The sequence below is a fragment of the Amycolatopsis suaedae genome, from assembly GCF_004214935.1.
GTDB classification, from domain to species: Bacteria; Actinomycetota; Actinomycetes; order Mycobacteriales; family Pseudonocardiaceae; genus Amycolatopsis; species Amycolatopsis suaedae.
In genome coordinates this window covers 284,545-342,215 of sequence record NZ_SFCC01000003.1, presented here as the reverse complement: position 1 = coordinate 342,215, position 57,671 = coordinate 284,545, and the positions used below count along the sequence as shown (strand labels likewise).

Genomic DNA, 57,671 nt, shown 5'->3' with positions numbered 1-57,671 from the left:
CCGGTGCGCTGTGGTGGATCTTCAGCGGTGACGGTGACAAGCGGGTCACCGCCCAGTTCGGCCGCGCGGTCGGCGTGTACGCGGGGTCGGACGTGCGGCTGCTCGGCGTGCGCATCGGCGAGGTCGAGGAGGTGACCCCGGTCGGCGACCGGGTCGACGTGCGGCTGCGGGTCGACGGCACCGCGCCGGTCGCGGCGAACACCAGGGCGCTGGTCGTCGCGCCGAGCGTGGTGTCCGACCGCTACGTCCAGTTCTCCACGCTGGCCCGGCGCGGCACGGAACGGATCGCCGACGGCGCGCTGATCGGCGTCGAGCGCACCGCGACGCCGGTCGAGCTGGACGAGCTGTACGCCAGCCTCAACACGCTGACCCACGCGCTGGGACCGCAGGGCGCCAACGCCAACGGGGCGCTGTCGGAGCTGCTGCGCACCGGCGCGGCCAACCTCGCCGGCAACGGCCGTGCCATCAACGACAACATCGGCAACTTCGCCCAGCTCGCCCGCACGCTGGCAGACTCGAAGGAGGACCTGTTCGGCACGGTGGACCAGCTGCGGACGTTCACGAACATGCTGGCCACCAACGACGGGCAGGTGCGGGCGGTCAACACCAAGCTGGCCGAGGTGGCCCAGCTGCTGGCCGCCGACCGGGAGGAACTGTCCGGCGCGCTGGCGGCACTGGGCGCCTCGCTCGGTGAGGTGCAGGCGTTCATCCGGGACAACCGGGTCGCCCTGAAGTCCACTGTGGACCGGCTGGCGCACGTCACGCAGAACCTGGTGGACAACCGGGCCGAGCTGGCCGAGGCGCTGGACTCGATGCCGCTGGCGGTGGAGAACGTCGGCGGCGCGTTCGACGCGCGGTCGGGCACGCTGCAGGGCCGCCCGAACATGGAGTACTTCATTCCGGGCGGACCACCGCTCCCCTTGCCTGTGAGCGGGCGATGAAGCGGCGGGTGGCGGCCGTGGCGGCCGCGCTCTGCCTGGTGACCGCGGGATGCTCGGGGGACGGTTTCGGCGGCGTCTACGACCTGCCGCTGCCCGGCGGCGCCGACCTCGGCGAGTCGCCGTACCGGGTCACCGTGCAGTTCGCCGACGTGCTGGACCTGGTTCCGCAGGCGGCGGTGAAGGTCGCCGACGTCGCCGTCGGCCGGGTCGAGTCGATCAAGCTGGGTGGCGACGGGTGGACCGCCGAGGTCGTGGTGGCCGTCAACGGCGACGTGGTGCTGCCTGCCAACGCCGTCGCCCGGCTGCGGCAGTCCAGCCTGCTGGGCGAGAAGTTCGTCGAACTGGCACAGCCCACGGCACCGCCCGATCCGGCGCGGCTGGGTGAGGGGGCGCTGATCCCGGCCGACCGGACCAACCGCAACCCGGAGTTCGAGGAGGTGTTCGGGGCGCTGTCGATGCTGCTCAACGGCGGCGGCATCGGTCAGCTCCAGACGATCAGCCAGGAACTGTCGAAGGTGATGACCGGCAACGAGGAGGAGATCCGGTCGTTCCTGTCCGGCGTGCGGCAGCTCATGGGCAATCTGGACACCCACCGCACGGACATCGTCGAGGCACTGGACGGGCTCAACCGGCTGGCCACCACCCTGGCCGCCCGCACCGACCAGATCGACACCGCGCTCGACGACCTGGCGCCGGGCATGCGCTCGCTGGCCGAGCAGCGCACGATGCTGGTGTCCATGCTGCAGTCGCTGGACCAGCTGTCGACGGTGGCCGTCGACACCATCACCCGCAGCAAGAACGACATGGTGGCCGATCTCAAGGCACTCGCGCCGATCGTGCACCGGCTCGCCGAGGCCGGTCAGGACCTGCCGAGGGCACTGGAGATCCTGCCGACGTTCCCGTTCACCGATCCGGTGCTGGACGCGGTGAAGGGCGACTACATGAACATGTTCATCGAGATCGTCCCCCAGGGCGAGGTGCCCCCGCCGGAGGCCACGCTGCCGCTGCCCGCGGCGGGCACCGTCACCAACTCCGGGGGTGAGCGCTGATGCTGACCCGGGTGGTACGGGCCCAGGTGATCGCGTTCGTCGTGATCGCGCTGGCGGTCGTCGCGTTCGTCGGCGCGCGGTACGCGGGCGTCGACCGGCTGTTCGGCGGCAGCGGCTACCTGGTGAAGGTGCGGCTGGCCGACGGCAGCGGCGTGTTCACCGGCGGCGAGGTCACCTACCGGGGCGTGGCCGTCGGGCGGGTCGGCGAGCTGCGGCTGACCGACGACGGCATGGAGGCGGACCTGCGCATCGACTCCGGCGCGCCGGCGATTCCCAGCAACACCATGGCGGTGGTCGCCAACCGGTCCGCCGTCGGCGAGCAGTACGTCGACCTCCAGCCACGCACGGCCGACGGGCCGTTCCTGGAGGACGGTTCGGTGATCGGCGTCGAGTCGACCCGGCTGCCGCTGCCGGTGAGCGAGGTGATGACGAACCTGAGCGCGTTCAACGCCTCCGTGCCCACCGACGCGTTGCGCACGGTCGTCGACGAGCTGGGCACCGCGCTGCACGGGTCCGGGCCGAACCTGCAGGTGCTGATGGACTCGGCGACGTCGTTCACCGACACCGCCGCCGCGCACCTGCCGCAGACCACGGAGCTGCTCAGCGACGGCACGACCGTCCTGCGCACGCAGCTGGACTCGGCGCAGGCGTGGCGGACGTTCAGCAGCAACGCCGCGTTGTTCGCCCGCGAGCTGGCAGGCGCCGACGGCGACCTGCGCAGGCTGATCGGGACCGCGCCGCTGGCCGCCACCCAGCTGACCGGGCTGTTGAAGGACACCGACCCGGGGCTGCCGATCCTGGTGGCGAACCTGCTCACGACGTCGGACCTGTTCCACACGCGCACCGCGGGGATGGAGCACCTGTTCGTGCACGTGCCGAGGGCGGTGGCGGCCGCGTCGACGTCGATCACCCCCGAGTCGGCCCAGCTGTCGGTGGCGCTGACGTTCCGTGATCCGCCGCCGTGCCAGCAGGGCTACGAGGGCACCGAGCGGCGCCTGCCCACCGACCTCACGCCGAAGGCGTGGAACACCGGGGCGGCGTGCACGCTGCCCTACGGCGACGCCAGCTCGGTCCGCGGCTCGCAGAACGCGCCCAAGGGCGGTGTGCCGCCCGCCGCGGTGCCCGGATCGGGCACGCAGAGCGCGCCGCTGGGCCTGCCCGCGCTGACCACGGTGGCGACCGATCTGGAGGGGATGCTGTGGCTACCCAGGTGAGGATCGCGTGGGGGCTGGTGCTGGTGGCGGTGGTGTTCGCCGGCTGGGCGGGTTGGTCGTGGCTGTCGGCGGCGACCGACGACGGTCTCGGCTACGCCGCCGAGCGCGACGCCGCGCTGGCCGCGGGACGTGAGCAGGTCGCCGTGCTGAACTCGCTGGACCACACGAGGGTCGACGCCGACATCGCCCGCTGGCTGGAGGCGTCGACCGGTCCGCTGCGAGAGCGGCTGGCGGGCACCGACGCCGCCACCCGGCAGGCCTGGCGGGACGGCGGCACGGTGTCGAAGGGGACCGTGCTCGACGCGGCTGTCAGCGAGCTGGACGACCACGCGGGCACCGCCCGGCTGCTGGCGTCGGTGGAGATCACCGTCGCCAAGGCGGGTGCGGCGCCGTCGGTGGACCGCAACCGGTTCACGGCGAAGCTGACCCGCACCGACGCGGGCTGGAAGCTCAGCGCGCTGGACCAGGTGGGGGTGGGCGGATGACGATGGTGGCGCCGGCCGAGGTGGTGGTCGCCGAGCCGCAGCGGCGGCCGTCGCGGGTGCTGCCGCTGGTGGTCGTGGCGCTGGTGCTGACCGGGCTGGGGACGTGGTTCACGATCGAGGCGCGGCAGCTGACCGGGTCGTCGTCCGCGGCCAACACGGCGCTGGTCGACGTGAACGCGACCGCGGAGGTCGACGCGGCGGTCACCAGCGCGCTGAACCGGATCTTCTCGTACTCCCACGCCGACACGGCGGCCACCGAGCGGGCTGCGGCGTCGGTGCTGCGGGGTAAGGCGCTGGACGACTACCGGGTGCTGTTCGAGCGGGTACGTGCCGACGCGCCGGCCCAGAAGCTGGTGCTGACCAGCCGGGTGGTGAGCACGGCCGTCCAGCGGATCGACGGTGACGGTGCGACGGTGCTGGCGTTCCTGACCCAGTCCGCGACGCGGGCGGGCGTGCCCGCCGGCACGGCGGCGGCGCAGCTGTCGGTGACGGCCCAGCGCGTCGACGGCACCTGGCTGATCACCGGCCTCACCCCGCGCTGACCGCCCCCGCGAGTCCACCACTCAGCCCCCGCGAGTCCACCACTCAGCCCCCGCGAGTTGACCACTCAGGCCGTTCGGGAGCACCCGACACACGGCGCGTGAAAGCTCGTGAAGGCCACCTTCACTACGTCACACGTACTGAAGGTGGCCTTCACGTGCTTTGGGCTTCGCCGAGGCCCCTGGGTGCGGGCGGGCAACTCGCGGGGTGCGGGCGGTGGACTCGCGGGGCAGGAACGTGCAACTCGGGGGGCGGGAAAGGCGGACTCGCGGGGTGCGGGTGGTGGACTCGCGCGGGTCAGGCGCGGGCACTCAGGCGCGGGCCGGGCAGGTCGGGCAGGCGGTAGGCGGGCCAGGGCACGGCCGTCGCGGGACGGGCCGCCGTGCGGTCGGCACGCAGCACCAGTTCCATGGCGAACCGGGTCGCCGGGTCGGCCAGCTGCTCACCGAACGTGGCATGCAGCTGCCGCATGCGGTAGCGGACGGTCTGCGGGTGGACGTTCAGCCGCTCGGCGATGCCCAGCACGCTGCCCTGGGTGTCCAGCCACGCCCGCAGCGTCTCGGTCAGCCGTTCCTTCTGCTTGTCGGTCATGCCCTCCAGCGGCGCCAGCACGGTCCGGCGCAGGTGCGTGACGAGCTGCTCGTCCGAATGCAGCAACAGGGTCGCCAGGTGCTCGGACGAGAACGTGGTGCGCCCCGGCGGCAGCACCCCGTCGTCGACGAGGGCCAGCGCGCGGCGGGCCCAGCGCAGCGAGTCGGCGACGAACTCCAGCCGCACGGTCGGCCCCACCGACATCCGGCATCCGGGCAGCGCCCGCTGCACGTTCGCCAGCCGCTCCTCGGTCAGCTCACCGGGCACCAGCAGGACCGGCTCGTGGGTGTCCAGCTCGGCCAGGATGTCCGCGTCCAGGGAGGGGTGCCTGCGGACGTGCCCGCTCACCGGCGTCGGCCGCAACGCGATCGGCGTCGCCTCCTCCGGCACGGCCCAGCCGGTCAGCTGCGCCAGTTCGGCGATGGCCTCCCTGGGCACCAGCGGACGTTCCAGCAGCAACTGCAACAGCCTGCGCCGCCACGTCTCCAGCGCGCCCGCCGACGACGCCTTGGCCTCCAGGTAGCCGTCCAGCGCGATCGAGGCCAGCTCGTCGATGAACGCGAACATCGCGTCGGCCAGCTGCGACATCACCGCCGACGACAGCCCGCTACGCCTGCCGATCCGCATGATCCGCCGCCACGCCACCCTGGCCCCCACCCGGTAGGCGGCCTGCAGTGTGTCCAGGCTGCGGCCCTCCCGCATCTCGTTCTGCCCGAGCTTGCGGTGGACCTCCAGCGAGTTCTGCTTCGGCGCGCCGGGGTCGGCGATCTGCTCGACGAACATCGTGATCGCATGCTCGACGCCGGCCCGGATCGAACGGCCGTACGGCCCGTCCAGTGGGCGCGCGTACTCGGGAATCTGCGAGCGCACCTCGCCGACGATGTCCTCGGCGAGGCTGGGCAGTTCGGGCCGGAAGATGTCGGCGAGCCTGGGTGGCAGGGATACCTCGGCGCGCTCGACCGTCATCGCAGCCCCTTCGCTTCGTCCGATGGTGACACCGGACACATCGAAAAAGTAGCCGGGAACGTGTCACAAACCCCAGAGGAAACCGATTTCTTGTCACCGTTGTGACAGGTTCACACGCTGACCCCGCACTCGGCTGACAACTGACCGCGCCCGGTCAGACCAACGCGTACCGCCGTCTGCGCAACGGCGTGCACAGACCGGCCAGGCAGGCCGCCAGCGCCGCCGACCCGACACACACCAGCGCGCCGGACGTTCCCCACACGCCGGCCAGACCGCCGCCGAGCACCGCCCCGAGGGGCTGCCCGCCCCACGCGATCATCCGGCCGGTCGTGTTGACCCTGCCCTGCAACTCGTCCGGCGTGACCCGCTGGCGGACCAGGATCCCGTTCAGCACCACCAGGGTGTTCGACGCCTGCCACAACGCCAGCGCGGCCAGCGCGACCGGGAACGTCGTGGCCAGCACCCAGCCGAGCAGGAACACCCAGCTCAGCAGCAGGCCGCCGAGCGTCACCCAGCCCGGCGGCAACGCCCGGCTGAGCCTGGGCAGCACGACGGTCGCCAGCAGCGCGCCCGCGCCTACGGCGGCGTAGAGCAGGCCGATCCTGGCGTCGTCGGCGGCCAGCCCGAGCTGTTCGACGGCCGCGGGCAGCAGCAGGGCCAGCACCGCACCGGCGGCCAGGCTGTTGCCGATGCCGAGCAGGGTGAGCGGCCGGATCAGCGGATGCCGCCAGACGTAACGCAGTCCTTCGGCGATGTCACCCCGCAACGGCCGTCCGGCGGGCGCCGACGCCGCCCGCAGCAGCGGCAGCCGGGCCAGCAGCACGGCGGCGACGGCGTAGCTGAGCGCGTCGATGCCGATCGCGTTGGCAGGCCCCAGCGAGGCCGCGACCACCCCGCCGACGCCGGGGCCGAGCATGGAGATCACCGTGCTCAGGCCCGAGCTGACACCGGTGGCCTCGGCCAGCTTGTCCCGGCCGACCAGTTCGGGGATGGCGGAGAAGCTCGCCGCGTCGAAGAACACCCCGGCGGCGGCCGTGCACAACGCGGCCACCAGCAGGTGGGCGGTGCCGAGCACACCGAACGCGTCGGCGAGCGGGACACTGGCCAGCACCGCGGCCTGCCCGACGCTGGTCACCACCATCACCGCGCGCCGCGACCACCGGTCGGCCAGCGCACCGGCGAGCAGGCCGAACAACAGGTAGGGCAGCACTTCGGCGGCGGTGAGCAACGCGGTCAGCGCGGGGCTGCCGGTGCGCTGGAAGACCAGCATCGGCAGCGCGACCAGGGTGATGGCGGTACCGGCCCAGGAGACCGTGCGGGCGACGGTGAACACGACGAACCGGCCGTCGGTCCACAGCGATCGCTCCGATCGCGTGCGCAACGCCACTGGCAAACCCCCCGCCATCCAAGCTATTGGAAATGATAGTCATGTACATCTAATCAGACGGCGGCCGGTAAGATCGACCGGCTGGCCTTCGGCGGACCTCGACGGCAGGGTGGGTAGTGACGCGCGGACATCCACATCCGATCTCTGGCAAGGCTTATCCCCTCTTCCTCCTGGCGCTGCTGGCCGCGACGGTCGTCGCGCTGGCCACCGGCGTCACCCTCGGCACCGTCGGGGTGGACACCGCCGAGCTGTGGCGGATCCTCGGCCATCACCTGCTGGGCATCGGCTCGGCGGGATCGCTCGATCCCATCGACGACGCGATCATCTGGGACCAGCGCGCTCCGCGCGTGTTCCTTGCCCTGATCGTGGGAGCCGGCCTGTCGGTGGCGGGCGTCGTGCTGCAGGCCGTCGTGCGCAACCCGCTGGCCGAGCCGTACATCCTCGGCGTCTCCTCCGGCGCGTCGGCCGCGGCGGTCGCGGTGCTGACGCTCGGCGCGGCCGCCGTCGGCGGGCTCGGGGTCTCCGCCGCTGCCTTCGCGGGCGCGATGCTCGCACTGGGGCTGGTGCTGCTGCTCGGCAGGCGCGGCGGCCAACTAGCGCCCACCCGGCTGCTGCTGGCCGGCGTCGCCATCGGCTACCTGCTCCAGGCCGTCACCAGCTACCTGCAGATCAAGGCCAGTCCGGACCAGCTCGCCGGCGTGGTGTTCTGGCTGCTGGGCTCGCTGTCCGGCGCCCGGTGGGACCAGCTCGGCCTGCCCGCGGCCATCGTCACGGCCTGCACCGTGCTGCTGTTCGCGCAGTCACGCAGGCTGAACCTGCTGTTGCTCGGTGACGACGCGGCCGCGGCACTGGGCGCCCAGCTGACCCGGCTACGGGTCGGGCTGCTGGTGACCGCCGCGCTGCTCACCGGCGCGGTCATCTCGGTGGCGGGCGGGGTCGGGTTCGTCGGGCTGGTCGTTCCGCACGTCGTCCGGCTGCTCGTCGGCGCCGAGCACCGCAAGCTGCTGCCCGCCGCCGCACTCGCCGGTGCCTGCTACCTCGCGCTGGTCGACCTGCTCGGCCGCGTGCTGTCGGACACCGAACTGCCGCTGGGCATCCTCACGGCGGTGATCGGCGTGCCGTTCCTGCTGTGGCTGCTGCGCAGGGAGGTGACCACGTGAGCACCGTGCGGTTCGACGGCGTCTCGGTGGCCATCGACGGGGTGCACATCGTGCACGGCGTCGAACTGGAGGCCCGCGACGGCGAGATCGTCGGCGTGCTGGGCCCGAACGGCAGTGGCAAGTCGACGCTGCTGCGCTCGCTGTACCGGGCGCTGCGGCCGCATGCCGGGGCCGTCCTGGTCGACGGCGACGACGTCTGGCGCGACCTGTCCGCCCGCGCCGCCGCCCGCCGCACGGCGGCGGTCACCCAGCACTCGGCCGAGGAGTTCCGGCTCAGCGTGCGGGAGGTCGTGCTGATGGGCCGTACCCCGCACCAGTCGCTGCTGGCCCCGGCGACCGCCACCGACCACCGCATCGCCGACACCGCGCTGGAACAGGTCGGCATGGACCACGCCGGGCACCGGCTGTTCGGGACGCTGTCCGGCGGCGAACGGCAGCGGGTGGTGCTGGCCCGCGCGCTGTGCCAGCAGAGCAGGGTGCTGGTGCTCGACGAGCCGACCAACCACCTCGACATCGCCCACCAGCTGGAGTTCCTCGACCTGGTGGCGGCGCTGCCGACCACCACGGTCGTCGTCCTGCACGACCTCAACCTGGCCGCGGCCTACTGCGACCGGCTCTACCTGCTCGACGGCGGCCGGGTGGTCGCCGCCGGGCCGGTCGCCGACGTCCTCACCCCCGAGACGGTGCGCGAGGTGTTCGGGGTGTCCGCCACGCTCGGCAGGCACCCGGTGTCCGGCGCGCCGCACCTGTTCTTCTCCAGATCCGACACCGAAGGGACCCCGGAATGCGCGACCTGACCAGGCGGAGCTTGCTGATCGCTGTTGCCGGTGCCGCGGCCACCGCCGCCTGCTCCGCCTCGGGTGAACGGCCGCAGGCCCCCGCGGCCGGTGCCGCCCCGGGCTTCCCGTTGACGGTCGGCAACACCGGCCGCACGCTGACGTTCGCCGCGCCACCCGCCCGCATCGTGTCGCTGTACCCGAGCATGACCGACCTGCTCATCGCGCTCGGCGCGGAGGGCAGGCTGGTCGGCCAGGCCGGGACCGGCTACTCGGCACCGCAGCCGCAGTACAAGGACAAGGCAGCCGCGGTGCCGGTGCTCGCCGACACCGAGGCCACCACGGAGGCGCTGCTCAACGCCCGTCCCGACCTGGTCGTCTCCGACCAGGAGTACCACTTCGACGGCAAGCGCCTGCCCCGCCGCGACGACCTGGCCGGGCGCGGCATCCAGGTCTACATCAACCGTGCCCTGCACGAGCCGACGAAGGTGACCTCGACCGTGCCGGACTCCTTCGCCGACGTCCTCGACCTCGGCCGCATCCTCGGCACGACCCACCTCGCCGAGCCGCTCACCGCGGGCCTGCGCCAGCAACTGTCCGATGTGGAAGCTAGGCTGGCCGGGGTGACGCCGGTCGGGGCGGTACTGCTGACCAGCTACGACTCTGCTCTGTACGCACACGCGGGTGGGCTGTACGGAGACGTGCTGACCAGGGCCGGAGCACGCAACCTCACCGAACAGGCGGAAATTCCGGCCGGGGAGTATTACGGTCAGCTGAGCCCCGAGGTGATCGCCAGGAAGAACCCCGAGGTGATCGTCTACGTGTACCGGACGGAGGACAACCGGGTGAGTTCCGAGCAGGAGATGCGCAGGCTGTTCGCGGCCACCGCCGCTGGGCGTTCCGGCCGCTTCGTCCCGATCGAGGAGGCGTCCTTCGGTGGCGCGCTGCGCAGCGCCCCCGCCGTCGCGAGCCTGGCCAGGGCTCTGCACCCGCAGGCGTTCCGCTGATGGATCCAGGGAAGGCGCTCTCGGCGGCCAAGGCCGTGCACGGCATGCTGAACGGGCAGTCGGCCGTCGAGTCGGAGCACCCCACCCGCCCGGACGGGCACCGCATCGCGCTGCCCGACTTCGAGCCGCCGCGGGTCGACATGGTCGCCACGCTGGTCCAGCGGCGCTCCCACTACACCTACGCGGACAAGCCGCTGCAGCTGGACGCGCTGTCCACCCTGTTCCGGTTCGCGCTGGGGGTGCAGCGGTTCGTGCAGGCCTACGGCGTCGAGGACCACCCGCTGGGCATGGCGCCCAGCGCGGGCGGGCTGCGCTGCCTGACCGCGTACGCGATCGTCACGTCGGCCGCCGGCCTGGCGCCGGGGGTCTACCGGTACGAATCGGTGTCCCACGAGCTGGTCGAGGTGACGCAGGAGCCGCCTGCCGAGGAACTGGCGAAGGCCTACCTGCAGCCCGAGTTCGCCGCGCGGGCGCCGGTGACGCTGGCCCTGACCACGCGGCTGGACCTGGCGTTCGCCAAGTACCCGCTGCGGCACTACCGGACGCTGCACGTCGACGCCGGGATCGCCGTGCAGAACCTGTACCTGATCGCCACGGCGCTGAAGCTGGCCGGCTGCGCCGTGGCGGGCTTCGACGACAACGTGCTCAGCGAGCTGCTGAAACTGCCCGACGCGGAGATCCCCACGATGCTCTTCGCCGTGGGGCATGCGGTCTAGGGCTCAGGGCACGTGAAGGCCACCTTCAGTACGTGAGACGTACTGAAGGTGGCCTTCACGTGCTTTGGCCGTCAGTGCGGTAGGGGCAGGTCGCGGCGGGGGCGGCCGGCCAGCACGTCACGCTGGCGGACGCCGCCGAGGAACGGCAGTCCCGCGGCCGAGTTCGAGTACAGGCCGGGCACCAGCACCCGCACCACCGACAGCCCGCTGGGCACCACGTCGGGCGTCGTGACGTCCACCGACACCACCGGGGCACCGGCCACGTCGGCGACCCGCTCGACCAGCCCGGCCAGGTCCGGCGGACCGGCAGGCAGGTCCCGCCAGGAGACCTCACCGGTCACCGCGTCGTCCAGCTCGGTCAGGAACCGCCGCTGGAACGCCGGGTCCAGGTACAGCTGCAGGTGACAGCCGTAGTCGACGACGTCCCGCAGGTCGTCGCGGTAGGCCGCCGCGTAGTCGCGCCCGGCCCGCCACGGGGCCAGCGGGCTGCGCGGGTCGGCGGCTGCCCGCATGTACGGGCCGTCCGGGTCGTCGTAGCCCGCGACGAACAACTGCAGCTGACACGCCTCGGCCAGCGCCTTGCGCAACGCGTCGGCGCCGTCGGGACGGCAGGCGGTGCCCATGGCCAGGTAGCCGGTCTCCACGTCGTGCACCAGCGCACCGGCCACCGGGACGCCGAACCCGCCGGTGAACTCGACGAACCGCGTCCGCCAGGTGCCGTGTCCTCCCCTGCCCCACGCGGCCAGCCACGGCGGCGGCGCCACCTCGCGCAAGCCTGCCCTGCCGTGCCAGGCCAGCGCGATGGTGTCCCGCTCCAGCAGCTCCAGCAACGCGCTGCGCCCGGCGGCCGCGCGGCCCCGGCCCGCGGCGAGCCCCGCCTGGATGATCGGGTTGGTCGGCGGCAGGCCCGCCTCGACGGCCGCGGCGACGTAGGACACCCACACCAGGCTCGCCGGCACCAGCGTCGCCCGCCCGGTCCGCAGGTCGACGCCGTCTGCCCACTCCATCGGCAGATCCCTGGTCATCGGCCGGAACGGGAAGCCCTCGCTCGCGTACTGCTCCGCGGAGAACAACGCCACCGACTCGGGGTCGACGGCGGCGTCCAGCTCGTCGAACGCACCGTGGCGCAGCCCCGGCGGCACGAGATTGCCGCAGTAACGCTCCACCGCCTCACCGACCGCCGCTCCGGCCGCGGCGTCCGGGTCGCCGAGCGCGTAACCCGCACCGCCGGAGTCGCTGGGCCAGACCGAGAACCGCGTGGTGTCCGACAGTTCCGCGGCGATCAGCTCGAACGCCGCGGGCAGCCTGCCGGGCACCGGCTGCGGCACGAGGCGCCGGATCACGCCGGTGCGTTCGTCGACGAGGTGCATGCTGCTCCTAGGCCAGCGGGATGGGGTATGGGAAGACGTCGTCCTCGGCGACCGGCAGCCTGCTGCCGCCGAGGTAGGGGAAGGCCGCGGGCGCGTTGCCGTACAGACCGGGCACGACGACCCTGGTGACGTGCAGCCCGGCGGCCCGCACGTCCGGCGTCGTCAGGTCGACGGCGACCGCCCGCAGCCCGGCCCGCGTCAGCGCCTCCACCAGCGGTGGCGCGTCGGGGATCGCGGCGAACGGGACGGCGGGCTCAGTGGCCCGCAGCCGGTCCAGCGGTTCCCCGCGCATGGCCGGGTCCAGGTACAACTGCGCGACGGCGGGCAGGTCGACCAGGTCCCGCAGGTCGTCGGCGAAGTCCTGCCGGTAGGCACGGTCGGCCCGCCACGGCTTGAACACGTGCCCGCCCAGGCTGCCGCCGTCCACGGCCCGCCACAGCTCGCTGTCCGGCTCGGTCAGCTCGACGGTCAGCTCCAGCACGGCGAACGCCTCGACCGTCGCCTTGACGGCTGCCGCCCGCGCCGTCGTCCGGCAGGCGGTGCCGAACGCGATCAGGTCACGACCGGGGTGGTCGGTGACGAACGCGGCCAGCACGGGCGCACCGAACTCGGACGGAATCCGGAACAGGCGAATGGTCCGCTCGGGCGCGGCGGGGTCGGCGAACTGGCCGGTCACGGCGTCGGCGTCGAGGACGGCGTCGGCCGGGCCACCGCCTGCCCACCACAGGGTGCTGGCGTCGCGTTCCAGCAGTTCCTGCAGGGCGGACTGCCTGGCCGCCTCCGGCGTCGGACCGGTGGCGATGCCGGAGTAGCTCAGCGCGTGGGTCGGTGGTTCGGCGACGTGGGCGCCGCGGAAGTAGTTGAGGTACACCAGTGACGCGGGAACCCAGACCTCCTCGCCGGTGCGCAGGTCGGTGCCGCGCGTCCAGGCCACCTCCAGGTCCGGCGTGAACGGCACGAACGGGAACCCCGGGGTGGCGTACTGCCGCGGCGAGTACAGCGCCAGCTCGGCCGGGTCGACCGCGGCGACCCCGGCCGCACGCAGCTCGCGGTAGGACCGCAGCGGCAGCCGGTCGGGCACTAGGTTGCCGCAGTAACGCTCGATCGCCTCACCGAGTGCCGCGGCGCGGGCGACGGCCGGATCACCCAGCGCGGCACCGAACCCGTAGCGGTCCACTTCGGACAGTCCGGCGCGGGTGGTGTCGGCGACCTTCGCGCTGCAGCCGACCCACGCGGGCGGCAGGCCTGGCTGCCGCGGCCGCGTCACCAGCTCGGTGACGAGCCCGAAGCGGGGATCGACGAGCAGGTCCTCTCTCACGCGTCCTCCAGGATGGGCAGCTCGACGGCGACGGAGTGCACGGTCTGCTCGGCGACCGCGACGGCGGTGCCGGTGTAACGGTCCTCGCCGGTACCGAGGTTGCGGGCCAGATTCGGGAAGTCGGCGCTGGTGACGTGCAGTTCCAGCGCGGAACCGGCAGGCAGGCGGACACCGGCCGGGCTCAGTTCCACGGTGTGCTCGCCCCGGCCGGGGCCGGCGACGACCATGCCCGACGCCAGCTCGACGGCACCGCCGTCGGCACGCCGGTGAACGAGCTTGGCGATCCAGTCGGTACCGGCGGCGCTGGTGTGTGCGTCCAGCCGGACCCGGGGGCTGCCCAGCAGCACCAGCGGCCGGGCCAGAGCCGGTCCGCGGTAGCGGGCGGCGTCGTCGCGGGCGTCGAGTGCCCTGCGATCGGCACCGGCCACGGTGGACGGGAACGGCCGCAGCGGATCGTGGGTGAACCGGCGCACGCCGCCGGACAGCCACTCGACCGGTTCGGGCCATACCGGGTCGGTGCGCCAGCCGTCCTCGCCGAGCAGTCCGACGACGTCCGGCCGGACCTGGCCGGTGAGCGCGGCCCGGATCCAGTCGACCAGCACGCCACCGAGCGGGGCGAGGTCGTGCCCCCACGGGCCGATCCGCAGGGTGGCGCCCGGGATCGTGCGCCAGTGGTGCAGCGTCTCGGTGACCAGCAGGTCGTGCCAGCCGCCGACGTGCAGCGTCGGCACGGCGACGGCGGCCAGCTCGGCGTCGGTGACGGCCTCGGGCGGGGGCGGCTCGCCGGGGACCGTCCACGGCCGCACGGCCGGCCACCAGCCCGGCAGCCGGGGCCAGAAGTGCTCGGCAAGGCCACTCACCGGAAGCCGGTCGAGCACGTCGGGATGGCGGGCCAGCAGGCCCGGCCTGCTGGTGCTGGCCTCGGCGTGTTCCAGCCACCAGTTGGCGTGCTCGGCCAGCCGCAGCACGCCGCCGGGGTCGAACTTGACCCGGTGCGGGCCCATCGCGGGCACCTGGCTCACCAGTGCCGCGACACTGTCCGGTGTGGACAGTGTGAGCGCGTAGGCGGTGTAGGCGGCGTACGATCCGCCGAGCGGGACGAGCCGCCCGTCCGACCACGGCTGACCGGTGATCCACCCGGCCGTCGCGGCGCCGTCGGAGCGTTCGCCGCGGTACGGGCACCAGGTGCCCCCGGAGTCGTAGCGGCCGCGGACGTCCTGGACGACGTAGGCGAACCCGTGCCGGGCCCAGCCGAGTCCCTCGGCCAGGTGCGCGCCGCGGCCGTAGCAGGTGCGGGTCACGACCGCGGGCACCGGCGTGTCGGTGGCCGGGAGGTAGACGTCGGTGGCCAGCGGGGTGCCATCGGCGGCGCGAAGACGCAGGTTGGCCTGGACGCGGGGCTGGTCGGTCACCGGGCGGGGCCCGCGGCGAGGTCGGGCAGCGGCAGCACGGGGTGCCGGGTGACGCGGGCCGTCGCCGGGTCGGCCACCAGCTGGTGGCCGTGGCTGGGAACGGGTTCGCCTGCCAGGTGAGCCAGGACGTCCTCGATCAGCAGTGCCACGGGAAGCCCGCCGCGCGGCCAGCGGACCGGCGGGGTGGGGCCGCTGTCCAGGTAGGCCCACTGCGCGAGCAGTTCGTCGGCGACCGGGCTGGCCGCCAGGCGCCTGCCGCGGGTGTCGGCGTAGCTCGCGGTACGTCCGGGCAGGTAGAACGGGCCGATGGCGAAGCCAGTGTCCTCGGCGTGACAGCGGTGCCAGGCGACGCCGTGGTCGCGGCACCACCGGTCGACCTGCTGCCAGTGCGCGTCGGGCAGCCAGTCCGCGACGCTGACCAGGACATCGGTCGCGGCGACCGCACCCTCGTCGACGGGCCCGGTGCTGACCTCGGCGTGTGGCGCCACCGCGAGCGCCACCGCCTCGGCCACCGGGTTGTCTCCCACCACGTGTACCCGGCCCCCCGGCGCCAGGGCGGTCGGCGCCGGGTCTTCGAGTACGCCACGCGCGCGCAGCGCGGCGACCAGCTGGCCGAATGCCTCGGCCTCGTCCGGTTCCACCTCGCCGCCGTCGCGGACCCGGTGCAGCAGGTGTTCCGGGCCGCTGACCCGGACGAACCTGCCGCCGGGGGCGGAGTACCGCCACGAGCCGTCGGCGGTGCGGTAGAGGTGGTGTCCTGGACTGATCACGGATGGTCCTTCGTCGACGAGGGTGCGGGTCAGTCAGCTACCGGGCGTCCCATGCGAAGGGGTTGTGCACCAGCGCGTTGGTACCCGGCGCCTGCGGCGCTGCCATCGCCTCGGGGGCCTCCACCTCCTCGAAGGCGAACGGGTTGTGCACCAGGGCGTTGGTACCGGGGGCCTGCGGCGCCGCGAGCGCCTGCGGTGCCTCCACGTCCTGGAACGCGATCTCTTCCATCAGTCCCTCCTTCGCGTGATGAAAACGGTTTTCATCACAGCACAGAACCTAGAGGCGCGCCCGCGGGCCCGCAACCCCGCTGATCCGGTGAACCGGGTCACCCGCCCGGTGGCTTGGAATGCTCGTGAAGGCCACCTTCACCACGTCTCACGTAAGGGCCCCGGCAAAGTCCGTGGCCGGGATGATCGTGCGCGAACGTGGGACTCGCGTACCGGAACGCAGAACTCGCGTGCACGAGCGTGGAGTTCATACCGTGAGACACGCCTCCCACCCCGCGGCCCCGCGAGTCCCACCTTCGCGCACGCGAGTCCCACGCTCCCACACGCGAACTCCACCTTCACGCACGGGCGGGAACGTACAACTCGCGCGTCAGAACCTACGACTCGCGCCCTAGAACGTACGACTCGCGCGAACGGGCACGTGTCAGGATTCCGGGAAGAGGTCGGCGAAGGCCTCCAGGACGGGGAGCAGGCGGCGCAGTTCGGCCTCGTCGGCCGTGACGCACTCGGTGATCGCCCCGCCGACGACCTCCCGGCCACGCAGGGAACGCAGCGCCTCCGCCAGCTCGGCCACCGTGCAGCCGCCCGGCTCCGGGTAGTCCATGCCCGCGAACTCCGCCGGGTCGAGGACGTCGAGGTCGAGGTGGACGTAACACGGCCCCGGCGCCAGCACCTCCGCCGCCGAGGACACCGGCGCCACCGTCGCCAGGCCACGGTCGACGGCCTCGCGCTCGGCGGGGTCGAACGCGCGGGCACCGAGCAGCACCGGCCCGCTGATCGCGGGCGCGGCCGCGAACTCCGGGTCACCCTCGCCCACCAGCGCCCGCAACGCCATCCCGTGGAACGCACCCGACGGCGACGACTCCGGCGTGTTGAGGTCGGCGTGCGCGTCGAACCAGGCGACCCGCAGGTCCGCGCCGTGCCGGAAGCGGGCGACGGCGACCGGCACGACGTCGACGCCGCAGTCGCCGCCGACGGTCAGCACCGGCCCCTCGGGGGCCTCCAGTGCCGCCAGCTGCGCCGTCCGGTTGGCGACGAGCACCTCCCGGTTGGCAATACCGTCCACTGTGGACGAACCGCCGGACTGGACGGGCATCTCCTGGGCCGGGACACCGAACACAGCCGCGGTCAGCGCGCCCAGCGCGCGGGCACCGTCGGCGAGCTTGCCGGCGTGCGGGGTCAGCGCCCCCTGGGTCTGGGGTACGACGTGGATTCGCATACCCCGAGCCTGTCACGATTCCGGCACGGCCACCCTGGTGATTTCGGTCCGGCCACGCAGCGTCGTCTCGTCGTGCTCACGCCACCGGCCCGCCTCGCCGTTCGAGGCCGCCTCGACCGCCACCATCGACGCCACCACCCCGCCGGGAACAGATTTGGCCAGCTCTGTCAACCGGGCGGCCTCGTTGACAGGGTCACCGATCACGGTGTATTCGAAGCGGCTCTCGTGACCGACGTTGCCCGCGACCGCCTGCCCGGCCGCCACCCCGATTCCCGCCTCGCAATCCGGTACCTCGGCACGCAGCCGCCGCGCCACCGCGCGGGCCGTCGCCAGTGCCTGCCCCGGCGCGTCCGCCCGCCGCACCGGTGCGCCGAACACGGCCAGCACGGCGTCGCCCGCGAACTTGTTCACCATTCCGCCGTGCCTGTCCACCTCGTCGACCACCACGGCGAAGAACCGGTTCAGCAGGCCGACGACCTCGGCGGGCGGCCGGGTCGCCGCCAGCGTCGTCGACCCGACGAGGTCGACGAACAACACGGCCACCTCGCACACCTCGCCGCCCAGCTCGGGCCGCCGCGCCAGTGCCTCGGCGGCGACCTCCTCGCCGACATGCCTGCCGAACAGGTCACGGATCCGGTCCCGTTCCCGCAGCCCGCCGACCATCCGGTTGAACCCGGCCTGCAGCAGTCCCAGCTCGGTGCCGTCGAACACGGCGACCTCGGTGTCCAGCCTGCCCCGCTCCACCCGCGCCAGCGCCTGCCGCACCGTCCGCACCGGCGCCGACGTGGCCCGCGCGGTCAGCCACATCAGCAGCTGCCCGAAGACCAGGATCACCGATCCCAGCACCAGGATCGTCACCGACAGCTGGGTACTGGACACGTCGTCGCGCACCAGCGCGAACACCGCCACCAGCATCAGCCCGACGACCGGCAGCCCCGACCCCAGTCCCCAGCCCAGCAGCTGGCGCACGGTCATCCCGGCCACCAGCTTGCGCTTGGGCGGCGGCCCGCTGGACAGCGCCCGCGCCGCCACCGGCCGCAACGCGAACTCACTGAACAGGTACGAGTTCGCGCACACCACCATGGCCGAAATCGCCACGGTGAAGCCGACCTTGAACGCCGAGCCGGGCAGCAGCAGCGCGTGCACGGTGGTGAACAGCACCAGCGCGCCGAACCACAGCACCGCCTGCACGCGGACCAGCCGCATCGGCATCCGCAGCGTCGCCTTGCGCTGGCGCTGCGTTGGCACGCTGCCGTCGAACACCCACGCCAGCGTGCGCACCGTCCGCCGCCTGCCCCACACCGGGCCCAGCACGAGCGAGACGGCGACGTAGGCGGGCAGCGCGACGGTGTGCCAGAGCACCAGTTCGGGTGCGAACACGCTGGGGCCCGGGATGACCAGAATCACCAGCGTCACCGCGACCGCGATGCCGACCAGGTTGGACAGCAGGTTCAGCGAGATCAGCAGCAGGTGCAGGCGGACGCGCAGCACCGAGGCCGGCTGGTCGGCCGAGCCGAGCAGCCAGGACCCCAGCGGGCTGCCCAGAGCCTGCTGGCGAACCTCATGATCGCGTGATTCGCGCCCAGATGGCCCCTGGCTGCGTTGTCGCAAGGCCCGAATATGCCCGATATGAGGACCTCGCTCCGCCTTGCCAGGAACCATCTGGATCACGAATCCCCTCGATCGGAGGTCCGCCAACAGGCTCTCACTCCAGCACGAGAAGCAGGTCGCCGCCCTCCACCTGCTGCACCGAGTTGATCGCCAGCCTGCCGACGGTCCCGCTCGACGCCGCGGTGATGGCGGCCTCCATCTTCATCGCCTCGATCGTGGCCACCGTGGCACCGGCCTCGACCCGGTCACCCTCGGACACGTTCAGCGTCACGACACCGGCGAACGGGGCCGCGACGTGCTTGCTGTTGCCCTTCTCGGCCTTCTCGGTCGCGGGGATGTCGGTGGCGATGGCGTTGTCACGCACCTGGATGGGCCGCAGCTGCCCGTTCAGCGACGCCATCACCGTGCGCATGCCACGCTCGTCGGCCTCACCGATGGCCTCCAGCTCGATCAGCAGCCGCACCCCCGGCTCCAGGTCGACCTGGTATTCCTCGCCCGGCCGCAGGCCGTAGAAGAAGTCCTTGCTGTTGAGCACGCTGGTGTCGCCGTAGGACTCCCGGTGGTTCAGGAACTCCTTGGTGGGCCCGGGGAACAGCAGCCGGTTCAGCGTGCCGCGCCGGTCCTCGGCGAGTCCCTGCCGGTCCGCATCGGTCAGCTCGGCGACCGGCTTGGCCGCCGACCGGCCCTCCAGTGCCTTGGTACGGAACGGTTCCGGCCAGCCGCCGGGCGGATCGCCCAGCTCGCCCCGCAGGAACCCGATGACCGAGTCCGGGATGTCGAACCGGTTCGGCTCGGCCTCGAACTCGGCCGGGTCGACACCGGCACCCACCAGGTGCAGCGCCAGGTCACCGACGACCTTGGACGACGGCGTCACCTTGACCAGGTGGCCGAGCATCCGGTCGGCCGCGGCGTACATGGTCTCGATCTCCTCGAACCGGTCACCCAACCCGAGCGCGACCGCCTGGGTACGCAGGTTGGACAGCTGCCCGCCGGGGATCTCGTGGTGGTACACGCGACCGGTCGGCGAGGCCAGCCCGGCCTCGAACGGCGCGTAGATGCGCCGCACGATCTCCCAGTACGGCTCCAGGTCGCCGATGGCCTGCAGGTCGAGCCCGGTCTGCCGGTCGGAGTGGTCGGTGGCGGCCACGATCGCCGACAGCGACGGCTGCGACGTGGTGCCCGACATCGACGCCACCGCACCGTCCACGGCGTCGGCACCGGCCTGGATCGCGGCCAGGTAGGTGGCCAGCTGCCCGCCGACGGTGTCGTGCGTGTGGATGTGCACCGGCAGGTCGAACTCCTTGCGCAGCGCGGTCACCAGCTTGGCCGCGGCGGGGGCACGCAGCAGGCCCGCCATGTCCTTGACGGCCAGCACGTGCGCACCCGCGCCGACGATCTGCTCGGCCAGCTTGAGGTAGTAGTCCAGCGTGTAGATGTTCTCGCCGGGATCGGACAGGTCCGAGGTGTAACACAGCGCCACCTCGGCCACGGCCTTCCCGGTGGCGTTGACGGCCTCGATGGCCGGCCGCATCTGCTCGACGTCGTTGAGCGCGTCGAAGATGCGGAAGATGTCGATGCCGGTGGCCGTGGCCTCCTCGACGAACGCCTCGGTCACCTCCGTCGGGTACGGCGTGTAGCCAACGGTGTTGCGGCCCCGCAGCAGCATCTGCAGGCAGATGTTCGGCACGGCCTCACGCAGCGCGGCCAGCCGCTCCCACGGGTCCTCGGCGAGGAAGCGCAGCGCCACGTCGTAGGTCGCGCCGCCCCAGCACTCCAGCGACAGCAGCTGCGGCACCGTGCGGGCCACCACCGGTGCGACGGCCAGCAGGTCCTTGGTGCGCACCCGGGTCGCCAGCAGCGACTGGTGGGCGTCACGGAACGTGGTGTCGGTGACGCCGACGTTCGGCGACTCACGCAACCACCTGGCGAACCCGGCCGGGCCGAGCTGGTCCAGCTGCTGCTTCGACCCGGCAGGGGGCTCGGAATCGGGCAGCGCGGGCAGCTTGGTCAGCGGGTCGATCAGCCGCGGCCGCTCGCCGTTGGGCTTGTTGACCGTGACGTCGGCGAGGTAGGTCAGCAGCCGGGTGCCGCGGTCGGCCGAGTGGCGGGCGGTCAGCAGGTGCGGGCGCTCGTCGATGAACGATGTGGTGACGTTGCCCGCGCGGAAGTCGTCGTCGTCGAGAACGGCCTGCAGGAACGGGATGTTCGTGGCCACACCGCGGATGCGGAACTCGGCGACCGCGCGGCGGGCGCGGCCGACCGCGGTCTTGAAGTCACGGCCCCGGCAGGTCAGCTTGACCAGCAGCGAGTCGAAGTGGGCGCTGATCTCCGTGCCGGAGAACGCGGTACCGCCGTCCAGCCGGATGCCCGAACCGCCCGGCGAGCGGTAGGCGCTGATCATCCCGGTGTCCGGGCGGAAGCCGTTGGCCGGGTCCTCGGTGGTGATGCGGCACTGCAGCGCGGCGCCACGCAGGTACACCTTCTCCTGCGACAGCCCGAGGTCGGCCAGCGTCTCACCGGCGGCGATGCGCAGCTGCGACTGCACCAGGTCGACGTCGGTGACCTCCTCGGTCACCGTGTGCTCGACCTGGATGCGTGGGTTCATCTCGATGAACACGTGGTTGCCGTCGCGGTCGAGCAGGAACTCGACGGTGCCGGCATTGCGGTAGCCGATGGTGCGGGCGAACGCGACCGCGTCGGCGCAGATCCGGTCCCGCAGCTCGGGGTCGAGGTTTGGCGCGGGGGCCAGCTCGACGACCTTCTGGTGCCGCCGCTGGACGGAACAATCCCGCTCGAACAGGTGAATCACGTTGCCCTCGCCGTCGGCGAGGATCTGCACCTCGATGTGCCGGGGGTTCACCACGGCCTTCTCCAGGAAGACCGTGGGGTCGCCGAACGCGGACTCGGCCTCCCTGGCCGCGGCCTCGATCGACTCCCGCAGCGTCGCCGGGTCGTCCACCCGCCGCATGCCGCGCCCGCCGCCACCGGCGACGGCCTTGACGAACACCGGGAAGCCCAGCTCCTCCGCCGCGGCGACGAGCGTGTCGACGTCCGAGGACGGCTCGGAGGAACCGAGCACGGGTACGCCGGCCTCCCTGGCGGCGGCGACCGCGCGGGCCTTGTTGCCGGTCAGCTCCAGGATCTCGGCGCTCGGGCCGACGAACGTGATCCCGGCTTCGGCGCAGGCCCTGGCCAGGTCGGGGTTCTCCGACAGGAAGCCGTAGCCGGGGTAGACGGCGTCGGCGCCGGCCTTGCGGGCGGCGCGGACGATCTCGTCCACCGACAGGTAGGCACGGACCGGATGGCCGGGCTCGCCGATCTCGTGTGCTTCGTCGGCCTTGAGCCGGTGCAGGGAGTTGCGGTCTTCGTGCGGGAACACCGCGACCGTTCCCGCGCCCAGTTCGTAGCCTGCACGAAACGCCCGGATCGCGATCTCACCGCGATTGGCGACGAGCACCTTGCGGAACATGCCGGTCCTCTCTTTACTGCGGATCGGGTTCCGGGGAACGTTACCGTGCACGTCCCGTTCTGCGGGAGTTCAGTCCCGAGTGATGGACATCTCCCGGTTTTCCACCAGGGTGTGGAGCAGCCGGTTCGGCGTCCCGCCGGGCACCGCGCGCAGCACGTCCTTCGTCGCGTTGTCCACGACGGCCTGCGCGGCCTGCGGGGCGGTGGCGTCCGGGTGCAGCGCGCGGTACAGCGCGAGCGCCCCGGCGACGTGGGCGGCCGCGGTCGACGTACCGGACAGTACCCGGGTGCCACCGTCGCTGCCCGGTGACGAGATGCGCACGCCGGGTGCGTAGAGGTCGACCGAGGGGCCGAAGTTGGAGTTCTCGGCCGCGCCGTCCGCGCTGTCGCTGGCCGCGACCGTGACCGCCTCGGGCACCCTGGCCGGGGAGAACTGCCCGGCGTCGCTGCCCGAGCCACCGGCCGGGACGGCCACCGGCATGACGGCCGCGAGCCTGCGCACGGCGTCGTCGATGGCCTGGTTGGCGGGGCCGCCGAGGCCAAGGATGGCGACGGCGGGCTGCTGGGCGTTGGCGACGACCCAGTCGATGCCCTCGATCATCTTGGCGATCTGGCCCGCGCCGGCGTCGTCGAGGATGCGCACCGGCATGATCCGGACGTCCTTGGCCACCCCGAAGTCCTCACCGCCGACGATCGCGGCCAGGTGCGTGCCGTGACCGTTGCCGTCGTCCGGGTTCTCGTCGCCGTCGACGAAGTCCTTGCCGCCGACGACCCGGCCGGCGAGGTCGGGCAGGTCGGCGTCGACGCCGGTGTCGATGATGTAGGCGGTGACCTTCTCCGCCCTGGTCTGGTAGCGGTAGAGCTGGTCGGTGCCCGTGCGCTGGTCGATGCGGTCCAGCCCCCAGCTGGGCGGGTTCGGCTGCTCCCCCGGCTCCTCGGCGGTGGCGGGGACGGCGGTGAGCGCGGCGAGGACGCTCAACCCGGCGGCGACGGTGGCGATCCGGTGAATCCTCATCCGCAGAGTCCACCGCCTGCGCGGCGTCCGCACAAGCTACGACAGTCGCTGTATCGGGTATTTCTGTTAGTACCTCACGTGCTTGCCGCCGTCGACGATCACGGTCTCCCCGCTGACCAGGTCCATCGCCAGCAGGCCCAGTACGGCCTGCGCGACGTCCTCCGGACCGGCGATCCGGCCCAGCGGAACGGTTCCCGCCTCGGCCTCGGCACGCCGGGCGAACTCCTCCTCGCCGTAGCGGCCGGTCTGCCAGCGGGTGGCGACGGTGCCCGGCGCGACGGCGTTGACCCGCACGTCCGGTCCCAGCCCGACGGCGAGGCCGCGGGTCAGCTGCAGCAGCGCCGCCTTGCTCACGCCGTAGGCCATCGACGACCCGCCGGCCCGGTAGGCGGCTATCGACGCGACGTTGACCACCGCGCCGCGGGCCCGCCGCAGGGCGGGAGCGAACGCGCGGACACAGCGGAACGGCCCGAGCAGGTTGACGCCGAGGACCTCGTGCCACACCTCGTCGGTCAGCGCCTCCAGGTCGTCGTGCGGCGCGGGGCGGGTGATGCCCGCGTTGTTGACCAGGACGTCCACCCTGCCGAACCGCTCCAGCACGGTCGCGGCCATGGCCCGCACCTGCGTGTCGTCGGCGACGTCGGCCCGGTGGGCCACGCCGGTGCAGCCCAGCGCGTCCAGCTCGGCGACGGTGCGCCGCGCGTCGCCGGCCGAGCGGGAGAAGTTGACCACCACCGCCGAGGCACCGGCGCGGGCCAGCGCGAGTGCGGTCGCCCTGCCGATGCCGGTCGCGCCGCCGGTCACCACGGCCACGGTCTTGTCGAGGTCCACCCGAGGACACTAACCGCGCAACGCGGTCAGCTCCTCCCACGTCCGGCGTGGCAACGGGATTCCCGCCCGCTCCCGTTCCCTGGCGGCGCGTTCCTCGCGGTCGCCGGGGACCGTCCCACGCTCCCGGCAGAGCCGCTCGACCTGCTCGCGGAAGCGCTCCGGCAGGTCCAGCGCCGCGATGTCGACCGCCTGCAGCACCATGCCGGTGCCGGCCAGACCACCGGCGAGCCCGGTCAGCAGCCCCAGTCCCGGGTCGGCGTGATCGGTGCGGTCCAGCACCACCGGCGGCTGCCCGGTGCCCCTCGGCACGGCCCACGCCAGCGACGCGGCGGAGCCGAACGCCATGGCGACCAGCCCCAGGTCGGCAAGCGCGGCGACGTACTCGCCGAGCCTGCCGACGTGCGCGGGATCACGGATCACCGCGACCCCGCTGCCCTGCTGGGCGGCGACCACGCACAGCTCGCGTACCGCGTGCGCGGCCGCGAGCTGCCCGAACGCCCGGTTTCCGTACACCACCACGGTTCCCGGGCTGGGCCGCTCGGACTCCGGCGCGGCCGTCGGGTCGACCCCGCCCTCGCGGACCGCCCGCACGTAGCCGGGCAGCCGGCGTACGCCGTGGGCTTCGTGACCGCGCAGGTCGGCCCGGACCAGCGATCCGGCGACGGCCACGGCGTCCTCGTGCCCGGTCCCGACCGCCTCCAGGATCTCGGTGCCGACCTGACGCAGGTGGCCGGCGCTGATCAGCACATCGGCGTCACCCATCGGTTAATCATATGACATATGAGGTTTTCGCACGGGCGCTTCGGAACGCGAGGTAGGCGAAGACGACGACCAGCAGGCCGTCCACTGCGTGGGCCACCCAGGTCTCCCTCGGGATCCGGGACAGCGGGAACGCCACCCCGCACACCCCCAGCGCCACGGCCGGCCACCACGGCACCAGCCGGGCATGGCCGAGCCCCACGCCGAGCGCGAGCAACGCCAGCGGGAACAGCGGTCCGGTCCAGTAGAAGACGACGTCGGCCTGCCAGCCGAACGGCTCCAGCACGCCCACCGACGTCTCCCGGGTCAGCGCGAACACCTCGTCGTACACGCCCTGCACGCCGAAGGTGACCCCGCCGGCCAGGCCGCCGACCACCAGCAGCCGGACAAGTGCGGCGTACCGGGGAAGCCGCGTCCGCAGGCCGTCGACCAGCGCCAGCAGGCCGTAGGCCCACAACACCAGGCCCGCCACCATCAGGGCCCCCGCGGTCGCGCCGTAGGTGCCGCCGGGAAGCCAGAAGAACGTCGACGCGGCGAACACCACCGGGCCGACCACGAGCAGGACCGTTCTCAGGTGCCGCTCCACGGTTGGAATGTCGTCTGTGATCATGCGACCGAGTCTTCGCCGCGAGCGCCCGCGCGTCGTCAGCCTCGGGTGACAACCGGCGTACGACTAAGTCGCATGCCGTTCACCTGGACGGACCAGCCCGCTCTCGTAGGCCAGCACGACGAGCTGCGCGCGGTCGCGGACGTCCAGCTTGGCGAGGATCCTGCTGACGTGGGTCTTCGCCGTGGCCAGGCTGATCACCAGGCGGCCCGCGATGTCCTCTGTGGACAGACCGGCGACGACCAGGTGCAGCACCTCCCGCTCGCGCGCGGTGAGCCGGTCCAGCGGCAACGGGGGCGCGGCAGGCGGCGCCGAGGCGGCGAACTCGCCGATCAGCCGCCGGGTGACGGCGGGTGCGAGCATGGCGTCACCCGCCGCGACGGCCCGTACCCCCGCGATGAGCTGCGACGGGTCGGTGTCCTTGAGCACGAACCCGCTCGCCCCCGCCCGCAACGCGCGGTAGACGTACTCGTCGAGGTCGAACGTGGTCAGCACGAGCACCCGGGTGCCGGCCAGTTCCGGGTCGGCCACGATGCGCCGGGTGGCCTCGATGCCGTCGATCCCGGGCATGCGGATGTCGGCGAGCACGACGTCCGGCCGGTGCTCGCGGGCCAGCAGCACCGCCTCGATGCCGGTCGCGGCCTCGGCGGCCACGGCGATGTCCGGCTCGTCGAGCATCGTGCGCAGCCCGGCCCGCACGAGCGGTTGGTCGTCGGCGATCAGGACGGTGATCATGCGCGGAGCCTGGCCCGCACGGCGAACCCGCCACCGGGTGCGGGCCCGGCGGTCAGCCTTCCGCTCGCCCGCTCCCGCATCCCGCGCAGACCGCCGCCCTCCGGGCCGGGTGCCGCCGTGCCGTCGTCGCGGATCTCCAGTTCGAGCCACCGCCCGCGGTAGCGGGTCGTCACGTCCACAGTGGACGCCCGGGCGTGCCGGAGCACGTTGGTGAGCGCCTCCTGCACGATGCGGTAGGCGGCCTCCTCTGTGGCCGCGGGGAGCGGCCACGGTGTGCCCTCGACGTGGTGGCGTACCTCCAGGCCGGTCTCGCGAACGTCGCGCAGCAGGTCGGCGAGCCGGTCCAGACCCGGTGTACTTCCGAAGCGCAGCGCGCCGAGGGTGGCCCGCAGCTCGCCCGCCGCCTCGGTACTGGCCTCGCGGATGGTGGTCAGCGCGGCCTCGGCGACCTCCGGGCGGTCCCGGCCACGCAGCAGTGCCGCACCGGCCTGCACGCTGATCACGGCCAGCCGGTGACCGAGCTGGTCGTGCAGGTCCCTGGCGATGCGCAGGCGTTCGGCCAGGGCGGCACGGTCCTGTGCCTCCCGCAGGTAGGCGCGGCGGGCGCGGCCCAGCTCGCCCAGCGCGACGACCGTGGCCAGCGTCGCCACGATCGCCGCCAGCTCACCGGCGCCCGGCAGTGGCTCGGCGCGGACCGTGTTGACGCCCGCGACGACACCCACGACGCCCGGAATCGCCGCCAGCGCGGCAATCCGGTGTCCCTCGGCCGCGGCGGCGTAGAGGGCCACCACGAACGGGATCGGCTCGGGACCGCCGGCGAAGCCGAGCGCGAAGTAGGCACCGCCGAACACCGCGGTGACCACCAGCACCGGCACCGGGTGCTCCCGCCGCCACAGCAACGCGGCGGTCGCGGCGACCAGCAGCCCGCCGCCGCCCTGCCAGGCCGGGCGCGCGGCCGGGTCGGCCAGCGACACCAGCACGGCGGCGGTGAGGACGAGCGCGGCGATCCCGCCGGCGAACACCGCCTCGCCGGTGCGGGTGCGCAGCGCGGCGGCCGCCGACGCGTAGCTGAGCATGTTCCCACGTTACGGCGGGTCGAGTGCGCTGCGCAGAATCTCGGCGAGGTGCACGGCCGTGCGGTCGGACTGCTGGGCGATCTGCGTGCGGCAGCTGAATCCGTCGGAGAGGACCAGCGTGGCCGGATCGGCCTCGCGCACGGCGGGCAGCAGCCGGTCCTCGGCACAGGCGACGGACACGTCGTAGTGCCCGCGTTCGAACCCGAAGTTGCCCGCGAGGCCGCAGCAGCCCGAGTCGAGCGCGGTGTTGCGAACCCCGGCCCTGGCGAGCAACCGCTCGTCGGCGTCGAAGCCGAGCACGGCGTGCTGGTGGCAGTGCACCTGGGTGATCGCGTCGACGTCCAGGTCCCGCAGCGGCAGCGGGGCGTCGTCGAGCAGTTCGGCGAACGTGCGGGTGGACCGGGCGAGCAGCCCCGCGCCGTCGTCGCCGGGAAGCAGTGCGGCGGCGTCGTCACGCAGCAGGGCGGTGCAGCTGGGTTCCAGTCCCACCACGGGAACCCCGGCTTCCAGGTGTGGCCGCAGGGTGTCGACCGTGCGCCGCAGCACCCGGCGCGCGATGCCCAGCTGGCCGGTCGACATCCAGGTCAGCCCGCAGCAGACCGGGCGGCTCGGCAGCAGCACGGTGAACCCGGCCGCGGTGAGCACGTCGGTTGCGGCGTGCAGGACGTCCGGGGTGAAGAAGTTGTTGAACGAGTCCGGCCACAGCAGCACCGGCCGTTCCCCGGCGGCGGTCCGCAGGTCGCGGCGGGCGCGGGTGAACGGGACACCGGCGAACGCGGGCAGGTCGCGCTCGGCGGCGATGCCTCCCAGCCGTTTCGCCACCGCGGCCAGGCGGGGCCTGCGCAGCAGGGCGTTGGCCGCGCGCGGGGCGCGGGCCGCCAGCCGCAGCCACAGCGGCAGCCAGCCCATCGAGTAGTGCGCCGCCGGGCGGAGCCTGCGGCGGTAGTGCTGGTGGTAGAACTCGGCCTTGTAGGTCGCCATGTCGACATCGACCGGGCAGTCGGACAGGCAGCCCTTGCAGGACAGGCACAGATCCAGTGCCTCGCGGACCTCCGTGGACCGCCAGCCGTCGGTGATCAGCTCGCCGTTCAGCATCTCGGCCAGCAGGTGCGCGCGGCCGCGGGTGGAGTGCTTCTCCTCGCGGGTGACCCGGTAGCTCGGGCACATCACGCCGGGACCGGTGGTGTTGCGGCATTTGCCGACGCCGACACAGCGCCGCGTCGCCTCGGCGAAACTGCCGTGGTCGTGCGGGTAGCCGAGGAAGACCGCGCGGTCGTGTCCGGAGCGGACCCGCAGGTCGGCGTCGACCGGGCGCGGGTCGACGAGGATGCCGGGATTCATCCGGCCGCCGGGGTCGAAGACGGCCTTGAACCGGCCGAACAGCTCGATGACGTCGGCGGAGTACATGCGCGGCAGCAGTTCCGAGCGGGCCTGGCCGTCGCCGTGCTCGCCGGACAGCGACCCGCCGTGTGCGGCGACGAGGTCGGCGGCGTCCTGGAGGAACGACCGGAACTTCCCGACTCCGCGGTCCGACAGCAGGTCGAAGTTCAGCCGCAGGTGCAGGCAGCCCTCGCCGTAGTGGCCGTAGACAACGCTGCGCAGGTCGTACGTTCGCAGCAGGGTCTTGAACTCGCGCAGGTAGCCGCCGAGGCGGTCGGGTGGGACGGCGGCGTCCTCCCAGCCGGGCCACGCCTCGGCGCCACCGGCGAGGCGGGTGGCCAGCCCGGCGCCCTCCTCGCGGATCCGCCACAGTTGCCGCTGGGTCCTGGTGTCCCGCAGGACGAGGTGGCCGGTGAGGTGCCCGGCGACTGCCTTGGCGAGCGCCTGTGCCCGCCGCTCGGCGTCGTCGAGGGTCTCGCCGGGGATCTCGACGAACAGCCAGGCGCCGCCGTCGGGCAGGTCGGTGGCGCGTGCCTTCGGGAGCAACGCGACCAGGTCGGCGTCGACGCCCTCCACGGTCAGCGGCGACCACGGCAGGATGTCCGGCACCGCGTCGGCGGCGTGGACGTCGGAGGCGAACCCGAGCACGGCGAGGACCTTCGCGGCGGGCAGCCGGGCCAGCTCCACCCGCGCGCCGAGCACGGTCACGCAGGTGCCCTCGCTGCCGACGAGTGCCTTGGCGAGGTCGAAACCGTTCTCCGGCAACAGGTGTTCCAGCCCGTAGCCGGAGACCCGGCGCGACCACGGGGTGAGTTCGGTGCGCAGCGTGGCGAGGTTGCCGTCGACCAGCCGGCGTAGCTCGTCGTGGACGCGGCCCTCGGTGGCCGCGGTGCTCATGCGGGTGCCGTCGTAGAGCAGGACGTCGAGTTCGCGCACGGCGTCGGCCGTCCGTCCCCAGGCCACCGAGTGCGAGCCGCAGGCGTTGTTGCCGATCATGCCGCCGAGCGTGCACCGGCTGTGTGTCGACGGATCGGGGCCGAAGCGCAGGCCGTGCGGTGCGGCCGCGGCCTGCAGGTCGTCGAGCACCGTACCGGGCCGGACCCACGCGGTGCGGGCGTCCGGGTCGAGGTCCTCGACGCCGCCGAGGTGCCGGGAGAAGTCCAGCACCAGCCCCGGCCCGCAGGAGTTGCCCGCGACGCTGGTGCCCCCGCCGCGGGGCACGATCGGCACGCCGACCGCGCGGGCCGCGGCGACGGCGGCCTCGACGTCGGCGTCCGTGCGGGGCAGCACGACGCCGACCGGTTCGTGCCGGTAGTTGGACGCGTCGGTGGTGTAGAGCGCCAGCGTGCCGGGGTCGAACGCCGCCTGCCCCTCGATCCGCCCCAGCTCCCGGCGCAGGTCTTCTCGCAGCTCCCGCATCGCCCCATTCAATCCCGTCCGCCGCGCCCAAGCACGTGAAGGCCACCTTCACCACGTGAGACGTCAGGGTCCCGGCAAAGTCCGGGTACTGCGTGCCCCCAATGTGGCATTGGGGAACTTGAACTCCCCCAATGCCACATTGGGGGAGTTTGCTGGGTCTCTTTCGTGGTGACGGCTGGGTCTGCTGGGCCGGGTGTGACTGGTGGGGCCGCGACCGCCCGGCGGGAAGGTGCATGAAGGCCACCTTCATCACATGAGACGACAGAAACTCGGCCTTCACACCCCGCGCAGCCAACGGCACCTCACTTGCGCCTTTCGCAACCAAGACGCCCTCGACAACCACGCCCGGCCCGGTCCAAACCCGACTTTGCCGTGAAGGGGGCTCTCACGGCGTCTCATGCCGTGAGAGCCCCCTTCACGGCATCACGAACGTACGACTCGCGCGCGGGAACGTTACGACTCGCGCCCGCGCGTCGCGTCAGAAATGTCGGTGGTGTGCGTTTCAATCGTGGGTACGGAAGGAGCGCACCATGGATGACCAGGTGATACAGCTCAACCACCGGGAGAGAGCCACCCTGCGGGCGGTGGCCGGCGGGCACGCGCAGATGTCGTGCAGCTGCGAGCCCGACCTGTTCATCGACGGCCTGGCCTGCTGCGACCAGAGCACCGCGCACCGGCTGGCTCACCTCGGCCTGCTGAGCCCCGCGCGTCCCGGCTCCCCGTGGGAGCGGGTCCCGGCCAGGCTCACCGAGTCCGGCATGCGGGCACTGTCGCACCGTACCGATTCAGCAACAAGCCTTGACACGTTTTCGCAGGTCGGAACCATGACGGCGGTCGCGGGGTAAGTCAACTACAGCGTGGTATTTCCCACGCCGCGGGCACGAACCATCCCGATAACCCGGATTTCACACTACTGTCATAAGACCCGGCGAACCCGGGAGCAGTTCGGCGCGCCACCAAGGCCGGGCAAGTCCTGCCACCACCAGGACCCCGACCTCGCGCCTGTTGTGGCACAACGACGTGCGTCCGGCCACCCGACGACGTGTGGCCTGCGATGATGCCGTGCCCGATTTCCCGGGCCGTTCCATCGCGTTCTCGACTGACCATCGCCGTTCGACGTCCACCCGTTAACCAGGTCTGTTCAACCTGCCCCTTTCGAGTGAGACGCGAGCGGCCGACGCCGAGGAGGCGGCCAGCCGTGATCCGCCACACCGGCCCCAGCGGGGGCCTTTACGACCCGTCCAACGAGCACGACGCCTGTGGCGTCGCGTTCGTCGCCGATCTCGCCGGCCGCAGAGATCACGGGATCGTCCGCAAAGCGCTGGTCGCCCTGCGCAACCTGGAGCACCGTGGCGCCAGGGGCGCCGAACCGGAGACCGGCGACGGCGCCGGCATCCTGATCCAGGTGCCCGACGCCTTCTATCGCGAGGTCGTCGACTTCTCGCTGCCCCCCGCGGGCGCCTACGCCGTGGGTACGGCCTTCCTGCCCGTCGACGACGCCGAGCGCGGCCGCACGATGAGCGCGGTCGAGCGCATCGCAGGCGAGGAGGACACCCAGGTACTGGGCTGGCGCGAGCTGCCCGTTCGCACCGAGCACGTCGGGCCGACGGCCGCCACCACCATGCCGCGGATGGTCCAGCTGTTCCTCGCCCCGCGCACCCCGGACGTCGACGGCATCGCGCTGGAGCGCATCGCGTTCTGCGTGCGCAAGCGCGTCGAGCACGAGCTGGACGTGTACTTCCCCAGCCTGTCCGCGCGCACCATCGTCTACAAGGGAATGCTCACCGAGCCGCAGGTCGAGAAGTTCTTCGTCGACCTGACCGACGAGCGCGTCACCAGCGCGCTGGGCCTGGTGCACTCCCGCTTCTCCACCAACACCTTCCCGTCCTGGCCGCTGGCCCACCCGTACCGCTACGTCGCGCACAACGGCGAGATCAACACGCTGCGCGGCAACCGGAACTGGATGGACGCGCGCGAGTCGATGCTCGCCAGCGACCTCATCCCGGGCGACCTGCGCAGGCTCCACCCGATCATCACCCGCGACGCCAGCGACTCGGCGTCCTTCGACGAGGTGCTGGAGCTGCTCCACCTCGGCGGCAGGCCGCTGCCGCACGCCGTGCTGATGATGATTCCCGAGGCGTGGGAGAACCACGAGGAGATGGACCCCGCGCTGCGGGCGTTCTACGAATTCCACTCCACGCTGATGGAGCCGTGGGACGGCCCCGCGCTGGTGTCGTTCACCGACGGCACGCAGATCGGCGCGGTGCTGGACCGCAACGGCCTGCGCCCGGCGCGGTACTGGGTCACCGACGACGGCCTGGTCGTGCTGGCAAGCGAGGTCGGCGTGCTGGAGCTGGCGCAGGACAGCATCGTGCGCAAGGGCAGGCTCGAACCGGGCCGGATGTTCCTGGTCGACACCGCGCAGGGCCGCATCGTCGACGACGCCGAGATCAAGGGCGAGCTGGCGGCCGAGCACCCGTACGCCGACTGGGTCCGTGACGGCCTGCTGCACCTGGGCGACCTGCCCGAACGCGAACGCGAGGTGCCGCCGCACGCCGCGCTGGTCCGCAGGCAGCAGGCGTTCGGCTACACCGCCGAGGAACTCGACGTCCTGCTGGAGCCGATGGCCCGCACCGGCGCCGAGCCGATCGGCTCGATGGGCAACGACTCCCCGCTGGCGCCGCTGTCGAGCGGGCAGCGGCAGCTGTTCGACTACTTCATCCAGCTGTTCGCCCAGGTCACCAACCCGCCGCTGGACGCCATCCGCGAGGAACTGGTGACGGCGCTGGGCACGCAGCTGGGCGCCGAGCCCAACCTGCTCACCGCGGGCAAGGACTCCTGCAGGCGCATCGTGCTGCCGTTCCCGGTGCTGGACAACGACGATCTCGCCAAGCTCGTGCACATCAACGACGACGGCGACCTGCCGGAGTTCCAGGCCGTCACCGTGCACGGCCGCTACGAGGTCGCGGGCGGCGGTGAGGCGCTGCGGCGCAGGCTGGACGAGATCCGCGCCGAGGTCACGGCGGCCATCGCCGACGGTGCGCGGCTGATCGTGCTGTCCGACCGCGGGGTCGACGCCGAGCACGCGGCGATCCCGTCGCTGCTGCTGACCGGCGCGGTGCACCATCACCTGGTGCGGGAGAAGACCCGTACCCAGGTCGGCCTGGTCGTCGAGGCGGGTGACGCCCGCGAGGTGCACCACATCGCCCTGCTCATCGGCTACGGCGCCGCCGCGGTCAACCCCTACCTGGCGATGGCGACCGTGGAGGAGCTGGCGAACAACGGCCGGATCCCGGGCGTCGACGCCAAGCAGGCCACCCGCAACCTGATCAAGGCGCTGGGCAAGGGCGTGCGCAAGACCATGTCGAAGATGGGAGTGTCCACTGTGGCCTCCTACACCGGCGCCCAGATCTTCGAGGCCATCGGGCTCGGCCAGGAGGTCATCGACACCTGCTTCACCGGTACGTTCTCCCGCCTCGGCGGCGTCGGCTTCGACACGCTGGCGCAGGAGGTCGCGCTGCGGCACCGCAAGGCGTTCCCCGCCGACGGCGTGCACGCCAGTCACCGCGAGCTGGAGACCGGCGCGGACTACCAGTGGCGGCGTGAGGGCGAGCCGCACGTGTTCAACCCGCACACGGTGTTCAAGCTGCAGCACTCCACCCGCGCCGGGAAGTACGACATCTTCAAGGAGTACACCCGCGCGGTCGACGAGCAGTCGGAGCGGCTGCTCACCCTGCGCGGCCTGTTCAGGTTCCGCGAGGGCGCCCGGCCCCCGGTGCCGATCGACGAGGTCGAACCGGTTTCGGAGATCGTCAAACGGTTCGCCACCGGCGCGATCTCCTACGGCTCGATCTCCGAGGAGATGCACCAGACGCTGGCCATCGCGATGAACCGCCTCGGCGGCAAGTCCAACACCGGCGAGGGCGGCGAGGACCCGGAGCGGCTTTACGACCCCGAGCGCCGCTCGGCGGTCAAGCAGGTCGCCAGTGGACGGTTCGGGGTGACCAGCGAGTACCTGGTCAACGCCGACGACATCCAGATCAAGATGGCGCAGGGCGCCAAGCCGGGCGAGGGCGGTCAGCTGCCGGGTACGAAGGTGTATCCGTGGATCGCGAAGACCCGGCACTCGACGCCCGGCGTCGGGCTGATCTCCCCACCGCCGCACCACGACATCTACTCCATCGAGGACCTGGCGCAGCTCATCCACGACCTGAAGAACGCCAACCCGAGGGCCCGCATCCACGTCAAGCTGGTGTCCGAGGTGGGCGTGGGCACGGTCGCGGCCGGGGTGTCCAAGGCACACGCCGACGTCGTGCTGATCTCCGGGCACGACGGCGGCACCGGTGCGTCGCCGCTGTCGTCGATCAAGCACGCCGGCGGGCCGTGGGAGCTGGGACTGGCCGAGACGCAGCAGACGCTGCTGGCCAACCGGCTGCGTGACCGCATCGTCGTGCAGACCGACGGCCAGCTCAAGACCGGCCGGGACGTGGTGATCGCGGCGCTGCTGGGTGCCGAGGAGTTCGGTTTCGCCACGGCGCCGCTGGTGGTGTCCGGCTGCATCATGATGCGGGTGTGTCACCTGGACACCTGTCCGGTCGGGGTGGCCACACAGAACCCGGTGCTGCGCGCCAAGTTCAGCGGCAAGGCCGACTACGTGGTGAACTTCTTCGAGTTCATCGCGCAGGAGGTACGCGAGTACCTGGCGGCGCTGGGCTTCCGCTCGATCGCGGAGGCCGTCGGCCACGCCGAGATGCTCGACACCGCCGAGGCGGTCGAGCACTGGAAGGCGTCCGGAATGGACCTCTCGCCGATCTTCCACGTGCCCGACCTGCCCGCCGACGCGGCGCGGCACCAGCTCGTCGAGCAGGATCACGGGCTGGACAGGGCTCTGGACAACACGCTGATCCAGTTGGCCGAGGGCGCGTTGCGTTCGGGTGACCGGGTGCGCCTGGAGCTGCCGGTCCGCAACGTCAACCGCACCGTCGGCACGATGCTGGGCTCCGAGCTGACCCGCAAGTGGGGTGGCGAGGGGCTGCCCGACGACACCATCGACGTCACGTTCACCGGCACCGCGGGGCAGTCGTTCGGCGCGTTCGTGCCGAAGGGCATCACGCTGCGGCTGATCGGCGACGGCAACGACTACGTCGGCAAGGGCCTGTCCGGCGGCCGGATCACGATCCGCCCGCCGGAGGATGCCCAGTTCACCGCCGAGGACCACGTCATCGCGGGCAACGTGATCGGCTACGGCGCCACCGGCGGCGAGATCTTCCTGCGGGGCAAGGTCGGCGAGCGGTTCTGCGTGCGTAACTCCGGTGCGCTGGCCGTCGTCGAGGGCGTCGGCGACCACGGCTGCGAGTACATGACCGGCGGCAGGGTTGTCGTGCTCGGCGGTATCGGGCGCAACTTCGCAGCAGGTATGTCGGGCGGCATCGCCTACGTGCTCGACCTCCCCGAGCACCGGGTCAACCAGGAGATGGTGGACCTGGACCCGCTGGACGACGAGGACCGCGAGTTCCTGCGCCAGGCCGTCCAGAAGCACTACACCGAGACCGGTTCCGCCGTCGCGTACCGGCTGCTGGCCGACTGGGACACCGCCGTCGACCGCTTCGGCAAGGTCATGCCGTCGGACTACAAGCGGGTCCTGGTCGCGCAGGCCGCGGCCGAACGCGACGGCCGCGACGTCAACGAGGCGATCATGGAGGCCGCACATGGCTGACCCCAAGGGTTTTCTGACCACGCCCCGGGAACTGCCCACGCGCAGGCCGGTGGACCTGCGACTGATGGACTGGCGTGAGGTCTACGACGAGTTCGGCCGCGACCGGCTGAACAAGCAGGCCGGCCGCTGCATGGACTGCGGGATCCCGTTCTGTCATCAGGGCTGTCCGCTGGGCAACCTGATTCCGGAGTGGAACACGCTGGTCTGGCGGGAGGACTGGCAGGCGGCCAGCGAGCGGCTGCACGCCACGAACAACTTCCCGGAGTTCACCGGCACGCTGTGCCCGGCGCCGTGTGAGGCCGCGTGCGTGCTGGGCATCAACGACGACGCGGTGACCATCAAGCAGGTCGAGATCTCGATCATCGACCGGGCCTTCGACGAGGGCTGGGTGACGCCGCAGGTGCCGCAGACGCTGACCGGCCGGTCGGTGGCCGTCGTCGGGTCCGGCCCGGCGGGGCTGGCCGCGGCGCAGCAGCTGACCAGGGCGGGGCACACGGTCACCGTGTTCGAGCGGGCCGACGCGATCGGCGGGCTGCTCCGGTACGGCATCCCCGAGTTCAAGATGGAGAAGCACCGGCTGGACCGCAGGCTGGACCAGATGCGGGCGGAGGGCACGATCTTCCGCACCGGGGTGAACGTCGGCGTCGACCTCACGGTCAAGCAGCTGCGGTCGGACTTCGACGCGGTCGTGCTCGCCGGCGGGGCCACCGCGTGGCGGGACCTGCCCGCGACCGGCCGCGAGCTGGCCGGGATCCACCAGGCGATGGAGTACCTGCCGCACGCCAACCGCGTCGCGGCCGGGACGCTGGACCGCTCGCCGATCGACGCGGCCGGCAAGCACGTCGTGGTGATCGGCGGCGGCGACACCGGCGCGGACTGCGTCGGCACGGCGCACCGCCAGGGCGCGGCGTCGGTGACCCAGCTGGAGATCATGCCGAAGCCGCCGGAGAGCCGGTCGGCGGCGCACCCGTGGCCGACCTACCCAATGATCTACCGGGTGTCGTCGGCCCACGAGGAGGGTGGCGAGCGGGTCTACGCGGTGAGCACACAGGAGTTCGTCGGCGACGACGAGGGCCGGGTGCGGTCGCTGCGGCTGGTCGAGGTGCGGTCCGAGGACGGGAAGTTCGTCCCGGTGGAGGGCACCGAGCGTGAGCTGCCCGCGCAGCTGGTGCTGCTGGCCATGGGGTTCGTCGGGCCGCAGACCGAGGGGCTGGTCGACGAGCTGGGTGTCGAGCTGGACCCGCGCGGCAACGTCGCGCGGAACGCCCAGTTCCGGACCAGTGTGGACAACGTGTTCGTCGCCGGGGACATGGGCCGGGGCCAGTCGCTGATCGTGTGGGCGATCGCCGAGGGACGGTCCGCGGCCGCGGCCGTGGACGCCCACCTCACCGGCCGCGACGTCCTGCCCGCGCCGATCGCCCCCACCGACCGCCCGATGACCTGACCCGCGGCGGTCCCCTGGTCGCCACAAGCTCGTGAAGGCCACCTTCGCCACGTCTCACGTCAGGGCCCCGGCAAAGTCGGTGTGCAGCGGGGCGGGCGGTGGTCCCGAGCGCAGAGTTCGCGGTCCGGAATGCAGAACTCGCGTGCGTGAGCGCAGAACTCACGACGTGGACGCCGGTTCTCCCGTGGCGCCGGTCGCCCCGCGTGAACGGCCCGCTAGCGAGGCGTGGGCCTGAGGTCAAGCACGTGAAGGCCACCTTCATTACGTGTGACGTAGTGATGGTGGCCTTCACGTGCTCTGGTGCTCGGTGGGTTGTCTCGTTCGTGGTGGCTGGTGGGGTGGTTGTGGTGTTCGAGGCTGGTGGGGCCGGTGTGCCCGGGGTGAGAGCGGATGTGGTGGCGTCTGATGCCGTGAAGGGGGCCCTCACGGCAATCGCCCCGGACTCCGGACTGTGCCGGGGCCCTGACGTCTCACGTGGTGAAGGTGGCCTTCACGTGCTTGTCGGGGTCAGCTAGCCGCGGCCGATGTAGGGCATGGTCGTGGCGGTGATGGTGAGGAACTGGACGTTGGCGTCCAGGGGCAGGCCGGCCATGTAGCGGACGGCGTCGGCGACGTGCCGCGCGTCGAACGTCGGCTCGGGGCGCACCGAGCCGTCGGCCTGCGGGATGCCCGCCGCCATCGGCGCGGTCATGTCGGTGGCGGCGTTGCCGATGTCGATCTGGCCGCAGGCGATGCCGTACGGCCTGCCGTCCAGCGACAGCGACCGGGTCAAGCCGGTGATGGCGTGCTTGGTCGCCGTGTAGGCGGCCCGCTGCGGGCGCGGGCTGTGGGCCGAGATCGAGCCGTTGTTGATGATCCGGCCGCCCCGCGGGTCCTGCGTCTTCATCAGCGCCACCGCCTCACGCGCGCAGAGGAAGGAGCCGGTCAGGTTGACGTCCACGGTGCGCCGCCAGTCCTCGACGGAGATCTCGTCGACGTCACCGGCCGGGCCGCCCTCGCCCGCGTTGTTCACCAGCAGGTCGAGCCGGCCCCAGGCGTCGCGGACCCGGGCGAACAACGCGGCGACCTGGGCGGGGTCGGTGATGTCGGTGGGCACGACGAGCGCACCGCCGGCCCCTTCGGCGGTCTCGGCGAGCGCCTCGGGACGGCGGCCGGCCAGCGCCACCCGGTAGCCGTCGGCCAGCAGGGCCCGCGCGATGATCCTGCCCAGCCCGGAGCCCGCCCCGGTCACGACCGCGGTCGCCATCGCATCCTCCCTCGTGTTTCCTGCGAGGATTCCACCATGACGGTGGTCAGGCATACCGGGGCGCTGCTGTTCTTCCTGGCCTGGTGGGGGTTCGGCAACCTGTACGAGGCGATCGTGGTCATGCCGTGGCTGTCCGGGCTGCCGCCCGGCTCGCTGGTGGACGAGTTCACGATCGGCAGCCCGGTGCTCTATTTCCTGCCGATCGGCCCGCTCGTGCTGATCCTCGCGTGGACGCTCGTCCCGCGGAGCCGGGCCCGGCAGGCCACGGTGGCGGCGACGCTGCTGACGCTCGCCATGGCGGTGTCCGCGTTGCCGATCCTGGTGTTCAACCCGGTGCTGCGGGATCCGGCGGTCAGCACCGCCGACGTGTCGTCCGCGGTGCTGAACTGGGAACTCGTCAACGCCGTGCGGCTGCTCCTGGTCGCCGCCGCCGCGGCCGTACTCGTGCGCCTGCGGGCGCGGCTCGTTCCGCCGTCATGACGGGTGAATCGACCAGCCGGTAGAGGACGCCTGCCGCGACCAGGACGAGTGCGGGGACGCCGACCTTGAGCAGCAGCCCTTTCTTCTTCGACACAGAAGACCTCACGGGATCCGGAGAGGAAGCGCGGCGGGAAGTCGCCGCGGGCCGAAGTATTCCACGCCCACCTACCGGCTGTAACGGTGCGGTGCGGTGGGACGACTGAGGGATAGCCCCGACAGCAGGAGGTCCCATGGCCGTGTCGCAGTCGCTCCGCCGCGCCGCCGCGCTGTCGGTGCTCGCCGGGGCGTTGACCGTGGCACCGGCGCAGGCCGCGGCCGACGAGGTCACGCTCGCCGTGGCACCGGCCACGGCGCACCCGGGCGGCACGGTGACGGTGACCGTCACGGTCACCAACGTCAACGCGTTCAGCGTGCTGCACCCAACCGCGCGGGTGTTCGGGGCCAACGGCTTCACGACGCTGGCCGGCTGCACCGGCGCCGTATCTTGCTCCACTGTGGACTCGGCCGGTTACCAGGGCGTGCTCGCGGAGGCGCTGTCCGGCGGCGAGTCGGCGACGGTGACGTTCACCCTGGCCGTGTCCCCCGACGCGCCCGACACCGGCGTCGTACTGCAGGGCCAGCTCGCCGGGAGCAACTACGCCTCGGAACGCGTGTCCGGGCCGCGGCTGACCGTCGACGCCAGGACCGACGCCGGGGTCGGCATCGCGGTGACGCCCCGGCCGGGGCTACTGGGCGGGCGGTTCGACGTCGCTGTCCGGCTGTCGGGCAACGGGCCCGACCCGCTGCGCTCGGCGACGGTGACCGCGAGCCTGCCGCCCGGGATGTCGGCCACGGCCGGTCCCGGCTGCGTGCCCGGTCGGGGCACGGCGACGTGCACGTTCGGCGCCGTGCCGGTGGGCGGCAGCGCCGAGGCGCGGTTCTCCGTCCCGTTCGGACTGCTCACCGTCGGCCTGCCGGTCACCTTCACCGCGACCCGGACCGCGACGGTCCCCGAGGACGTCAACCCGGGCAACGACCGGGCGAGCACGACCTGCACCGTCATCACGCCCCTGCTGGTGAGCTGCTAGGAGTGTGCTCCTAGCCACGGCCCTTGCGCCACTCGCTGGCCAGCAGCCAGGACAGGTAGAGCCCGCCCAGCACACCGGTCGCGATGCCCACCGGCAGCTGGGCCGCCGGGAACGCACGCTGGATCGCCAGGTCGCCGGCCAGCAGGAGCAACGCGCCCATCAGGGCACTGGCGACGAGGTTCGGCCCGGGGACCCGGGTGAGCCGGCGCGCGACCTGCGGGGCGATCAGCGCCAGGAACGTGATCGGGCCCGCGGCCGCGGTGGCGATCGAGCACAGTGTCACGGACACGGCGAACAGCATCATCCGGCTGAACTCCGTGGGCACACCGAGTGCCTTGGCCGAGTCGTCGCCCATCTCCAGCATCGACAGCCGCCTGCCCTGGTGCACCAGGACCGGCAGCAGCAACGCGACCGCGAACGCCAGCGGCACCACGTGGTCCCAGCCGCGGCCGTTCAGCCCGCCGACCAGCCACGCCTGCGCGGACACGGCGTCCTGCAGGTTTGCCCTGGTGATCAGGTACGAGTTCACCGCCAGCAGCATCGCGCTGACCCCGACCCCGATGAGCACCATGCGCAGGCCCTGCACACCACGTTTGAACGCGAGCAGGTACACCGCGACCGCGGTGGCCATGCCGCCGATCAGCCCGCCGACCGCGGTCTCGATCATCCCGCCGCCCAGCGCGATGATCACGATCAGCGCGCCGGTGGCCGAGCCCTGGGTGAACCCGATGATGTCCGGGCTGCCGAGGACGTTGTGCGAGATGCTCTGCAGGATCGCGCCGGACAACGCCAGCGCCATCCCCACCAGCAACGCCGCGAGCAACCGGGGCAGCCGCAGCTCCAGCACGATGAACCGGGCGCCGGACCGGCCCTCGCCGAGCAGCGTCTGGACGACCTGCCCGACGCTGAGCGGGTAGTCGCCGGTCGTCATCGTCACGACGGCGACCGCGAGGATCGCCACCACCAGCACGGCACACACCAGCACCGCGCGGCCGGGCATCCGCAGGGAGACCCGGTCGTCCCGGGTACGCAGCACGGTCACAGGCGGGCCAGCTTCCTACGACGGCACAGCAGGATGAACACCGGCGCACCGATGATCGCGGTGACGATTCCCACCTGCACCTCCTCGGTATCGGAGAACAGCCGGCCCACCACGTCGGAGCCGAGCAACAGGATCGCGGCCAGCACCATCGAGTACGGCAGTACCCAGCGCTGGTCGGGTCCGACGATGAGCCGTGCCGCGTGCGGCACCGCGAGGCCCACGAACGCGATCGGGCCGATCGCGGCGGTCGACGCACCGCACAGCAGCATCACCGCGACGGCGCCGAGCACCCTGGTCAGCCCGACCCGCGCGCCGAGCGAGGCAGCGGCCTGCTCCCCCAGCGCGAGCGCGTTGAGCGGGCGGGCCAGGCCGAACGTGATCAGCAGGCCGACGACCAGGAACGGCAGCACCTGCCAGAGCACGTCGAGATCCCTGCCGACCAGCGATCCGACGTTCCAGAAGCGGAACTTGTTGAACACCTCGATGTTGAGCAGCATCACCGCGCTGATGAACGCGTACAGCACGGCGGTCATCGCGGCGCCGGCCAGTGCCAGCCGCTCCGGGGTGGCCGAGCTGCGTCCCGAGGACCCCAGCAGGTACACCCCGACCGACGCGGCCGCCGCTCCGGCGAACGCGAACCACACGTAGCCGCTGATCGAGGAGACGCCGAGGAACGCGATGCCCACCACGATCGCGGCCGAGGCGCCCATGTTGACGCCGAACAGGCCGGGGTCGGCGAGCGGGTTGCGGGTCAGCGCCTGCATGAGCGCACCGGCCAGGCCGGTCGCCGCGCCGACGACGACGCCGAGCAGCGCCCGGGGAATGCGCAGGTCGTGGATGATCACCGACTCCGTGCTGCCGTCGGGTTCCCACAGCACCCGCCAGGCGGTCGCCAGCGAGATGTCCCTCGTTCCCACGGCGATGCTCAACATGAACACGAACGCGAGTGCCCCGCCCGCGACCAGCAGGCCGATCAGGCGCAGCGTGTGCGCGCGTGCCGTCGGCGTCCTGGTCGCGGGCCGGGCACCGGTGTCGGTGGTCGCCACCTGACCTCCTGCCGTCGGCGAGCCTTGTCCGGGCAGCTTACTAGGGTAGCCTTACCTTCCATGAGCGGCCGGGACGTAATGCGGGACGCCATCACCGGCCAGCGAAAGCACCTCGTACTGGCCTCCGTGCTGGCGGCGAGTCATCAGGGCTGCGAGGCGCTCGTGCCCGTGGTCATCGGCGTGGTGGTCGACTCGGCTGTCGCCACCGGGTCCCTCGGCGACCTGCTGCTCTGGCTCGGGATCCTGGCCGGGCTGTTCGTCGCCCTGTCCAACAGCTTCCGCTTCGGGCTGCGGGCCGCGGAGACGGCCTCCGAGCGGGCCGCCCACGGGCTGCGGCTGCGGCTCACCGAGCGCATCCTCGATCCCCGGGGCGGCGCCGAGGCCGGTCACCTGCCCGGCGAACTGGTCAACATCGCGGGCGAGGACGCCAAGCGGGTCGGCTGGCTCAACGGCGTGATCCCGTTCGGGATCGCCGCGGTGGGCGGCATCGTGGTCAGCGCGGTGGTGTTGCTCACCATGTCGCTGCCGCTGGGGGCGCTCGTGCTGCTCGGGGTGCCGCCGCTGCTCTGGCTGGGCCACCTCATCGGTAAGCCGATCGAACGCCGCAGCGGAGCCGAGCAGGAACGGGCCGCGCACGCGTCCGGGGTCGCCGCCGACCTGGTGAGCGGGCTCCGGGTGCTCAAGGGCATCGGCGCCGAGCCCGCCGCGGTCCGGCGTTACCGCACCACGAGCCAGGACTCGCTGCGCGCCACCCTGCGGGCCGCCCGCGCGCACGCCTGGCACGACGGCGCGGTGCTCGCGCTCACCGGGCTGTTCATCGCCGTCGTCGCGCTGGTCGGCGGCAACCTCGCGATGAACGGTCAGATCACCATCGGCAACCTGGTCACCGCCGTCGGGCTGGCGCAGTTCCTGCTGGGACCGCTGCGGGTGCTCGGCTGGGCCAACGGCGACCTCGCCCAGGCCCGGGCTTCGGCCGCGCGGGTGGCCACCGTCCTGGCCGCGGAGCCGGCGGTCGCCTCCGGCACCGGACGGCCCGCCCGGCCGGTCGCCAGCTCGCTGGCGGTGTCCGGCCTGCGGCACGGCACGCTCGACGGCGTCGACCTCACGGTGGCGGCGGGCGAGGTGGTCGGGGTGGTGACACCGGACCCGGCCACCGCCACCGCCCTGCTGGACTGCCTGGCCCGCGAAGCCGAGCCCGCGGCGGGTTCGGTGTCCCTCGACGGCGCCGACGTGTCCACAATGGACATCGCGGCGTACCGGGAGGCAGTGCTGGTCGCCGCCCACGACGCGGACCTGTTCTCCGGCACGCTGCTCGACAACGTCGGGGCCGCGGCGGACCACGCGATGGTCGCGGCGGCGGCGGACGAGGTCGCCGGTGCGCTGCCCGACGGCGTGCACACCGAACTGTCCGAACGCGGCCGGTCGCTGTCCGGCGGACAGCGGCAGCGGGTCGCGCTGGCGAGGGCACTGGCCGCCGGGGCGCCGGTGCTGGTCGTCCACGAGCCGACGACGGCGGTCGACACGGTTACCGAGGCCGCCATCGCGGGCAGGCTCCGCGATGTCCGCGCCGGCCGCACGACGGTGCTGGTCACGACCAGCCCAGCGCTGCTGACGGCGGCCGACCGGGTGATCCTGATCGAGAACGGCAGGGTGACCGCGAGCGGGACACACGCCGAGCTGGTACGGGACCGGCCCGCCTACCGGGAGGTGGTGCTGGCGTGAGCGAGCACCTGCTGCCCGTCGCGTCGAACCGGCGGGCCTGGGCCGTGGCCGGCGAGCTGCTGCGCGAGCAGCGCTTGCGGGCGATCACCACGGCGTCGACGCTGCTCGCCGCGACGGCGGTCGGCCTGGCCGTCGCGCCGCTGCTCGGCCACCTGGTCGACCTGGTCGCGGGCGGGCGGCCACCGGCCGCGCTGGTGACCCCGGTGGTGGCGCTGGTCGTGGTCGGCATCGTGCAGGGCGTGGCGACGGCGATCGGGACGAGCATGGTGTCGCGGCTGGGCGAGACCATGCTGGCCACGCTGCGGGAACGGTTCGTCGAGCGGGCACTGAACCTGCCGCTGGCCGAAGTGGAGGCGGCGGGCTCGGGTGACCTGACGTCGCGGGTGACCAACGACGTGTCGGTGGTGGCGCGGGCGGTCCGGGAGGCACTGCCGAACCTGCTCCGCTCGGTGCTGACGATCGTGCTCACGTTCGCCGCGCTGGCGGTGCTGGACTGGCGGTTCCTGCTGGCCGCGCTGCTGGCCGCGCCGGTCCAGGTGGTGGCCCTGCGCTGGTACGTGCGCCGGGCGATCCCGCTGTACGCGAGCCAGCGGGTGGCGGTCGGCGCGCAACAGCAGCAGCTGCTGGACACCGTCGGCGGCGCGCGGACGGTGCGGGCGTTCGGCATCGGCGCGACGCACGTCGGCAGGGTCGAACGCCGGTCCGGCGAGGCCGTTTCTCTTTCCCTTCGCGGGATCCGGCTGGTGACGCGGTTCTTCGCGCGGCTGAACTACGCGGAGTTCATCGGGCTGTCGGCGGTCCTGCTGGCAGGGTTCTTCCTGGTGCGCGGCGACCTGGTGTCGATCGGCACGGCGACCGCGGCGGCGCTGTACTTCCACAGCCTGTTCAACCCGATCACGGCGGCACTGTCGCTGGTGGACGACGCGCAGTCGGCGGCAGCGAGCCTGGCCCGGCTGGTCGGCGTCGTCGACCTGCCGGCCGCGCCGGAGTCGGACCGGGGCAGCACGGCGGTCGACGCCTCGGTGAAGGTCGCCGGTGTCTCGCACGCCTACGTGAGCGGGCATCCGGTGCTGCACGAGGTGAACGTGGACATCGGCACCGGCGAACGGGTCGCGCTGGTGGGTGCCAGTGGCGCGGGCAAGACGACGCTGGCCAAGCTGATCGCCGGAATCCACCCGCCCGGCACGGGTTCGATCACGCTGGGCGGGGTCGACCTGACCGAGCTGGGGCCGGAGCGGGTGCGGCGGACGGTCGCGCTGGTGAGCCAGGAGGTGCACGTGTTCGCCGGCCCGCTGGCCGGCGATCTGCGCCTGGCCCGGCCGGAGGCGACCGACGAGGAGCTGACCGCGGCACTGGACGCCGTCGGCGCGACGGAGTGGGTCCGCGCCCTGCCGGACGGTCTGTCCACTGTGGTCGGCGAGGGTGGGCACCGGCTCACCGTCACGCAGGCACAGCAGCTGGCGCTGGCCAGGCTGGTGCTGGCCGACCCGCCGATCGCCATCCTGGACGAGGCGACGGCCGAGGCGGGCAGTGCCGGGGCGCGGGCGCTGGAGGCGTCGGCGCGGGCGGCGCTGGCCGGGCGGACGGCGCTGGTGGTCGCGCACCGGCTCACCCAGGCCGCGGCTGCGGACCGGGTGATCGTCCTGGACGGTGGCCGCGTCGTCGAGACCGGCACGCACGCCGACCTGGTCGCCGCGGGTGGCCGCTACGCGTCGCTGTGGTCGGCCTGGTCCGGTCAGCGTGCGTGACGTTCACGTGAAGAACTAACGGTGGGACACCGGCCACGAAGTCTTGACGTGTGACTTTGGTTAGGCAAACCTGAGTTGCCCTGTCTGTTTCCGACCGTGAGGACCCCCGATGCCCCCGCTGAACCGCCGGACCAGGCTGACCACGTTCGTGGCCGCCGGCCTGCTCGCCCTCGGCACACTCGCCGCCTGCGGGAACGAACCCGAGCAGGCGCCGGCCGGCGCCCCGGGCCCGGTCGCCGCACCGGTGGAGCCGAACGCGTTGCCGGCCACGGTGGAGCACAAGTTCGGCACCACGCAGATCACCGAGGAGCCCAAGCGAGTACTCGCCTACGGCTACACCGACCAGGATGTCCTGCTGGCGCTGGGAATCGTGCCGATCGCCACCACGAAGTGGCTCGGCAAGCACCCCGGCGAGATCGGGCCGTGGGCCACGCCGAAGCTGAACGGCGCACCGTTGCCGGAGGTCCTGGAGGCCACCGACGGCCCGCCGATGGAGAAGATCGCCCAGCTCGACCCGGACCTCATCGTGGCGCAGTACGCCGGGCTCACCGAGGACCAGTTCCGCAAGCTGTCCGAGATCGCCCCGGTCGTGGCGCAGCCCAAGGGCGTGCCGGACTACGGCATCAACTGGCAGGACAGCACCCGGACGATCGCCAGGGCCGTCGGCCGTCCCGCGGCAGGTGAGCGCCTCGTCGGCGAGGTCGAGGGCAAGCTCACCCAGGTCAAGCAGCAGCACCCCGAGTTCGCGGGCAAGACCGGCCTGATGGCCACGACCTACCAGGGCTACTTCGTGTTCGGCGGCTCCGACCCGCGCAACCGGCTTCTCGCCGCGCTGGGCTTCACCATGCCCGCCAACCTGGACGCCGCGATGGGTGACAAGTTCGGCGCCAACATCAGCCCGGAACGGACCGACCTGCTCAACGTCGACGCCATGGTGTGGCAGGTGTCGTCCGTCGCGGAGGGACAGGCGATCCTCGCCAAGGACGCGCTGTACAGCGGCATGCGGGTGGCGAAGGAGAAGCGGGAGATCCTGATCGAGGAGGGCAGCGACTACGGCTCGGCGATCTCGTTCGCCTCGCCGCTGTCCATCCCGTGGCTGCTGGACAAGCTGGTGCCGCAGCTGAGCGCCGCGGTCGACGGCAACCCGGCCACCGAGGTCAAGCCCGTGTCCTGACCGGACCTGGCAAAGGCGGGCTGACCTGGGGGCGGCCCGCCTTTGCCGTCTTCTCACCTGGTGCCGGTCACCCGCGTGAACGGCCCGCTCGCGCGAGTCCTCCCTTGCCGACCCGCGAGTCGTCCATTCCGGACCCCCGAGTTGCACGTTCCCGCCCGCCTGATCCCACTATCCGGCCTGCCGGTTCCAGATCACGAGACGAGCCCTGTTCTCGGGTGGCCGAACGGGCCGCTCGCGCGGGCCTGCCGGGCCGGACAGTGTGAAGGCCGAGTTTCTGTCGTCTCATGTGATGAAGGTGGCCTTCACGAACTCCCCACCCCGGCGCGGCAGCCTCACCAGTCACATCCGGCCCAACAGACACAGCCGCCACCACGAAAGAGACCCAGCAACCTCCCCCAATGTGGCATTGGGGAACTTGAACTCCCCCAATGCCACATTGGGGGCACACAGCACATCAGGCCAGGCGCGGGCGGGGGCTACTCGCCCATGGACTCGACCAGGCTGCGGGGGCGCAGGTCGGTCCAGTTGGCCTCGACGTAGTCGAGGCACTCCTGCTTCGGGCAGGGGCCGAACACGGTCGTCCACCCGGCGGGCACGGCGGCGAACTCGGGCCACAGGCTGTGCTGACCCTCGTCGTTGACCAGCACCAGGAACGTGCCGTCGGCGTCGTCGAACGGGTTGCTCATCGATTCTCCTCATCGGTAGCCGTCGTCAGGATGTCCACAAAGGACTCGGCCATGCGCTCGACCGTGGCCCGGTCGAACAGGTCGGTGGCGAAGCGCAGGTAGCAGGCGACCGGGGCGTCGTCGCGCGGCTCGAAGAAGCTGAGCGACAGGTCGGCGTCCGCGGTGCCGAGGTGGACCGACTCCATGTCCGCCTCGACGCCTGCCTCCTCGTGGTGCACCAGCAGCACCTGCGGACGCGGGACGGCCGTGCCGCTCCACGCCGGCACGCGGGCCAGCACCTCGTCGAACGGGACGTCCTGGTTGTCGAACGCGCCGAGGTCGGTCTCCCGCACCCGCGCCAGCAGCTCGGTGAAGCCGGGCCCGCCGCTGGTGTCCGTCCGCAGGATCACGGTGTTGGAGAAGCAGCCGACGAGGTCGGCCAACTGCTGCTCGGACCGCCCGGCGATGATCGCGCCCAGCGGCACGTCCGTGCCCGCGCCCAGCCGCGTGAGCAGGGTGGCGAACGCGGCCTGCACCACCATGAACATGCTCGTCCCGGTCGCCCGGGCCAGCTCGTCGACGGCCCGGTGCAGGCGCGAGTCCAGGGTGAACTCCACGAAGTCCCCGCGCCGCGTCGGCTCGGCGGGGCGCGGGCGGTCGAACGGCAGGGCCAGCTCGGCCGGGACGCCCCGCAGAACCCCCGCCCAGTATTCCAGCTGCCGGTCGGTGCGAAGGTCCGCGGCCCACCGGGTGTAGTCGGCGTAGCCGACCGGCAACTCCGGGAACCCCGGCGCCGCACCGGCCAGCCGCGCGGTGTAGGCGAGGTCGAGGTCACGCAGCAACGGCACCACCGACCACTCGTCCACACCCAGGTAGTACGCGGTGACCAGCAGCGCCTGACCGTCCACACCGGTCACCAGCCGGATCTTCAGCGGCGACTCGACGGCCAGGTCGCCACCGTCCACGACGATCCGGCGCATCGTCTCGTCCACGGTCGCCGGGGTGGTCACCTCGCCGAACACCTCGGCGGCGCCGAGCCGCTGGACGCCCGGCTCCTCGATCACCGAGGCCAGCGGCCGGTGCCGGGCCACCACGTCGCGCACCGCGGCGGCCATCGCCGCGGCGTCGAAGCCCTCCTCGCGGCGCAACGCGAGCGCGAGGTCGTAGCCGGGCCTGCCCGCGGCGCGGTACTCGTCCCACCTGCGACGCTGGACGGGCGCGAGCGGCAACACGTCCGGATGCGGCCCGGCGGGCCGCAGCGGCGAGCGGCCGGACTCGCCCCGGTCGAGCAGGGCGGCCAGCCCGGCGACCGTCGGATGGTCGAACACGTCCCGCAGGCTCAGCCGCGTCCCCAGTTCGGCGGAGATCCGGGCGACCAGCCGCATCGAGGCCATGGAGTGGCCGCCGAGCGCGAAGAAGTTGTCGTGCACACCGACTTCCGGCAGCCCGAGCACGTCGGCCACCAGCGCGGCGACCGCCGCCTGCTCCTGCGTGGCCGGCCGGTCGTCGCCGGTCAGCACCGTCCAGTCGGGCGCGGGCAGGGCACGCCGGTCCAGCTTGCCGTTCGGGGTGAGCGGCAGCGGGCCGTCCAGCTCGACGATCAGCGCCGGGATCATGTACTCCGGCAACAGTTCCGCGAGGTGCTCCCGCAGCGAGCCGACCGGCCCGGTCGGCACGACGTAGCCGACCAGCCTGGCCACGCCCGCGGTCTCGTCCACCACCACCGCGGCCTGCCCGACGGCCGGATGACTGCTCAGCGCCGCGGCGACCTCGCCGGGCTCGACCCGGAACCCGCGGATCTTCACCTGCTCGTCGGCCCGGCCGAGGAAGTCGATGTTGCCGTCGGCACGCCAGCGTGCCCGGTCGCCGGTGCGGTACATCCGCGAGCCGGGCTCCCCGAACGGGCAGGGCAGGAACCGTTCCGCGGTCAGCCCGTGCCGCCCGAGGTAACCCAGCGCCAGCCCGCGGCCGCCGATGTACAGCTCACCGGCGACGCCCAGCGGCACCGGACGGAGCCGGTCGTCCAGGATGTACGCCGTCGTGTTCGGGTCCGGCACACCGATCGGCACCCCGCCGCCGTCGGTCCGCCGGGCGAGCCACAGCGTGGAGTTCACCGTGGCCTCGGTCAGTCCGTACGCGACCAGCATGTCCATCCGGTGCGCCCAGCGGTCGATGACCGCGGGTGGCACGACCTCGGTGCCGACCAGGATCGTCGCGCCGTCGGGCAGTTCGCAGCCCTCGGGCAGGGCGGCGACCAGCGACGGCGGCAGGATCATGTGGGTGATCCCGCGTTCGGCCAGGAAACCGGTCAGCTCGGGACCGGCGACGCGCACGTCGTCGGGTGCCACGACCAGCCGCCCGCCGACACACAACGCCATCGTCAGCTCGAACACCGTGACGTCGAAACCGACCGACGCGAACTGCAGCACCCGGCTGTCCTCGGTGACGCCCATGCGGTCGATCGCCGTCGCGGCGAGGCTGGCGATGCCCTCGTGTGGCACCACGACGCCCTTCGGCCGCCCGGTGGACCCGGACGTGTAGATGACGTACGCGGGCGAGTCCAGCTTCGCCGGTCCCGCGCCGAACACCGGGCCGCCCGGTGCCTGCCGGTCGAGCACCACGACGTCCACACCGGACACCTCGGGCAGCGCCTGCCCCGCCTCGGCGACCACCAGCCGGGCGCCGGAGTCGGCGATCATGAACGCGATCCGGTCCGCCGGGTGCGTCAGGTCCAGCGGCAGGTAGGCCGCACCCAGCTTGAGGACGCCGAGCACGGTGGCGACCTGGTCGGCCGACTTCGGCACGGCGATACCGACGACGTCACCTGGCCGCGCCCCTCGTGCGGCCAGCTGCCTGGCGACGGCCTCGGCGTGCGCGTCGAGACCGCCGTAGGTCACCGAGTGGGCCCGGTCGGCGACGGCCACCGCGTCCGGTGCCGCCGCCACCCTGCGCGCGAACAGCTCGGGCAGCGTCAGCTCCGGGACCTGTCGTGCCGTGTCGTTGAACGTCACCAGCACGCGGTCGCGTTCGGACTCCTCCAGCAGGTCGAGGTCGGCGACCGGCCGCGCCGGCTCTTCGCCCGCCTGGGCGAGCAGCCGGACCAGCCGTCCGGCCATCGACTCGGCGGTGGCGTCGTCGAACAGGTCGGTGGCGTAGTTGAGCACGACCGAGAGCTGATCGGTGTCGGGCCGGTCGACGACGACGAACGCGAGGTCGAACTGCGCGGCACCGGTGTCGGTGGTCAGCCATTCCGTGGGCAGCCCGAGCACCTCGGGGTCGCCGCCGGGCCGGTGGTGGTAGGCCACCATCACCTGGAACAGTGGGTTGCGCCCGGCCAACCGGGGCGGGTTGAGCGTCTCCACCACGCGGTCGAACGGCAGGTCCTGGTTGTCGAACGCCGCGAAGTCCGTCTCCCGGACCCGGTCCAGCAACCCGCGGAACGTCGGGTCGCCGCTCACGTCGGTGCGCAGCACCAGGGTGTTGACGAAGAACCCGACCAGGTCGTCCAGCCGGGTGTCGGTGCGGCCGGCGACCGGCGCGCCCAGCGGGAGGTCGGTGCCCGCGCCCAGCCGGTACAGCAGCGCCGCGACGGCCGCGTGCGCGACCATGAACATGCTGGCGCCGGACTCGTTCGCCAGCTCCCGCAGCGCCCGCACGGTCTCCCGCGGCACCTCGGCACGCACCTTGCCGCCCTGACCCGTCGGCCGGGGTGGCCGGGGCCGGTCGGCGGGCAGCGTGATCTCCTCGGGCAGCCCGTCCAGCGTCCTGGCCCAGAACGCCTCCTGCTCCGCGCCGATCTCGCCGTCGAGCAGCCGTTGCTGCCACAGCGTGTAGTCCGCGTACTGGACGGGCAGCGGTGTCCACTCCGGAGCCCTGCCCGCGACGCGGGCCCGGTAGGCGGTGGCCAGGTCGGCGAGGAACGGCCGGTCGGACCACTCGTCGGTGGCGATGTGGTGCAGCACGACGGCGAGCACCTGGTCGGCCTCGCCGATCCGGAGCACGCAGACCCGCAGCGGTGGCTCGGTCCGCAGGTCGAACGGCGCCCGCACCAGTTCGGTGACCGTCGTGTCCAGTTCGGACTCGGCGAGGTCGCGGACCTCGACCGGCAGCGGCACGTCCACCAGTTGCTGGACCATGTCGGGGAACACCGTGCGCAGCACCTCGTGCCGCTTCCGCAGGTCGTCGACCGCGGCCCGCAGCGCGCCGACGTCGAGGCGGCCACGCAGGCGGACCACCATCGGGAAGTGGTAGGCCGCGCCGCCGCCCAGCTCGGCGAGCAGCAGCAGCCGTTTCTGGGCCGCCGACAGCGGAACCCGCGCCGGGCGGTCCACCCTGGTGAGCACCGGCCGCGCCGACCGCCCACCGGTTCGCGGCGCCAGCCGGGCCACGGTCGGCGCGTCGAACAGGTCCCGGATGGCCAGCTCGGCACCCAGTTCCGTGCGGGCCCGGCTGATCAGCCTGGTGGCCAGCAGCGAATGGCCGCCGAGGTCGAAGAAGTTGTCGTCGACACCGACCTCCGGCAGGCCGAGCAACTCCGCGAACAGGCCGCACAGCACCCGTTCGGCGTGCGTCTCCGGCGGCCGCGACGCGGTGAGCGCGACGGCGGGCGCGGGATCGGGCAGCGCGCGGACGTCGAGTTTTCCGTTGGCGGTCAACGGAATCTCCCGCAGCACGACCAGCGCCGCCGGGACCATGTAGTCGGGCAGGCTCTCCGCGAGCGCGGCCCGCAGCTCGGCCGTCAGCGCCGCCGCGCCCCGCCCCGCGGACGGGTCGTTGGCCAGCGGCACCGAGCCCGCCGGCAGGTACAGCCCGCCGGTGGGCCGGTCGTCCCGCAGGAACACGGCGTCCAGGCCACCGTCGGTCCACGTCACGTGGACGCGATAGCCGAGTTCGGCACCCAGCCGGTGCAGGTCCTCCTGCTCGACTCCCTGGCCGAGGCGCGCGTCCGGGATGGGACCGACGCGCACGGCGTCGACCTCGCCCAGCTCGTCCCGCAGCTGACCGTGCCACTCCCGGCGCGGAAGCCCGGCCAGCTCGACGACGTCGGCCGGGTTCTTCCGCAGCACCACGTCGTAGCGGTAACGGCTCAGCTCGTTGTGGTACCGCGCCCGCTTGGTGCGGATCTCCACCCGGACGCCGGGCAGGCGGTCCTCCAGTGCGGCGAAGTAGTCCGGATCGAGCAGCAGTTCCTTCTCCATGGCGACGCCGCGGTCGACCGCCGCGCGCAGCGCCGCGGGCGACACGCCCTTGGCCAGCTGCACCTCGGTGTGGAACGCCTCGATCAGCCGCAGGTTGCGGACGTCGCCGACGAACAACGCCCCGCCGGGCGCGAGCAGCCGCACGGCACCCGCGATGACGTGGGTCAGGTAGTCGGCGCTGGGGAAGTACTGGACGACCGAGTTGATCACGATCGTGTCGAACCTGCCCTCGGGCAGCCCCGACAGGTCGTCCGCCCGCTGACACCGCAGCTCGACGCGGGAAGCCAGCTCCGGGTCGGCGGCCAGCTCGGTGCGCAGCTTCTCGATGACCGGCGCGGCGAAGTCGGTGGCCCAGTAGGCCTCCACCTCCGGTGCGAGCCTGCCGAGCAGCAACCCGGTGCCGACGCCGATCTCCAGCACCCGCCGGGGCGCCAGCTCACGGATCCGCTCGACGGTGGCCTCGCGCCACTCCCGCATGTGCTCGACGTCGATGGGTTCGCCGTCGTAGCTGGAGTCCCAGCCCGCGAAGTCCTCCTCGAAGACCGCCACCGGGATCTCGGTGTACTCGTCGGAGTAGACCTCCTGCCACTGGTCGACCTGCTCGGTCTCGGCCTCGTTCCGGGCGGCGCCGGTGAGCCGGGCCGGGACGACGTAGCCGACGAGCCGCCGCACCCCGGGTGTGGTCGGGTCGTCCTGCGCGACGACGGCGGCGTGCGCGACCCGTGGATCACGGCTCAGTGCCGACTCGATCTCCCCCAGCTCGACCCGGTAACCACGGATCTTGACCTGGTCGTCGGTGCGGCCGAGGAAGTCGATGTTGCCGTCGTGGCGCCTGCGCACCAGGTCGCCGGTGCGGTACATGCGGCTGCCCGGCTCGCCGAACGGGTCAGCGACGAACCGGTCCGCGGTGAGCGCGGGGCGGTCCAGGTAACCGCGGGCGAGGCCGGTGCCCGCGATGTACAGCTCCCCTGCCACGCCGTCGGGCACGGGCCGCAGCCAGGCGTCCAGGATGTAGGTGTTGGTGTTCCAGATCGGCCTGCCGACGGTGGACGTGTCGCTGTCGGTGGTGCCGCCGCCGAGGGTGTTGATCGTGTACTCGGTCGGGCCGTACAGGTTGTAGCCGTAGGTGCCCTCGGTGTCGCGCAGCCGCGACCACACCTGCTCGGACACCGCCTCACCGCCGAGCAGCACCAGCGGCGGCCGGTGCCCGTCCAGCAACCCGGCCTCGAACAGCAGGTGGGCGTAGGTCGGGGTGACGTTGACGACGTCGATGCGGTGGGTGTCGCAGTAGGACGCGAGCGCGGCGGCGTCGCGGCGCAGCTCCTCGTCGCAGACGTGCACCTCGTGGCCTTCGACCAGCCACAGGAGTTCCTCCCACGACATGTCGAAGCCGAACGACACGGTGTGCGCGATCCGCAGCCGCCTGCCGCCCGCGCTCGCCACGGCGGGGCCGAAGATGGCCTCCTGGTGGTTGAGCTGCATGTTGGTCAGCCCGCGGTACGGCGTGACGACGCCCTTGGGGCGCCCGGTGGAGCCGGACGTGTAGATCACGTACGCGGCGTGTTCCAGCCTGCCCGGCCGGTCCCGTTCGAAGCCGGGAACGACGAGCGGGGCGTCGGAGTAACGGTCGAGGTCCAGCTCGTCCAGTACCAGCCGGGTGGCGGTGGTCTCGACGTCCAGTCCCGCCGCGGAGGTGGTGACCAGACAGGCCGGACGGGCGTCGTCGACCATCACCGCGAGGCGCTCGGCCGGATAGTCAAGTTCCAGCGGCAGGTAGGCCGCGCCGGTACGCAGCACGGCGAACAACGCGACCACCATGTCGGCGGAGCGGGGCAGGCCCAGGGCCACGACCTGCTCGGGGCCGACGCCGTGTTCGCGCAGCAGCCGGGCCATGCGGTTGATCCGGCCGTCGAGCTGGGCGTAGGTGAGCTTCTCGGCCCCGAACACCAGTGCCGTCGCGTCCGGCGTGCGTTCCGCCTGCGCCGCCAGGAAATCGGCGACGGTGTCGTTCGGCAGCTCGGCGGAGCGGCCCGACCAGCCGCGTTCCAGCTCCCTGCGCTGCTGCTCCGTGGGCGCGCCGAGCGTGCCCACCGGCGCGTCCGGGTCAGCGACCATTTCCCGCACCAGCCCGGCGAACCGGTCCAGCAGGGCGAACGCGCTGCCCGCGTCGACGACGTCGTCCCGGTAGGACAGCGTGGCCCGCATGCGCTCGCCGGGCGTGAGCACGAGGGTCAGCGGATAGTGGGTGGCGTCGAAGTTGGCCAGTGCCGTCACACCGTGCCGCCTGCGCAGCCCGTCCAGGCGCTGCTCGCCGTCGGCGTCACGCAGCACGAACAGCGTGTCGAACAGCGTCCGGTGCCCCGACTCGGCCTGGATCGTGCCGAGCCCGGCGAACTCGTAGTCGTTGAGTGCCATGCGCTCGGCCTGCAACCGCCGCAGCAGGTCCAGGACGGACTCCGCCGGGTCGAACGTGACCCGCACCGGCACGGTGTTGAGGAACAGGCCGATGATCGTCTCGACGTCCGGCACGGCCGCCACCCGCCCGGCGACGGCGGCGCCGAACACGACGTCCTGCCTGCCGGTCAGCCCGGACAGCACCAGCGCCCAGGCCGCGTTCAGCACGCTGTTGACAGTGAGGCCGTGCTGCCGGGCCTGCTCCCGCAGTGCGCGGGTCTCCTCGGCGGTGAACAGGACGTCGATGCCCGTCGGCAGGGCGGGTTCGGCCTCCTGCCGGACCGGGCCGACCAGTGTCGGCTCGTCCAGGCCGGCCAGTGCGTTCCGCCAGGCGGCCGCGGCCTCGGCCGTGTCCTGCTCGGCCAGCCACGCGAGGTAGTCGCGGTAGGAGCCCGGCGCCGGGAGGTCGGCGTCCGGCGTCTCGTAGAGCGCGAGCAGCTGCTCGATGAACTGCCACGCCGACCAGCCGTCCCACAGCAGCAGGTGCCGGTGCAGGACGATCCGGGCCCTGCCCGGCCCGAGGTGCACCAGAATCACCCGGAACAGCGGCGGCCTGGCCAGGTCGAACGGTTCCGCCCGGTCGGCGGCCATCAGCTCGGTGAGACGTTCGGGCGCGTCCGAGAGGTCCACTTCGGACACCGGCGGCTCGGCCTCGGCGAGCACGAACTGGACCGGCCCGGGCAGGCCCTCGCTGGTGAACCCGGCCCGCAGTCCGGTGTGCCTGGCCAGCATCGCGGCGACAGCCGCGCGCAGCCGGCCCGCGTCCAGGTCCCGGTCGAGGTCGATGGCCTCCTGGACGGTGTAGACGTCCGATCCGCTGTCGAAGCCGGCGTGGAAGAACAGCCCCTCCTGCAACGGCGACAGCGGCCAGACCTCGGCCACCGGCCCCGGGCTGACCACCTGCCCGGCGTCGACGGAGATCAGCTCACGGTCGCCGCCACGGCTGTCGTCGACCAGCCGTGCCCGCGCCGCCAGCGCCGCAGGGGTGCGCAGGGTGAACACGTCGCTCGGGCTGACCGCCAGTCCCGCCCGGCGGGCACGGCTGGACACGCTGATCGACGAGATGCTGTCGCCGCCGAGCAGGAAGAAGTCGTCCTCGGCACCGACCTCGCCGAGTCCCAGCACCTCGGCGAAGATCTCGGCGAGCAGCACCTCCCGCGCGCCCTCGGCCGCCCTGCCGGACGCCGCGACGGCGTGCGGGGCGGGCAGCGCGGCGGCGTCGAGCTTGCCGCTCGGGGTGAGCGGCAGGTCGTCCAGCACCACGATCGCGGACGGCACCATCGCCTGGGGCAGCGTCAGTTCGGCAGTGGCGACGTCCCGGTCGGCCACGACGTATCCGACCAGCGCGCCGTCGCGGACGACCGCGGCGGCCCGACTGACCCCGTCCAGCGCGCCCAGCGCCGCCTCGACCTCGCCCAGCTCGATCCGGTTGCCGCGGACCTTCACCTGCCGGTCGGTGCGGCCCAGGTACTCCAGGACGCCGTCCGGGCGGCGGCGGACCAGGTCGCCGGTGCGGTACAGGCGCTGTCCCGGTTCGCCGAACGGGTCGGCGACGAACCGTTCCGCGGTCAGCCCGGGCCGGTCGTGGTAGCCGCGGGCAAGCTGCACGCCGGCCAGGTACAGCTCGCCGGGCACCCCGTCGGGGACCGGCCGCAGCGCGGCGTCGAGCACGTGGCAGCGGGTGTTCCACACCGGACGTCCGATGGGGACGGTCGGGTCGGCCGCGCCCTCGAACGGGAAGTAGGTGACGTCGACGGCCGCCTCGGTCGGGCCGTAGAGGTTGTGCAGTGGCACGCCGGTGAGCTGCTGCCACCGCGCCGCGAGGTCGCCGCCGAGTGCCTCGCCGCTGGCGAACACCCTGCGCAGGCTCGCCGCCCACGCCGGGTCCGCGGTCACCTCGTCGCTGGCGAGGAAACCGGCCAGCATGGCCGGGACGAAGTGCAGCGTGGTGACCCGCTCGCGGCGGACCAGTTCGGCCAGGTAGGCCGGGTCGCGGTGGCCGTCCGGCCGGGCGAACACGACTGCGGCGCCGTGCAGCAGCGGCCAGAAGAACTCCCACACCGACACGTCGAAGCTGGACGGTGTCTTCTGCAGCACCCGGTCCTCGCCGGTGAGCCCGTACTCGTGCTGCATCCACGCCAGCCGGTTGCCGATGGCGCGATGCGTGACCACCACGCCCTTCGGACGGCCGGTGGAGCCGGAGGTGTAGATCAGGTAGGCCGCGTTGTCCGGCGCCGCCGGGCGCACGTCAGCCTCGGCGCCGTCCCCGTCGACGCGGAGGTTCTCCACGCCGGGCAAGTCGGTAGGGCTCACGGCCAGCCGGGCGCCGGAGTCGGCGAGCATGAACGCGATCCGCTCGGGCGGGTAGTCGAGGTCCAGCGGCAGGTACGCGGCACCGGACTTGAGCACGCCCAGCAACGCGACGAGCAGCCCGGCCGAGCGCGGCACGGCGACGGCGACGACCTGTTCCGGCCCCGCGCCCCGCGCGGCCAGGCGGCGGGCGAGGCGGTCCGCGGCGGCGTCCAGCTCGGCGTAGGTGAGCCTGCCGTCCTCGGCGACGACCGCGACGGCGTCCGGTGTCCTGGCGGCCTGCGCAGCGATCGACGCGGCCAGCGTCGC

The 57,671-nt window shown here is 72.6% G+C and carries 39 protein-coding genes (2 of these 39 only partly in view); 17 read left to right on the top strand and 22 right to left on the bottom strand.

Annotated elements, in window-relative coordinates; genetic code table 11:
- The 5 genes in view from EWH70_RS07525 to EWH70_RS07505 are tightly spaced (each overlapping or abutting the next) and all read left to right on the top strand, a layout consistent with a single transcriptional unit that may run on beyond the window.
- Window positions 1-941: the 3' portion of an MCE family protein gene (locus tag EWH70_RS07525; RefSeq protein ID WP_130474723.1), read on the top strand. 46 nt of this gene lie to the left of the window's left edge; 941 of the gene's 987 nt are visible here — the last part of the coding sequence; its start codon lies beyond the left edge, outside the window; it ends in the stop codon at window positions 939-941.
- A complete protein-coding gene (locus EWH70_RS07520) occupies window positions 938-1,990 on the top strand; it encodes an MCE family protein (RefSeq protein WP_130474528.1) in 1,053 nt (350 codons plus the stop codon). The genes EWH70_RS07525 and EWH70_RS07520 overlap by 4 nt, the downstream gene beginning before the upstream one ends.
- Complete coding sequence (locus EWH70_RS07515) at window positions 1,990-3,204, top strand: MlaD family protein (protein WP_130474527.1); 1,215 nt, start codon at window positions 1,990-1,992, stop codon at window positions 3,202-3,204. Before EWH70_RS07520 ends, EWH70_RS07515 begins: the two co-directional genes overlap by 1 nt.
- Complete coding sequence (locus tag EWH70_RS07510) at window positions 3,189-3,689, top strand: hypothetical protein (protein WP_130474526.1); 501 nt, start codon at window positions 3,189-3,191, stop codon at window positions 3,687-3,689. Before EWH70_RS07515 ends, EWH70_RS07510 begins: the two co-directional genes overlap by 16 nt.
- On the top strand, window positions 3,686-4,231 hold the full coding sequence (locus EWH70_RS07505; protein ID WP_240686854.1) for a hypothetical protein: 546 nt from the start codon (window positions 3,686-3,688) through the stop codon (window positions 4,229-4,231). The genes EWH70_RS07510 and EWH70_RS07505 overlap by 4 nt, the downstream gene beginning before the upstream one ends.
- 295 nt (window positions 4,232-4,526) lie before the next feature.
- On the opposite strand, the gene EWH70_RS07500 is transcribed toward EWH70_RS07505, so the two are convergent.
- Window positions 4,527-5,786, bottom strand: coding sequence for a PucR-like N-terminal domain-containing protein (locus EWH70_RS07500; protein WP_130474525.1), 1,260 nt, complete (start codon window positions 5,784-5,786; stop codon window positions 4,527-4,529).
- Between the two features lie 154 nt (window positions 5,787-5,940).
- Window positions 5,941-7,173, bottom strand: coding sequence for an MFS transporter (locus EWH70_RS07495; protein ID WP_165436193.1), 1,233 nt, complete (start codon window positions 7,171-7,173; stop codon window positions 5,941-5,943).
- A 116-nt stretch (window positions 7,174-7,289) separates the two neighbouring features.
- Between EWH70_RS07495 and EWH70_RS07490 the strand changes: the two genes are divergently transcribed.
- Genes EWH70_RS07490 through EWH70_RS07475 form a run of 4 tightly spaced genes read left to right on the top strand, consistent with a single transcriptional unit; the run spans window position 7,290 to window position 10,832 of the window.
- Window positions 7,290-8,333 carry a FecCD family ABC transporter permease gene (locus EWH70_RS07490; protein ID WP_205669056.1) on the top strand — a complete coding sequence of 348 codons (1,044 nt, stop codon included), beginning with the start codon at window positions 7,290-7,292 and terminating at the stop codon, window positions 8,331-8,333.
- Window positions 8,330-9,130 carry an ABC transporter ATP-binding protein gene (locus EWH70_RS07485; RefSeq protein ID WP_240686853.1) on the top strand — a complete coding sequence of 267 codons (801 nt, stop codon included), beginning with the start codon at window positions 8,330-8,332 and terminating at the stop codon, window positions 9,128-9,130. The genes EWH70_RS07490 and EWH70_RS07485 overlap by 4 nt, the downstream gene beginning before the upstream one ends.
- Window positions 9,118-10,116 (top strand): ABC transporter substrate-binding protein, encoded by a 999-nt coding sequence (locus tag EWH70_RS07480; protein ID WP_130474523.1) that lies wholly within the window; start codon window positions 9,118-9,120, stop codon window positions 10,114-10,116. The genes EWH70_RS07485 and EWH70_RS07480 overlap by 13 nt, the downstream gene beginning before the upstream one ends.
- Window positions 10,116-10,832, top strand: a complete 717-nt coding sequence (locus tag EWH70_RS07475) for a SagB family peptide dehydrogenase (RefSeq protein ID WP_130474522.1) — start codon at window positions 10,116-10,118, stop codon at window positions 10,830-10,832. Before EWH70_RS07480 ends, EWH70_RS07475 begins: the two co-directional genes overlap by 1 nt.
- A gap of 71 nt (window positions 10,833-10,903) precedes the next feature.
- Here EWH70_RS07475 and EWH70_RS07470 read toward each other — a convergent pair whose 3' ends face one another.
- The 15 genes from EWH70_RS07470 to EWH70_RS07400 all read right to left on the bottom strand — a co-directional run bounded on the left by EWH70_RS07470 (window position 10,904) and on the right by EWH70_RS07400 (window position 30,050).
- Window positions 10,904-12,202: a YcaO-like family protein gene (locus tag EWH70_RS07470; RefSeq protein WP_130474521.1), complete on the bottom strand. Its 1,299-nt coding sequence runs from the start codon at window positions 12,200-12,202 to the stop codon at window positions 10,904-10,906.
- 7 nt (window positions 12,203-12,209) lie between these two features.
- Window positions 12,210-13,520 (bottom strand): YcaO-like family protein, encoded by a 1,311-nt coding sequence (locus EWH70_RS07465; RefSeq protein ID WP_130474520.1) that lies wholly within the window; start codon window positions 13,518-13,520, stop codon window positions 12,210-12,212.
- On the bottom strand, window positions 13,517-14,932 hold the full coding sequence (locus EWH70_RS07460) for a CocE/NonD family hydrolase (RefSeq protein ID WP_130474519.1): 1,416 nt from the start codon (window positions 14,930-14,932) through the stop codon (window positions 13,517-13,519). Before EWH70_RS07460 ends, EWH70_RS07465 begins: the two co-directional genes overlap by 4 nt.
- On the bottom strand, window positions 14,929-15,702 hold the full coding sequence (locus EWH70_RS07455) for a hypothetical protein (protein ID WP_130474518.1): 774 nt from the start codon (window positions 15,700-15,702) through the stop codon (window positions 14,929-14,931). Before EWH70_RS07455 ends, EWH70_RS07460 begins: the two co-directional genes overlap by 4 nt.
- Window positions 15,703-15,739: 37 nt before the next feature.
- Window positions 15,740-15,931, bottom strand: a complete 192-nt coding sequence (locus EWH70_RS07450) for a streptamidine-related RiPP repeat protein (RefSeq protein ID WP_130474517.1) — start codon at window positions 15,929-15,931, stop codon at window positions 15,740-15,742.
- Window positions 15,932-16,354: 423 nt separating this feature from the next.
- Window positions 16,355-17,149, bottom strand: a complete 795-nt coding sequence (locus tag EWH70_RS07445; RefSeq protein WP_130474516.1) for an arginase family protein — start codon at window positions 17,147-17,149, stop codon at window positions 16,355-16,357.
- A 12-nt stretch (window positions 17,150-17,161) separates the two neighbouring features.
- Window positions 17,162-18,760 carry an adenylate/guanylate cyclase domain-containing protein gene (locus tag EWH70_RS07440; RefSeq protein WP_240686852.1) on the bottom strand — a complete coding sequence of 533 codons (1,599 nt, stop codon included), beginning with the start codon at window positions 18,758-18,760 and terminating at the stop codon, window positions 17,162-17,164.
- Window positions 18,761-18,854: 94 nt separating this feature from the next.
- Window positions 18,855-22,229 carry a pyruvate carboxylase gene (locus tag EWH70_RS07435; RefSeq protein ID WP_130474515.1) on the bottom strand — a complete coding sequence of 1,125 codons (3,375 nt, stop codon included), beginning with the start codon at window positions 22,227-22,229 and terminating at the stop codon, window positions 18,855-18,857.
- 69 nt (window positions 22,230-22,298) lie between these two features.
- On the bottom strand, window positions 22,299-23,243 hold the full coding sequence (locus EWH70_RS07430) for a S8 family peptidase (protein WP_130474514.1): 945 nt from the start codon (window positions 23,241-23,243) through the stop codon (window positions 22,299-22,301).
- Window positions 23,244-23,309: 66 nt separating this feature from the next.
- Window positions 23,310-24,074, bottom strand: a complete 765-nt coding sequence (locus EWH70_RS07425) for an SDR family NAD(P)-dependent oxidoreductase (RefSeq protein ID WP_130474513.1) — start codon at window positions 24,072-24,074, stop codon at window positions 23,310-23,312.
- A 9-nt stretch (window positions 24,075-24,083) separates the two neighbouring features.
- Window positions 24,084-24,836, bottom strand: a complete 753-nt coding sequence (locus EWH70_RS07420) for an Ldh family oxidoreductase (RefSeq protein ID WP_130474512.1) — start codon at window positions 24,834-24,836, stop codon at window positions 24,084-24,086.
- A 7-nt stretch (window positions 24,837-24,843) separates the two neighbouring features.
- The gene (locus tag EWH70_RS07415) at window positions 24,844-25,443 is read right to left on the bottom strand and encodes a hypothetical protein (protein WP_130474511.1); all 600 of its coding nucleotides are present in this window, start codon (window positions 25,441-25,443) and stop codon (window positions 24,844-24,846) included.
- 63 nt (window positions 25,444-25,506) lie between these two features.
- Complete coding sequence (locus tag EWH70_RS07410) at window positions 25,507-26,175, bottom strand: response regulator transcription factor (RefSeq protein ID WP_130474510.1); 669 nt, start codon at window positions 26,173-26,175, stop codon at window positions 25,507-25,509.
- Window positions 26,172-27,251: a sensor histidine kinase gene (locus EWH70_RS07405; RefSeq protein ID WP_130474509.1), complete on the bottom strand. Its 1,080-nt coding sequence runs from the start codon at window positions 27,249-27,251 to the stop codon at window positions 26,172-26,174. The genes EWH70_RS07410 and EWH70_RS07405 overlap by 4 nt, the downstream gene beginning before the upstream one ends.
- 9 nt (window positions 27,252-27,260) lie before the next feature.
- Window positions 27,261-30,050 carry an FAD-binding and (Fe-S)-binding domain-containing protein gene (locus EWH70_RS07400; protein WP_130474508.1) on the bottom strand — a complete coding sequence of 930 codons (2,790 nt, stop codon included), beginning with the start codon at window positions 30,048-30,050 and terminating at the stop codon, window positions 27,261-27,263.
- Between the two features lie 530 nt (window positions 30,051-30,580).
- Here EWH70_RS07400 and EWH70_RS07395 point away from each other — a divergent pair.
- The 3 genes from EWH70_RS07395 to EWH70_RS07385 all read left to right on the top strand — a co-directional run bounded on the left by EWH70_RS07395 (window position 30,581) and on the right by EWH70_RS07385 (window position 37,210).
- On the top strand, window positions 30,581-30,895 hold the full coding sequence (locus EWH70_RS07395; protein WP_130474507.1) for a hypothetical protein: 315 nt from the start codon (window positions 30,581-30,583) through the stop codon (window positions 30,893-30,895).
- Between the two features lie 353 nt (window positions 30,896-31,248).
- On the top strand, window positions 31,249-35,766 hold the full coding sequence (gene gltB, locus EWH70_RS07390; protein WP_130474506.1) for a glutamate synthase large subunit: 4,518 nt from the start codon (window positions 31,249-31,251) through the stop codon (window positions 35,764-35,766).
- Window positions 35,759-37,210, top strand: coding sequence for a glutamate synthase subunit beta (locus EWH70_RS07385; RefSeq protein ID WP_130474505.1), 1,452 nt, complete (start codon window positions 35,759-35,761; stop codon window positions 37,208-37,210). The genes gltB and EWH70_RS07385 overlap by 8 nt, the downstream gene beginning before the upstream one ends.
- Before the next feature lie 511 nt (window positions 37,211-37,721).
- On the opposite strand, the gene EWH70_RS07380 is transcribed toward EWH70_RS07385, so the two are convergent.
- Window positions 37,722-38,456 (bottom strand): SDR family oxidoreductase, encoded by a 735-nt coding sequence (locus tag EWH70_RS07380; protein ID WP_130474504.1) that lies wholly within the window; start codon window positions 38,454-38,456, stop codon window positions 37,722-37,724.
- A 36-nt stretch (window positions 38,457-38,492) separates the two neighbouring features.
- Here EWH70_RS07380 and EWH70_RS07375 point away from each other — a divergent pair, with 36 nt between their 5' ends.
- Together EWH70_RS07375 and EWH70_RS07370 are read left to right on the top strand one after the other, a co-directional pair.
- On the top strand, window positions 38,493-38,936 hold the full coding sequence (locus EWH70_RS07375) for a hypothetical protein (RefSeq protein WP_130474503.1): 444 nt from the start codon (window positions 38,493-38,495) through the stop codon (window positions 38,934-38,936).
- Window positions 38,937-39,166: 230 nt separating this feature from the next.
- Window positions 39,167-40,003, top strand: a complete 837-nt coding sequence (locus EWH70_RS07370; protein ID WP_130474502.1) for a DUF11 domain-containing protein — start codon at window positions 39,167-39,169, stop codon at window positions 40,001-40,003.
- 10 nt (window positions 40,004-40,013) lie between these two features.
- Here the strand turns inward: EWH70_RS07370 and EWH70_RS07365 are convergent, their stop codons facing one another.
- Window positions 40,014-41,003 carry a FecCD family ABC transporter permease gene (locus EWH70_RS07365; RefSeq protein ID WP_130474718.1) on the bottom strand — a complete coding sequence of 330 codons (990 nt, stop codon included), beginning with the start codon at window positions 41,001-41,003 and terminating at the stop codon, window positions 40,014-40,016.
- Window positions 41,004-41,041: 38 nt separating this feature from the next.
- Window positions 41,042-42,091 carry a FecCD family ABC transporter permease gene (locus EWH70_RS07360; RefSeq protein WP_240686851.1) on the bottom strand — a complete coding sequence of 350 codons (1,050 nt, stop codon included), beginning with the start codon at window positions 42,089-42,091 and terminating at the stop codon, window positions 41,042-41,044.
- A 60-nt stretch (window positions 42,092-42,151) separates the two neighbouring features.
- On the opposite strand from EWH70_RS07360, the gene EWH70_RS07355 reads away from it, so the two are divergent.
- From EWH70_RS07355 to EWH70_RS07345, 3 genes are all read left to right on the top strand, one after another.
- Entirely contained in the window at window positions 42,152-43,813 is a 1,662-nt protein-coding gene (locus EWH70_RS07355) for an ABC transporter ATP-binding protein (protein ID WP_130474501.1), read from the top strand.
- Entirely contained in the window at window positions 43,810-45,561 is a 1,752-nt protein-coding gene (locus EWH70_RS07350) for an ABC transporter ATP-binding protein (protein WP_130474500.1), read from the top strand. The genes EWH70_RS07355 and EWH70_RS07350 overlap by 4 nt, the downstream gene beginning before the upstream one ends.
- A gap of 109 nt (window positions 45,562-45,670) precedes the next feature.
- On the top strand, window positions 45,671-46,735 hold the full coding sequence (locus tag EWH70_RS07345) for an ABC transporter substrate-binding protein (protein WP_130474499.1): 1,065 nt from the start codon (window positions 45,671-45,673) through the stop codon (window positions 46,733-46,735).
- 476 nt (window positions 46,736-47,211) lie between these two features.
- Here EWH70_RS07345 and EWH70_RS07340 read toward each other — a convergent pair whose 3' ends face one another.
- Window positions 47,212-47,421 carry an MbtH family protein gene (locus tag EWH70_RS07340; protein WP_130474498.1) on the bottom strand — a complete coding sequence of 70 codons (210 nt, stop codon included), beginning with the start codon at window positions 47,419-47,421 and terminating at the stop codon, window positions 47,212-47,214.
- Window positions 47,418-57,671: the 3' portion of a non-ribosomal peptide synthetase gene (locus EWH70_RS07335; RefSeq protein ID WP_240686850.1), read on the bottom strand. The gene runs 4,212 nt beyond the window's last position; the window shows 10,254 of its 14,466 coding nt (coding positions 4,213-14,466); its start codon lies off the right edge, out of view; its stop codon occupies window positions 47,418-47,420. The genes EWH70_RS07340 and EWH70_RS07335 overlap by 4 nt, the downstream gene beginning before the upstream one ends.

What these genes read in the sequence shown, in the direction of transcription:
- EWH70_RS07365 (WP_130474718.1), bottom strand. Translation starts at nt 41,003, where the DNA reads ATGCCCGGCCGCGCGGTGCTGGTGTGTGCCGTGCTGGTGGTGGCGATC.
- EWH70_RS07445 (WP_130474516.1), bottom strand. Translation starts at nt 17,149, where the DNA reads ATGCGAATCCACGTCGTACCCCAGACCCAGGGGGCGCTGACCCCGCAC.
- EWH70_RS07515 (WP_130474527.1), top strand. Translation starts at nt 1,990, where the DNA reads ATGCTGACCCGGGTGGTACGGGCCCAGGTGATCGCGTTCGTCGTGATC.
- EWH70_RS07340 (WP_130474498.1), bottom strand. Translation starts at nt 47,421, where the DNA reads ATGAGCAACCCGTTCGACGACGCCGACGGCACGTTCCTGGTGCTGGTC.
- EWH70_RS07430 (WP_130474514.1), bottom strand. Translation starts at nt 23,243, where the DNA reads ATGAGGATTCACCGGATCGCCACCGTCGCCGCCGGGTTGAGCGTCCTC.
- EWH70_RS07405 (WP_130474509.1), bottom strand. Translation starts at nt 27,251, where the DNA reads ATGCTCAGCTACGCGTCGGCGGCCGCCGCGCTGCGCACCCGCACCGGC.
- EWH70_RS07450 (WP_130474517.1), bottom strand. Translation starts at nt 15,931, where the DNA reads ATGGAAGAGATCGCGTTCCAGGACGTGGAGGCACCGCAGGCGCTCGCG.
- EWH70_RS07400 (WP_130474508.1), bottom strand. Translation starts at nt 30,050, where the DNA reads ATGCGGGAGCTGCGAGAAGACCTGCGCCGGGAGCTGGGGCGGATCGAG.
- EWH70_RS07370 (WP_130474502.1), top strand. Translation starts at nt 39,167, where the DNA reads ATGGCCGTGTCGCAGTCGCTCCGCCGCGCCGCCGCGCTGTCGGTGCTC.
- EWH70_RS07420 (WP_130474512.1), bottom strand. Translation starts at nt 24,836, where the DNA reads ATGGGTGACGCCGATGTGCTGATCAGCGCCGGCCACCTGCGTCAGGTC.
- EWH70_RS07470 (WP_130474521.1), bottom strand. Translation starts at nt 12,202, where the DNA reads ATGCACCTCGTCGACGAACGCACCGGCGTGATCCGGCGCCTCGTGCCG.
- EWH70_RS07345 (WP_130474499.1), top strand. Translation starts at nt 45,671, where the DNA reads ATGCCCCCGCTGAACCGCCGGACCAGGCTGACCACGTTCGTGGCCGCC.
- EWH70_RS07500 (WP_130474525.1), bottom strand. Translation starts at nt 5,786, where the DNA reads ATGACGGTCGAGCGCGCCGAGGTATCCCTGCCACCCAGGCTCGCCGAC.
- EWH70_RS07375 (WP_130474503.1), top strand. Translation starts at nt 38,493, where the DNA reads ATGACGGTGGTCAGGCATACCGGGGCGCTGCTGTTCTTCCTGGCCTGG.
- EWH70_RS07520 (WP_130474528.1), top strand. Translation starts at nt 938, where the DNA reads ATGAAGCGGCGGGTGGCGGCCGTGGCGGCCGCGCTCTGCCTGGTGACC.
- EWH70_RS07355 (WP_130474501.1), top strand. Translation starts at nt 42,152, where the DNA reads ATGAGCGGCCGGGACGTAATGCGGGACGCCATCACCGGCCAGCGAAAG.
- EWH70_RS07395 (WP_130474507.1), top strand. Translation starts at nt 30,581, where the DNA reads ATGGATGACCAGGTGATACAGCTCAACCACCGGGAGAGAGCCACCCTG.
- EWH70_RS07475 (WP_130474522.1), top strand. Translation starts at nt 10,116, where the DNA reads ATGGATCCAGGGAAGGCGCTCTCGGCGGCCAAGGCCGTGCACGGCATG.
- EWH70_RS07480 (WP_130474523.1), top strand. Translation starts at nt 9,118, where the DNA reads ATGCGCGACCTGACCAGGCGGAGCTTGCTGATCGCTGTTGCCGGTGCC.
- EWH70_RS07435 (WP_130474515.1), bottom strand. Translation starts at nt 22,229, where the DNA reads ATGTTCCGCAAGGTGCTCGTCGCCAATCGCGGTGAGATCGCGATCCGG.
- EWH70_RS07380 (WP_130474504.1), bottom strand. Translation starts at nt 38,456, where the DNA reads ATGGCGACCGCGGTCGTGACCGGGGCGGGCTCCGGGCTGGGCAGGATC.
- EWH70_RS07410 (WP_130474510.1), bottom strand. Translation starts at nt 26,175, where the DNA reads ATGATCACCGTCCTGATCGCCGACGACCAACCGCTCGTGCGGGCCGGG.
- EWH70_RS07415 (WP_130474511.1), bottom strand. Translation starts at nt 25,443, where the DNA reads ATGATCACAGACGACATTCCAACCGTGGAGCGGCACCTGAGAACGGTC.
- EWH70_RS07505 (WP_240686854.1), top strand. Translation starts at nt 3,686, where the DNA reads ATGACGATGGTGGCGCCGGCCGAGGTGGTGGTCGCCGAGCCGCAGCGG.
- EWH70_RS07385 (WP_130474505.1), top strand. Translation starts at nt 35,759, where the DNA reads ATGGCTGACCCCAAGGGTTTTCTGACCACGCCCCGGGAACTGCCCACG.